59 protein-coding genes and 1 tRNA gene (2 of these 60 only partly in view) are annotated in these 55426 nt (G+C 71.8%); 21 read left to right on the top strand and 39 right to left on the bottom strand.

Going from position 1 to position 55426, the window contains the following annotated elements; all coding sequences use genetic code 11:
* From B5D66_RS25235 to B5D66_RS21495, 3 genes are all read right to left on the bottom strand, one after another.
* Nucleotides 1–100 carry the 5' portion of a hypothetical protein gene (locus tag B5D66_RS25235; protein WP_144390245.1) on the bottom strand. 80 nt of this gene lie to the left of the window's left edge, so only the first 100 of its 180 coding nucleotides appear in the window; the start codon lies at nt 98–100; its stop codon lies off the left edge, out of view.
* Nucleotides 101–182: 82 nt separating this feature from the next.
* On the bottom strand, nt 183–842 hold the full coding sequence (locus B5D66_RS21500; protein ID WP_078763655.1) for a response regulator: 660 nt from the start codon (nt 840–842) through the stop codon (nt 183–185).
* A 30-nt stretch (nt 843–872) separates the two neighbouring features.
* A complete protein-coding gene (locus tag B5D66_RS21495) occupies nt 873–2453 on the bottom strand; it encodes a sensor histidine kinase (RefSeq protein WP_144390244.1) in 1581 nt (526 codons plus the stop codon).
* A 168-nt stretch (nt 2454–2621) separates the two neighbouring features.
* Between B5D66_RS21495 and B5D66_RS21490 the strand changes: the two genes are divergently transcribed.
* Together B5D66_RS21490 and B5D66_RS21485 are read left to right on the top strand one after the other, a co-directional pair.
* Nucleotides 2622–3290 carry a phosphatase PAP2 family protein gene (locus tag B5D66_RS21490; protein WP_078763612.1) on the top strand — a complete coding sequence of 223 codons (669 nt, stop codon included), beginning with the start codon at nt 2622–2624 and terminating at the stop codon, nt 3288–3290.
* Nucleotides 3291–3343: 53 nt separating this feature from the next.
* On the top strand, nt 3344–4315 hold the full coding sequence (locus tag B5D66_RS21485) for a magnesium and cobalt transport protein CorA (protein WP_235001150.1): 972 nt from the start codon (nt 3344–3346) through the stop codon (nt 4313–4315).
* Between the two features lie 6 nt (nt 4316–4321).
* Here B5D66_RS21485 and B5D66_RS21480 read toward each other — a convergent pair whose 3' ends face one another.
* The 6 genes from B5D66_RS21480 to B5D66_RS21455 form a co-directional block, all read right to left on the bottom strand.
* A complete protein-coding gene (locus B5D66_RS21480) occupies nt 4322–4570 on the bottom strand; it encodes a hypothetical protein (RefSeq protein ID WP_078763610.1) in 249 nt (82 codons plus the stop codon).
* Nucleotides 4571–4703: 133 nt separating this feature from the next.
* Complete coding sequence (locus B5D66_RS21475; RefSeq protein ID WP_078763609.1) at nt 4704–5435, bottom strand: YqjF family protein; 732 nt, start codon at nt 5433–5435, stop codon at nt 4704–4706.
* Nucleotides 5432–6463, bottom strand: a complete 1032-nt coding sequence (locus B5D66_RS21470) for a YihY/virulence factor BrkB family protein (protein WP_455429582.1) — start codon at nt 6461–6463, stop codon at nt 5432–5434. The genes B5D66_RS21475 and B5D66_RS21470 overlap by 4 nt, the downstream gene beginning before the upstream one ends.
* Entirely contained in the window at nt 6460–6720 is a 261-nt protein-coding gene (locus B5D66_RS21465; protein ID WP_078763607.1) for a DUF4235 domain-containing protein, read from the bottom strand. Before B5D66_RS21465 ends, B5D66_RS21470 begins: the two co-directional genes overlap by 4 nt.
* Nucleotides 6717–6995 carry a DUF3618 domain-containing protein gene (locus B5D66_RS21460; protein ID WP_078763606.1) on the bottom strand — a complete coding sequence of 93 codons (279 nt, stop codon included), beginning with the start codon at nt 6993–6995 and terminating at the stop codon, nt 6717–6719. Before B5D66_RS21460 ends, B5D66_RS21465 begins: the two co-directional genes overlap by 4 nt.
* Nucleotides 6992–7411 carry a phage holin family protein gene (locus B5D66_RS21455; protein WP_078763605.1) on the bottom strand — a complete coding sequence of 140 codons (420 nt, stop codon included), beginning with the start codon at nt 7409–7411 and terminating at the stop codon, nt 6992–6994. The genes B5D66_RS21460 and B5D66_RS21455 overlap by 4 nt, the downstream gene beginning before the upstream one ends.
* A 147-nt stretch (nt 7412–7558) precedes the next feature.
* Between B5D66_RS21455 and B5D66_RS21450 the strand changes: the two genes are divergently transcribed.
* Nucleotides 7559–8005, top strand: a complete 447-nt coding sequence (locus B5D66_RS21450; RefSeq protein ID WP_078763604.1) for a DUF4442 domain-containing protein — start codon at nt 7559–7561, stop codon at nt 8003–8005.
* Between the two features lie 165 nt (nt 8006–8170).
* Nucleotides 8171–9325 carry a DNA polymerase III subunit beta gene (gene dnaN, locus B5D66_RS21445; protein ID WP_078763603.1) on the top strand — a complete coding sequence of 385 codons (1155 nt, stop codon included), beginning with the start codon at nt 8171–8173 and terminating at the stop codon, nt 9323–9325.
* A 36-nt stretch (nt 9326–9361) separates the two neighbouring features.
* Here dnaN and B5D66_RS21440 read toward each other — a convergent pair whose 3' ends face one another.
* From B5D66_RS21440 to B5D66_RS21430, 3 genes are all read right to left on the bottom strand, one after another.
* Nucleotides 9362–9787: a PPOX class F420-dependent oxidoreductase gene (locus tag B5D66_RS21440; protein ID WP_078763602.1), complete on the bottom strand. Its 426-nt coding sequence runs from the start codon at nt 9785–9787 to the stop codon at nt 9362–9364.
* A 361-nt stretch (nt 9788–10148) separates the two neighbouring features.
* Nucleotides 10149–10955: a DUF2786 domain-containing protein gene (locus tag B5D66_RS21435; protein ID WP_144390248.1), complete on the bottom strand. Its 807-nt coding sequence runs from the start codon at nt 10953–10955 to the stop codon at nt 10149–10151.
* A gap of 173 nt (nt 10956–11128) precedes the next feature.
* Nucleotides 11129–11566: a hypothetical protein gene (locus tag B5D66_RS21430; protein ID WP_078763600.1), complete on the bottom strand. Its 438-nt coding sequence runs from the start codon at nt 11564–11566 to the stop codon at nt 11129–11131.
* A 238-nt stretch (nt 11567–11804) separates the two neighbouring features.
* On the opposite strand from B5D66_RS21430, the gene B5D66_RS21425 reads away from it, so the two are divergent.
* Complete coding sequence (locus tag B5D66_RS21425) at nt 11805–12611, top strand: PhzF family phenazine biosynthesis protein (protein WP_078763599.1); 807 nt, start codon at nt 11805–11807, stop codon at nt 12609–12611.
* A 65-nt stretch (nt 12612–12676) separates the two neighbouring features.
* On the opposite strand, the gene B5D66_RS21420 is transcribed toward B5D66_RS21425, so the two are convergent.
* Nucleotides 12677–13627, bottom strand: a complete 951-nt coding sequence (locus B5D66_RS21420; protein ID WP_078763598.1) for an NUDIX hydrolase — start codon at nt 13625–13627, stop codon at nt 12677–12679.
* A 188-nt stretch (nt 13628–13815) separates the two neighbouring features.
* Between B5D66_RS21420 and B5D66_RS21415 the strand changes: the two genes are divergently transcribed.
* Nucleotides 13816–15102 carry a hypothetical protein gene (locus tag B5D66_RS21415; protein WP_078763597.1) on the top strand — a complete coding sequence of 429 codons (1287 nt, stop codon included), beginning with the start codon at nt 13816–13818 and terminating at the stop codon, nt 15100–15102.
* 3 nt (nt 15103–15105) lie between these two features.
* Here B5D66_RS21415 and B5D66_RS21410 read toward each other — a convergent pair whose 3' ends face one another.
* From B5D66_RS21410 to B5D66_RS21400, 3 genes are read right to left on the bottom strand one after another with little or no spacing between them, the layout of a single operon-like run.
* Entirely contained in the window at nt 15106–15777 is a 672-nt protein-coding gene (locus tag B5D66_RS21410; RefSeq protein ID WP_078763596.1) for a hypothetical protein, read from the bottom strand.
* Between the two features lie 50 nt (nt 15778–15827).
* Complete coding sequence (locus B5D66_RS21405) at nt 15828–16433, bottom strand: DUF4352 domain-containing protein (protein WP_144390243.1); 606 nt, start codon at nt 16431–16433, stop codon at nt 15828–15830.
* 9 nt (nt 16434–16442) lie between these two features.
* Entirely contained in the window at nt 16443–17060 is a 618-nt protein-coding gene (locus B5D66_RS21400) for a hypothetical protein (RefSeq protein ID WP_144390242.1), read from the bottom strand.
* A gap of 241 nt (nt 17061–17301) precedes the next feature.
* Between B5D66_RS21400 and B5D66_RS21395 the strand changes: the two genes are divergently transcribed.
* Together B5D66_RS21395 and B5D66_RS21390 are read left to right on the top strand one after the other, a co-directional pair.
* On the top strand, nt 17302–17490 hold the full coding sequence (locus B5D66_RS21395) for a hypothetical protein (protein WP_078763593.1): 189 nt from the start codon (nt 17302–17304) through the stop codon (nt 17488–17490).
* A gap of 373 nt (nt 17491–17863) precedes the next feature.
* The gene (locus B5D66_RS21390; RefSeq protein ID WP_235001143.1) at nt 17864–20911 is read left to right on the top strand and encodes an AfsR/SARP family transcriptional regulator; all 3048 of its coding nucleotides are present in this window, start codon (nt 17864–17866) and stop codon (nt 20909–20911) included.
* Nucleotides 20912–20972: 61 nt separating this feature from the next.
* Here the strand turns inward: B5D66_RS21390 and B5D66_RS21385 are convergent, their stop codons facing one another.
* From B5D66_RS21385 to B5D66_RS21360, 6 genes are all read right to left on the bottom strand, one after another.
* Nucleotides 20973–23336 (bottom strand): bifunctional SulP family inorganic anion transporter/carbonic anhydrase, encoded by a 2364-nt coding sequence (locus B5D66_RS21385; protein WP_078763591.1) that lies wholly within the window; start codon nt 23334–23336, stop codon nt 20973–20975.
* A gap of 167 nt (nt 23337–23503) precedes the next feature.
* Nucleotides 23504–23740: a hypothetical protein gene (locus B5D66_RS21380; RefSeq protein WP_078763590.1), complete on the bottom strand. Its 237-nt coding sequence runs from the start codon at nt 23738–23740 to the stop codon at nt 23504–23506.
* A 177-nt stretch (nt 23741–23917) separates the two neighbouring features.
* Nucleotides 23918–24337, bottom strand: coding sequence for an STAS domain-containing protein (locus B5D66_RS21375; protein WP_078763589.1), 420 nt, complete (start codon nt 24335–24337; stop codon nt 23918–23920).
* Between the two features lie 57 nt (nt 24338–24394).
* On the bottom strand, nt 24395–24790 hold the full coding sequence (locus B5D66_RS21370; RefSeq protein WP_078763588.1) for an STAS domain-containing protein: 396 nt from the start codon (nt 24788–24790) through the stop codon (nt 24395–24397).
* Nucleotides 24790–25269: a cobalamin B12-binding domain-containing protein gene (locus B5D66_RS21365; protein WP_078763587.1), complete on the bottom strand. Its 480-nt coding sequence runs from the start codon at nt 25267–25269 to the stop codon at nt 24790–24792. Before B5D66_RS21365 ends, B5D66_RS21370 begins: the two co-directional genes overlap by 1 nt.
* A complete protein-coding gene (locus B5D66_RS21360) occupies nt 25266–26927 on the bottom strand; it encodes a PP2C family protein-serine/threonine phosphatase (protein ID WP_200813741.1) in 1662 nt (553 codons plus the stop codon). Before B5D66_RS21360 ends, B5D66_RS21365 begins: the two co-directional genes overlap by 4 nt.
* A gap of 279 nt (nt 26928–27206) precedes the next feature.
* Between B5D66_RS21360 and B5D66_RS21355 the strand changes: the two genes are divergently transcribed.
* Entirely contained in the window at nt 27207–27935 is a 729-nt protein-coding gene (locus tag B5D66_RS21355) for a helix-turn-helix domain-containing protein (RefSeq protein WP_078763586.1), read from the top strand.
* Here the strand turns inward: B5D66_RS21355 and B5D66_RS21350 are convergent.
* On the bottom strand, nt 27911–28309 hold the full coding sequence (locus tag B5D66_RS21350; protein WP_078763585.1) for a VOC family protein: 399 nt from the start codon (nt 28307–28309) through the stop codon (nt 27911–27913). The two genes, B5D66_RS21355 and B5D66_RS21350, sit on opposite strands and share 25 nt — an antisense overlap.
* Before the next feature lie 139 nt (nt 28310–28448).
* On the opposite strand from B5D66_RS21350, the gene B5D66_RS21345 reads away from it, so the two are divergent.
* The 3 genes from B5D66_RS21345 (at nt 28449) to B5D66_RS21335 (ending at nt 31452) form a co-directional block, all read left to right on the top strand.
* Nucleotides 28449–29108 (top strand): peptidylprolyl isomerase, encoded by a 660-nt coding sequence (locus tag B5D66_RS21345; RefSeq protein WP_078763584.1) that lies wholly within the window; start codon nt 28449–28451, stop codon nt 29106–29108.
* A 623-nt stretch (nt 29109–29731) separates the two neighbouring features.
* A complete protein-coding gene (locus B5D66_RS21340; RefSeq protein ID WP_078763583.1) occupies nt 29732–30838 on the top strand; it encodes an LLM class flavin-dependent oxidoreductase in 1107 nt (368 codons plus the stop codon).
* Complete coding sequence (locus B5D66_RS21335; protein ID WP_078763582.1) at nt 30835–31452, top strand: FMN reductase; 618 nt, start codon at nt 30835–30837, stop codon at nt 31450–31452. The genes B5D66_RS21340 and B5D66_RS21335 overlap by 4 nt, the downstream gene beginning before the upstream one ends.
* Before the next feature lie 100 nt (nt 31453–31552).
* Here the strand turns inward: B5D66_RS21335 and B5D66_RS21330 are convergent, their stop codons facing one another.
* The 4 genes from B5D66_RS21330 to B5D66_RS21315 form a co-directional block, all read right to left on the bottom strand.
* A complete protein-coding gene (locus B5D66_RS21330) occupies nt 31553–31945 on the bottom strand; it encodes an MmcQ/YjbR family DNA-binding protein (RefSeq protein WP_078763581.1) in 393 nt (130 codons plus the stop codon).
* Between the two features lie 685 nt (nt 31946–32630).
* Entirely contained in the window at nt 32631–34346 is a 1716-nt protein-coding gene (locus B5D66_RS21325) for an ABC-F family ATP-binding cassette domain-containing protein (RefSeq protein ID WP_078763580.1), read from the bottom strand.
* Nucleotides 34347–34733: 387 nt separating this feature from the next.
* Nucleotides 34734–34807, bottom strand: a tRNA-Pro gene (locus tag B5D66_RS21320).
* A gap of 66 nt (nt 34808–34873) precedes the next feature.
* Nucleotides 34874–35797, bottom strand: a complete 924-nt coding sequence (locus B5D66_RS21315) for a metallophosphoesterase (protein ID WP_078763579.1) — start codon at nt 35795–35797, stop codon at nt 34874–34876.
* Nucleotides 35798–35986: 189 nt separating this feature from the next.
* On the opposite strand from B5D66_RS21315, the gene B5D66_RS21310 reads away from it, so the two are divergent.
* A complete protein-coding gene (locus B5D66_RS21310; protein WP_078763578.1) occupies nt 35987–36442 on the top strand; it encodes a GatB/YqeY domain-containing protein in 456 nt (151 codons plus the stop codon).
* A 61-nt stretch (nt 36443–36503) separates the two neighbouring features.
* Here B5D66_RS21310 and B5D66_RS21305 read toward each other — a convergent pair whose 3' ends face one another.
* The 3 genes from B5D66_RS21305 to B5D66_RS21295 all read right to left on the bottom strand — a co-directional run bounded on the left by B5D66_RS21305 (nt 36504) and on the right by B5D66_RS21295 (nt 41282).
* Nucleotides 36504–38879: a transglycosylase domain-containing protein gene (locus tag B5D66_RS21305; RefSeq protein ID WP_078763577.1), complete on the bottom strand. Its 2376-nt coding sequence runs from the start codon at nt 38877–38879 to the stop codon at nt 36504–36506.
* Between the two features lie 185 nt (nt 38880–39064).
* A complete protein-coding gene (locus tag B5D66_RS21300) occupies nt 39065–40222 on the bottom strand; it encodes an ATPase BagB (RefSeq protein ID WP_078763576.1) in 1158 nt (385 codons plus the stop codon).
* 28 nt (nt 40223–40250) lie between these two features.
* Nucleotides 40251–41282 carry an ATPase BagA gene (locus B5D66_RS21295; protein WP_078763575.1) on the bottom strand — a complete coding sequence of 344 codons (1032 nt, stop codon included), beginning with the start codon at nt 41280–41282 and terminating at the stop codon, nt 40251–40253.
* Between the two features lie 130 nt (nt 41283–41412).
* Between B5D66_RS21295 and B5D66_RS21290 the strand changes: the two genes are divergently transcribed.
* From B5D66_RS21290 to B5D66_RS21275, 4 genes are all read left to right on the top strand, one after another.
* Nucleotides 41413–41586, top strand: coding sequence for a Sp36 family protein (locus B5D66_RS21290; RefSeq protein WP_078763574.1), 174 nt, complete (start codon nt 41413–41415; stop codon nt 41584–41586).
* On the top strand, nt 41586–42047 hold the full coding sequence (locus tag B5D66_RS21285) for a RidA family protein (protein ID WP_078763573.1): 462 nt from the start codon (nt 41586–41588) through the stop codon (nt 42045–42047). The genes B5D66_RS21290 and B5D66_RS21285 overlap by 1 nt, the downstream gene beginning before the upstream one ends.
* A 154-nt stretch (nt 42048–42201) precedes the next feature.
* Nucleotides 42202–42942 carry an NUDIX hydrolase gene (locus B5D66_RS21280; protein WP_078763572.1) on the top strand — a complete coding sequence of 247 codons (741 nt, stop codon included), beginning with the start codon at nt 42202–42204 and terminating at the stop codon, nt 42940–42942.
* 167 nt (nt 42943–43109) lie between these two features.
* Complete coding sequence (locus tag B5D66_RS21275) at nt 43110–43919, top strand: MBL fold metallo-hydrolase (protein WP_078763571.1); 810 nt, start codon at nt 43110–43112, stop codon at nt 43917–43919.
* A gap of 69 nt (nt 43920–43988) precedes the next feature.
* Here the strand turns inward: B5D66_RS21275 and B5D66_RS21270 are convergent, their stop codons facing one another.
* On the bottom strand, nt 43989–44672 hold the full coding sequence (locus B5D66_RS21270; RefSeq protein ID WP_078763570.1) for a Crp/Fnr family transcriptional regulator: 684 nt from the start codon (nt 44670–44672) through the stop codon (nt 43989–43991).
* Nucleotides 44673–45018: 346 nt separating this feature from the next.
* Between B5D66_RS21270 and nth the strand changes: the two genes are divergently transcribed.
* The 3 genes from nth (at nt 45019) to B5D66_RS21255 (ending at nt 47559) form a co-directional block, all read left to right on the top strand.
* A complete protein-coding gene (gene nth, locus B5D66_RS21265; protein ID WP_235001149.1) occupies nt 45019–45696 on the top strand; it encodes an endonuclease III in 678 nt (225 codons plus the stop codon).
* 62 nt (nt 45697–45758) lie between these two features.
* The gene (locus B5D66_RS21260; protein ID WP_078763653.1) at nt 45759–46364 is read left to right on the top strand and encodes an NUDIX hydrolase; all 606 of its coding nucleotides are present in this window, start codon (nt 45759–45761) and stop codon (nt 46362–46364) included.
* A gap of 16 nt (nt 46365–46380) precedes the next feature.
* Nucleotides 46381–47559 (top strand): MarP family serine protease, encoded by a 1179-nt coding sequence (locus B5D66_RS21255; protein ID WP_078763652.1) that lies wholly within the window; start codon nt 46381–46383, stop codon nt 47557–47559.
* 344 nt (nt 47560–47903) lie between these two features.
* Here B5D66_RS21255 and B5D66_RS21250 read toward each other — a convergent pair whose 3' ends face one another.
* Together B5D66_RS21250 and B5D66_RS21245 are read right to left on the bottom strand one after the other, a co-directional pair.
* Nucleotides 47904–48473, bottom strand: coding sequence for an ATP-binding protein (locus B5D66_RS21250; protein ID WP_078763568.1), 570 nt, complete (start codon nt 48471–48473; stop codon nt 47904–47906).
* A 19-nt stretch (nt 48474–48492) separates the two neighbouring features.
* Nucleotides 48493–48840 (bottom strand): STAS domain-containing protein, encoded by a 348-nt coding sequence (locus B5D66_RS21245; protein ID WP_078763567.1) that lies wholly within the window; start codon nt 48838–48840, stop codon nt 48493–48495.
* Nucleotides 48841–49117: 277 nt separating this feature from the next.
* Between B5D66_RS21245 and B5D66_RS21240 the strand changes: the two genes are divergently transcribed.
* The gene (locus B5D66_RS21240; RefSeq protein ID WP_078763651.1) at nt 49118–51343 is read left to right on the top strand and encodes a DEAD/DEAH box helicase; all 2226 of its coding nucleotides are present in this window, start codon (nt 49118–49120) and stop codon (nt 51341–51343) included.
* Nucleotides 51344–52669: 1326 nt separating this feature from the next.
* On the opposite strand, the gene B5D66_RS26375 is transcribed toward B5D66_RS21240, so the two are convergent.
* The 6 genes from B5D66_RS26375 to B5D66_RS21215 all read right to left on the bottom strand — a co-directional run.
* Entirely contained in the window at nt 52670–52801 is a 132-nt protein-coding gene (locus B5D66_RS26375; protein ID WP_268805620.1) for a hypothetical protein, read from the bottom strand.
* 443 nt (nt 52802–53244) lie between these two features.
* Entirely contained in the window at nt 53245–53664 is a 420-nt protein-coding gene (locus tag B5D66_RS21235; protein ID WP_078763566.1) for an Rv3654c family TadE-like protein, read from the bottom strand.
* The gene (locus B5D66_RS21230) at nt 53661–54053 is read right to left on the bottom strand and encodes a TadE family type IV pilus minor pilin (RefSeq protein ID WP_235001142.1); all 393 of its coding nucleotides are present in this window, start codon (nt 54051–54053) and stop codon (nt 53661–53663) included. The genes B5D66_RS21235 and B5D66_RS21230 overlap by 4 nt, the downstream gene beginning before the upstream one ends.
* Nucleotide 54054: 1 nt before the next feature.
* Nucleotides 54055–54267: a DUF4244 domain-containing protein gene (locus B5D66_RS25230; protein ID WP_268805619.1), complete on the bottom strand. Its 213-nt coding sequence runs from the start codon at nt 54265–54267 to the stop codon at nt 54055–54057.
* Nucleotides 54268–54391: 124 nt separating this feature from the next.
* Nucleotides 54392–55147 carry a type II secretion system F family protein gene (locus B5D66_RS21220; protein WP_078763564.1) on the bottom strand — a complete coding sequence of 252 codons (756 nt, stop codon included), beginning with the start codon at nt 55145–55147 and terminating at the stop codon, nt 54392–54394.
* Between the two features lie 118 nt (nt 55148–55265).
* Nucleotides 55266–55426, bottom strand: partial view of a type II secretion system F family protein gene (locus B5D66_RS21215; RefSeq protein ID WP_159457295.1) — the 3' end only. It continues 583 nt past the right edge of the window; 161 of the gene's 744 nt are visible here — the last part of the coding sequence; its start codon lies off the right edge, out of view; it ends in the stop codon at nt 55266–55268.

Here is a 55426-nt window from a genome sequence, read left to right as displayed (position 1 = left end):
GTCCGGTTCTCGTGGTGCCCGGGGTGCCGCGCATGGCCGATCGGGGGACCGCGTCGTGCCGGCCGCCGATGCTCGACATGTCCTTGCGTCCTCTGGTCATCGATTCTCCCCTCTATGAGACGAGTCGTCTCGTCTTGTTCGGAGAGTGTGTCGGATCGCGCGGCGAAGGACAACGGGTTTATTCAGTCGGGGACGTCGCCCACGAGCCCGGCCTCGTGCGCGATGATCGCCGCCTGCACCCGGTTGCGCACCCCCAACCCGGCCAGCACCGCCTTCACGTGCGACTTCACCGTCTCCTCGGAGACGAACAGGCGCCGGGCGATCTCGGCGTTGGACATCCCGGTGCCCAGCAGGGCCAGCGTCTCTCGCTCGCGCGGACTGAGCCCCCCGACGCGATCCAGCGCGGCCCCGCGAGCCGGGCCCCGGCCGCGGAACTCGGTGATGACCCGCCGCGCCACCACGGGCGAGAGATAGGCGCCCCCCTCGGCGGTGGCGCGCACCGCGGCGATGAGCTCGCGAGGGTCCCCCGCCTTCAACAGGAACCCGCTCGCGCCCTCCTGGAGCGCCCGGGCGATGTACTCGTCCCTGCCGAACGTGGTCAGCATGACCACCGCGGTTCCGGGCGAGTGCGCGCGCACCTGCGGGACGGCGGCGAGACCGTCCAGCCGGGGCATCTGGATGTCCACCAAGGCCACGTCGGGCCGGTGGGAACGCGCGGCCTCGACCAGTTCGCGGCCGTTCACGGCCTCGGCGACCACCTCCACCTCGGGATCGGCCGACAGGATCGCCCGTATCCCCGCCCGGAACATCGCCTCGTCGTCGGCCAGTACCACCCGGACCACCGCGGGCACCCCTCATTCCTCTTCCGTCCCTCATCGAACCGCGCCGCCATAGGGGATGACGGCCTTGGCCACGAGGACCCCGTCGGCGAAGCACAGCCGGTGGGCCACCGCGCCCGCGTCACCGAGGAGCGTGCCGTGGGAGCGGTAGTACTCGCAACGAGCCCCCTCGGGGATGGCCGGACCCCGCTCCGAGGGCGGATCCAGCATCTGCATCCGCGGCAGCACCTCCTCGACGGAGGCGGCCGGCTGACCGATGCGCAACCGCGCGTAGTCCTCGGGGGGCAGGACCGAACTCGCGGTGGCGACCGCCGCGTATCCGGCGAACGTCCCCACCAGCGTGAGGGACAGGGCCGCCGGCAGCACCGTCATCGTCACGAGATCGCGGCGCAGGCGGCGGTGCACGCGGGCGCGCCGCAGCGCCGACTCCGTCTCCGGCTCCGCGGTCGCCGCGGCGACGGGCGGGACCCCGGGAACGTGGGGCAGGTGCGCGACGACCTCGAAGCCCCCGTCCCGGGGGCCGGAGCGCAGTGTTCCCCCGGCCAGCCGCACCCGCTCGGCCACGCCGGCCAGCCCTCGGTTGCCCGACGGCGGCGACGGGGGAGGACCGCCGGGCGGCGGCCCGTTGACGACGCTGATGACGGTCTCATCGGGAAGGTGGCGCAGCCGGACGCGGACCTTCGCCCCGGGGGCGTGCTTGGCCGCGTTCGTCAACGACTCCTGCACCACCCGGTACATCGCCCGGTCCACGGCCTCGGGGACCTCCCCTTCCGCCCCCTCGCGCTCCAGGTCGATCGCCATCCCCGAGGAGCGTGCCCGGTCGACCAGGTCGTCGACGTTGCGGTGCAGTGGTCCCGGGTCGGACCCGGTGCCCTCGTGCAGGATCCCGATGATCTCCTGGAGCCGTTCGGTGGCCCGGGTCGCCCCGGCGCGTAGTTCCGCCGCGGCGGCCCGGTAGTCCTCCTCGCCGAGCCCCGGAGCCACCTCCAAGACCCCGGCCCGCATCGCGATGAGTCCGAGTTCGTGGCCGAGGGAGTCGTGCATGTCCTCGGCGATGCGGGCCCGCTCGCGCAGCCGCTCCCGATCGGCGATGACACGCCGTTCCCGTTCGAGGGACTCGGCGCGCTCCCAACCGGAGTGGACGAGCTCCCGGTAGGCCCGCCAGAACCGGCCCACGGTCCACGGCAGGACGAGCAGGCCCACCAGGGCGAGGCAGCGCAGCAGCGTTTCGCCGGGCGAGTCCGTGATGAGCAGCGCGACCGCGACCCCCGCGGCCCCCGAGACCGCCAGTCCCGTCGATGCCGGACGCCCTCGTGGGGAGCGCAGGCCCGCGAGGAAGGCCAGGATCGCCAGCGGCCACAGCATCACGTCGATCCACGACGTCGCGGCGACGAGGGCGGGCGGCACCAACGGGTGGGAACGGGCCAGCAGCGCGGCGGCCCCGGTGACCGCGACGACCACACCGGCCTGCGCCGGCCACCCGGCCGCTCCGGCCACGGCGAGCAGGACGACGGGCGACGCCAGCACCGGCCACCACAGCAGCAGGTCGGCGCGGAGAGCGGGCGTCCACGACCGGCATCCCGGGCGCCATGACGTGACGAACGATCCTCTCACCCCCTCGACGTTACAAACCCCGCCAGACGCCCCACCACCGTCGAAAGAGGGAGTTTTCCCGAGAGGGATTCCCCCGCCCGTCGGTCCGGTCGATGACGATCCGGCGATGTTCGAAACGGTTGGTTTTCCTACGGTTCTGCATTGATCGTTCGTCAAAAGGAGAACGCAATGCCCGAATCGTTTGTCGCGGACCTCGTCGGTCTGAGTACCGACTGGTATCTCGCCGTCGCCGCGCTGGCGGAGCAGAGTCCACCATGGTTGCGCCTCACCGCCGAGATCGGTACCGAGGCCGGCCTGGCGCTGTTCGCGGCGCTTTTCCTCGCGGCCTGGTGGCGGGCTCGGGCCCGCGGCGCCCGTGACATGGCGCTCGCCCTGCTCGCCCCCTGCGCCACGGTCGCCGTCTACCTGGTGAGCGAGACCGTCAAGAGCGTGCTGCACCAGCAGCGCCCCTGTCACGTGCTCACCGATGTCATGACCATCGCGCAGTGTCCGCCGGCGGGCGACTGGTCCTTCCCCAGCAACCACGCCGCGATCACGGCGGCCGCCGCCGCGGCGGTGATCGTGGCCTGGCGCCGATTGGCGGCCGTGGCACTGCCGTTGGCCGTCCTCATGGGGTTCTCCCGGGTGTTCGTCGGCGTCCACTATCCCCACGACGTCATGGTGGGCTTTCTCCTCGGTGTGCTCCTCGCCCCGTTGCTGGTTCTCCTCCTGGCCCCCTTGCTCGCCCGCCTCGTCCAGCGGTTGAGGGAACGTCCCCTGCCGGTGCCGTTGCTCGCCGACGCGCTCGGGGGGCGGCGGGCCCTGGGAGGGCACCGGGTCTCCTCGGCGGGAAGGTAATTCGCGTTCCGGCACGAAAAGGTCCACCGGCGCAGTATTTTTCCGGCGTGATCATGGATTGCGCGATCTATCGCGCCGGTACCCGAACCGACGTCGACGGGGACATCAGCGACGCCCTCGACCTGGCCCTGTCCGACGACAACGAGGCGTTCTGCTGGATCGGACTGCACGAACCGACCCGCGCCGAGTTCGACCTCGTCTCGGCCGAACTCGGGCTGCACCCCCTGGCCGTGGACGACGCCGTCGAAGCCCACCAGACACCCAAGGTCGAACGTTACGGTGACGTGACGTTCGTGGTGTGCAAGACCCTCGCCCTCGATGAGGAGCGCGTCGACGTCGAAGTCGGCGAGATCATGGTCTTCGTCGGGCCCAACTTCGTCATCACCGTCCGCCACGGCCAGGCCAACCCGCTCTCGGGGGTGCGGCGCCGGCTGGAGGCCGACCCCCTGACACTGCTGCTGGGGCCGGCCGCCGTCGCCCAGGCGGTCCTGGGCGCGGTGGTCGACACCCACATCCGGGTGGCCACCCGGATGCGGGCCGTGGCCAACGAACTGGAGGACCGGGTGTTCTCGGCGACCCGCGACTCCTCGATCGCCGAGGACGTCTACCACCTCAAACGCGAGGTGGTGGAGGCGCACGCCGCGATCGGCCCCATGGTGCTGGTCATGCGCGCGCTCACCTCGGACGGCACCCAGATGGCGGCGGACGCGATCCCGTTCCTGCGTGACGTCGCCGACCGGGCCCGCCAGGCGGCGGTGTGGATCGACGGCCTCAACGAGCTGCTCCCCCAGGTGCTCTCGGCGCATCTGGCCCGGGTGAGCGTGCAGCAGAACGACGACATGCGCCGGATCACGGCGTGGGCCGCGATCATCGCGGTGCCGACCCTGATCGCCGGGATCTACGGGATGAACTTCGACGTCATGCCGGAGCTCCGCTTCAAGTGGGGCTATCCCCTCGTGATCATGGTGATGCTGGCGATCTGCGCCACGCTGTTCACCGTGTTCCGTAAGAGCCGGTGGCTCTAGCCGGGGCTAGTCGGCCGTGGAGGTGACGGTCTCCCGCCACACGCCCTCGGGGCCCGCGTAGAAGCGGGTCTCGACGAAGAAGAGGCCGTTGGGCCCCGAGACCGCCCGCACCTTGGTGGAGTAGGCGCCCTTCGGCCCGGCCCACAGTCCCCCTTGCTGGAAGAAGGCGTCGGCCAGGGCCACGGTGGGGATGGCGAGGGTGAGCAGCAGGGCGGCCAGCAGGGTCGCCGCGCGGCGAAGAATCCTCATGGTCATGGTTGTTTCCCTCTCTCGGGGAAGAGACTGCTCCCGGGGATCGTGGGCGCGCCACCACGATTCCCGTACGGGAGGTGGCGGGCAAGCACGGCGGCATATGCGTGTGTCATCCCGGTGCGCGGTCCGACCGGCCTCAACCGGCCGTTCGGACCCGCCCGCCATAGGCGACCGAGGCCACGGCCCCGGGGGCCCACAGCACGGAGGAGGGCGGCTCCCGCGGGTCCGGCAGACCCGCCGCGGTGAGCAGGGCGGAGCAACCGTGGGCGGCCACCAGCGTGGCGTGGTGCAGCTCCCAGGGGCGGTGGGCGATGCGGACCCAGTGCGTGGCGCCCAGATGGCGCGTGTGCAGTCCCCAACGGGCGGTCACGAACACGTCGGGATCCGTCTGCTCGCTCTTCCGCGCCCCCGGCCGGACCCACACCCCGCCCGACACGCGGTCCCGCGGCCGGCGCCGGCGGCAGGCGTATCCGACCGTGCCGTCGGCGGCGCGGCGGACGGAGGCGTCGGACCAGGCGTAGGGAAGTCCCGCGAGCAGTCTCGCCGCCGCGACGTTGTGCGCGGAGTCGGCGTCCATCGACAGGAACACCACGCCGCGCCGGCCGTCGTCGTCCACCGAGTACAGCCGTACGTTGACCTCGGTGAACGAGCCGACCGGCACGGTGCCCAGCAGCCGGGTCCCCGTCACGCCGAACGCCACGATCCCGGCGTAGGTCACGCCGTTCAGCACGTCGGGCCGGGTCCCCGTGGGAAGGAGGTGTTCCACCGCCTCCGGGGGCAGCGCCCAGTGCAGGAAGGCGACGTCATGCCAGCCCTGGGTGAGCAGGACCGGGCCGGGAAGCGGGGGAGCGACGGGGGGAGGGGTCACTTCTTCTTCGCGTGCAGCCAAGGGAAACGCCTACTCGCCTTCCCGGGTTTCTTCTCCTTCGGTTCGTCGCGTAGTTCGACGTAGGGTTCCTCGGGCGAGGGGTGACCGGCCGCGATCGCCCGGCCTCGCTCGATCTCGGCGTTGAACTCCTCGCCCAGCAGGATCGCGATGTTGGAGATCCACAGCCAGATCAGGAAGATCACGACGGCGGCGAGGCTGCCGTAGGTCTTGTTGTAGGAGCCGAAGTTGGCCACGTAGAAGGCGAACCCGGCCGAGGCGACCAGCCAGATGAGGATCGCGAGCACGCTTCCGGGGCTGACCCAGCGGAATCCGCGCTTGGCGTTGGGCGAGGCCCAGTACAACAACCCGATCATGAACGTCACGATCAGCAGCAGCACGGGCCACTTCGCGATGTCCCACACGGTCACCGCGACCGAGCCGATGCCGAGCAGCCGGCCCACCCGGTCGGCGAGCCCGCCGGTGATCACGACCATGACGACGCTCGCCGTCAGCAGCACCACGAGCGTCAGCGTGACCCCGACCCGGATGGGCAGCGTCTTCCAGATCGGCCGCCCTTCGGGGATGTCGTAGACGATGTTCGAGGCGCGCATGAACGCCGCCACGTACCCCGACGCCGACCACAACGCCAGCAAGAGGCTGACCAGGCCGAACAGGCTCGCCGTCGCCTGGCTGCGTTGCAGGTTCTCGATCGCCGAGGTGAGGATCTGGGCGGTCTCCTCCGGGGCGAAACGCGACACGTTCTCGGTGATCACCGCGGTCGAGTCCTGCCCGGCCATGCCCAGCAGCGAGATGAGGACGAGCAGCGCGGGGAAGACGGCCAGAACCGCGTAGTAGGTCAGTCCCGCCGCCAGGTCGAGCAGGTTGTCCCCGCGGAACTCGGTGATGGTGCGGCGCAGCGACGCCCACCACGACGGCGCGGGCAGGTCGGTGGGACCGTCCGGTCCGCCGGCCTGGGGACGGTGGTCGTCGGGGCGGGCGTTGCCGCGCTCCTCTCTCCGGTGGCTCACTTGCCGGGCCACTTTCCGGTCACCCGGCGCACGCCGGTCGCGCCGGCGCGGTCGACGGCGGCCTTCACCAGGGCGAAGATGGCTCCCTGGAGGGCCGCGGCCAGCAGGACCTCGGTCCAGGTGCTGTCCTCCTTGGTGGCCTCCGGCGCGTCGTCTTGGCCCTTGAGGAGCTTCCACACCTGCTTGAACACCACGCCGGCGAGCAGACCGCTGAAGGCGCCCGCGGCCAGGCCGAAGGGCTTGTACAAGAACCTCATCGCGCGTTCCTCCCCCTGGTGCACAGGGCGACGATGGCGGCGGCCAGGACCCCGGTCGCCAGCGCCACGGCGACGCGCCGGACCTCGTCCCCACCGGCCCCGCCGCCCGAACGCACCGTGTGGGCCACCCGGGAGGCGCTCTCCTTGGCCCGGCTCTTCACATCGGCCTTGGCGGCGAGCGCCTCGACGGTCTCGCCCAGTTCCTCCCGGGTGCGGCTGATCTCCTCGCGGACCAGCGTGGTCTCGTCGGGGGTGTCGTCTCGGGTATGGCTCATCGGTGGACCCTCCCCTTGATCGCGCTGACGTCGGCCTGGACGCTGTGCGTCGTCTCCTCGGGCTTCAACGGCGCGGCGTCGGACACCTGACGGCGGCCCAGGAGCGCGAGCACCCCGGCGACGGCGAACAGCACCACCGCCACGATCAGGGCGGCGGCCCACGCGGGGAGGACCAGCGCGAGGGCGAGGACGATCGCGGCGATCAGCGTGCCGGTGGCGAACAGCGCCACGATGCCTCCGGCACCGAACATGCCGGCGCCCAGGCCGATGTGCCGGCCCTTCTCCTTCATCTCCAGTTGCGCCAACCGGAGTTCGTCGCGGACGAGGCGCGACATCTGTTCTGTCGCCTGTTTGACCAGCTCGGCAGTCGACGGCTCGGCGGCGTCGGACGGCCGGCCGGCGGTGGATCCGGCCATGGCGGTTTCCCCCTTCGTCCGGTTAGGTTCCGCTTCTTCGGCGACTGCCCAGCCATACGGGATCCAACCGCTCGGAACCGGGAGAAGGAGGGAAAGGGGCAGGGGTCGCCATTTTGGTTACTCGCGAGTAACATCTGGCCCATGACGATGAACCCCGACATGGTGAAGGCCGGGCTGCTCGCCACGGTCCCGTTCGTGCGCACCCTCGGCCTGGAGTTCGTGGAACTGGACGAGGACCGGGCCGTCATGCGCCTGCCCGACGACCCCGCCCATCACAACCACCTCGGCGGGCCGCACGCCGGGGCGATGTTCACGCTCGCGGAGTCGGCGTCGGGGGCGATCGTGCTCGGCGCGTTCCACGGACTGCTCGACCGGGCCGTGCCGCTCGCCGTCCGGGCCGAGATCCACTACCACAGGCTCGCGATGGGGCCGGTGACCGCCGAGGCCCGGCTCGTACGCCCCCGGGACGAGGTGGTCGCCGAATTCGACGAGGGGAGGCGGCCGGAATTCCCCGTCGAGGTCGGACTACGGGCCGAGGACGGCACGGGGACCGGCGCCATGACGGTCGTCTGGACGCTGCGTCCCCAGCGGTGACGAGGCGCGCTCCGAGGTTTCGGGGCGCGAGCGCGGCAATGCCTCCCCGCGCGCCGGGGTTTCGATCGGTGCTTGAGGGAAAGCTGTGGACGGACCCGACGATTGTCACCGCCTGTGGGTACGGTGACCTTGCCCGGGAGGCCGGGAAGACCATCGGGAGGCCGCGTGAAGTTCCGAGTTGATCGCGATGCGTTCGCCGACGCCGTCGCGTGGACGGCCCGGGCCCTGCCCGCGCGTCCCGCCGTGCCGGTCCTCGCCGGCATGCGCCTGGACGTTTCGGACAAAGCGACGGGTCAGGTCCGGCTGTCCGGTTTCGACTACGAGGTGTCGGCCCGGGCCGCGGTGGACGTCGAGGTCGAGGAGCCCGGTGACGTCCTGGTCTCGGGCCGGCTGCTCGCCGAGATCGCCCGCAACCTTCCCGACCACCCGGTCGAACTCGTCTCCGAGGGGCCACGGGTCCTCCTCACCTGCGGCGGCGCCAGCTTCACGCTGCTCACACTGCCCATCGAGGACTATCCGGCCCTCCCCGCGATGCCCGACCCCGTGGGTTCGGTCGGTGGCGGCGTGTTCGCCTCCGCCGTACGCCAGGTGGCCCCCGCCGCCAGCCGCGACGACACCCTGCCCATGCTCACCGGCATCCACCTGGCCTTCTCCGGCGATTCGCTGACCCTGGCCGCCACCGACCGCTACCGTTTCGCGGTCCGCGAGATCGGTTGGCGCCCCCACCAGTCCGGGCTGACGACCTCGGCCCTCGTCCCCGCGCGCACCCTGACCGACACCGCGCGTTCCCTTGTGGCCGGGCAGGACGTCGGCATCGCCCTGTCCACGGTCGGCACCGCCGAGCGGCCGGCCGGACACGGCGAGAGCATGATCGGGTTCGACAACGCCGGACGGCGCACCACCACCCGGTTGATCGACAGCGAGTTCGTCACCTATGAGTCCCGATTTCCCAAGGACTTCGCGGCCCGGGCCCAGGTCAACGCCGAGGCGCTCACCGAAGCGGTCAAGCGCGTGGCGCTCGTCGCCGACCGCAGTACGCCCCTGATGCTCTCCTTCTCCCAGGGGCGGGTCGTACTCGAAGCCGGTTCCGGTGACGACGCCCAGGCGCGCGAGGTCATCGAGGCGAGCTACATGGGCGATGACATGCGCGTGGCGTTCGGACCCCACTACTTCCTCGACGGACTCGGAGCGATCGAGTCCGACGATGTCCACCTCGGCTTCACCACTCCCACCCGGCCGGCCGTCATCTCCGACACGCCGGACGAGGTGACGGGACGGCCGGGCTTCCGCTATCTCGTGATGCCGCTGCGCATCACCTGATCCGGCCCGCGGACGTCCTCCGTTCGGGCACGCCCCTCAGTCGGGGCACCCCTCGTTGCTGCGGATCTCCTCGCCGTCCATGAGCGTCACCGCGTAGTACAACGTCCGATGGCGGAGCAGCCGATAGGACAACGGCAGCGCCCAACGTTGCAGAACGGGGTGGCTGCGCCCCAGCAGGAAGGCCGCCCGTCGGGCCTCGGCGCCTTCCAAGGGGCAGACCCTGCCGCGCGCTGCCGGACCGGCCGGCTCGCCACGGAAGGTGCAGGGCCTGATGTCCACGATCGGGTGGTAGCGCAGCCGCTTGGCCTTGCCCGAGTCCTCCCAGGTGCGGAACAGGACACGGTCCCCGTCCACGACGATGCTGACCGGGGTGTCGACCGCGGTCATTCCATCGCGGCGGTAGGTGGTCAACAGCGCTGTCTTGTAGTGACGCAGCGACGCGAGCATCGTGGCCGTGGACATCCTCGCCTCCCGGGGCCGTCGAACGCTACCTCTCTCCTTCCCCGTTCGGTGATCCATGTCACGTCAGGTCGGGCGGGGAGGTGAGGCGGAGAAACGGTCAGCGAGTCCCCGGAGATGGATTCGGGGAGAATTTGGCCGAATCCGGCCACTGGAAAATGTTTATCCACAGGAAAATTGAGTTGCTGTGGGTTATCCACTGCCTTCCACAGGGTTATCCACAGCTGTTATCCGCAGTTGTGCACAACTCGTGGACAATGGATGGGTCCGTCAGGGAGAATTTTCGCGGCTCTTCGGATAACGGACAGGACGTTTCTCCCGCGTGGAAAGTCGAAAATCGTGCCGAAGACGCCTGCGCGCCGTCTCAGTCGCCCTCGCTCAGCGAGGCCACCCGGCCGCCACCGACCGCGGTCTCCATGCCCAACTGCGCGTTGCGTCCGCGCAGGTAACCCGCGCGGTGCCCGGCCCGGTGGTGGGTCCGTTCCGGCCGGGTCGGCCGCAGCCGCGGGAAACGGCGCTCGAACTCCTCGTGCACCCGGTCGACATCGGCGCGCAGTACCAGTTCGGCCCCCCGCGAGGCGGTCGTCCCGCCGGTGACGCCGTCGCCCTCCTCCGACACGGTGGGGTTCTCCTGCAGGCGCGCGCGGAACTCCCGGATGCGCTCGGCCACCGCCGCGCCATAGGCGCGCACGAACGACCGGTAGAAGCGGTTGCGTTCGGTGGCCAGGGCCGAACGGTCGTAGTTGCGCAGCGCCCGGAGCCCCGCGACGTGCTCCCGGGCCGAATGCCGAGCGGACACCTCCATCTGCATGCTGATCGACGGCAACAGCACGCGCAGCGAGTCCAGCGCGGTGACCGTGCCGACGATGATCAGCGTCCGTTCGGTGTTCGCCGAGGTGTTGCCCCGTACGGCGGATTGGCAGCCGTAGGCCGACGCGATGGCGGCCAGCGCCTTGACCCGGGCCTTGCCGTGCCCGCCCACACCCGACACCGGAAAGTCCAGCCGCGACACCGACTCGGCGGCCTCGCCGCGCTGGACGCGTGCCTCGGCCTCGGCGATCGCGTGCCGGGTCATCAACTCGGCGGCCTTGGCGGTGAACGCCTGGCTCTCGGCGTCGGTGACCGAGGGATCCTCGGCCATGCGGAGAAGGCCGCGGACCCGCTCGACCATCTTGCGGCGGGCCTCGGAGTTCGGCTCAGTGGGCATGCGGCCCCCAACGGGTGGGGACCCGGACGGCCGCGGCCCACGGTCCTGTGGTGTCCTGCTGGTCCTTCTCAGTCGACATAAAGCGGTGGTCGTCCCAACGTCTCGCCTGGAAACCGGCCGGGCGGCCGGTGCGGCGCTCAGGCCGCCCTGTTCCCCGCGACCATACCGATCAGGCCGAGGATCACCCAGATTACGGCGGCCGTGCCGACTCCGGCGACGATCGCGCCGAACAGGCCGCTGACCAGCGCGCCACCCAGCGCCGCGGCGATGAACGAGACGACCGCGGTCCCCGCGCCGCCCAGCGCGGCCGGCGCCATGGCGAACCGCCAGGGGTACTGACCGGCGTAGCGTCGCGCCCGACGGTCGCCCTTCTTGCCCAGGAGCGCGACGCCGCCTCCCACCAGCGAGAAGAAGAAGATCGCGGTGGTCAGCGAGCCGGCGACCGGGAAGGAGCTCAGGTTCAGTAGGAAATGGGCCACGCCCGTGACCGCCCCGGCGGCCGTCGCCGTGCCCCAGGGCCAGATCATCGTCGCTGATGCGACGGGGGTGAAGGCGTTACCGCGCTCCAGCGTCATGTCCGCTCCTCACGTCGTCAACGGTGGCGGCGCGGTAGGGAAGTGCCGCCCCGACACCAGCAGCATGCCCCGGCGAGGGACGGGGCACATCAGGGCACGCCCCTGATATACCCCCGATCCGGGGACGGGATACTCGGTCACCGGCCCTCGGCCGGGACCCGTTACGACAACGAACCGGCGCCCCCGGGAGTGCCCGCCGCGTCCGGTCCCTCCTCTGCGGCCTCGGTAGCCTGGCCACATGCCCCGATTCCGTGTCGTCGACGCCTTCACCGATCAGCCTTTCGGCGGCAACCCCGCCGCCGTCCTCGTCCTCGACGAGCCCTACGAGGACTCCTGGGCGCAGCGCGTCGCCGCCGAGTTCAACCTGTCCGAAACCGCCTTCCTGCGCCCCCTCGATGGTGACGGCGCCGACTACGAGCTGCGCTGGTTCACCCCCCGCACCGAGGTGGCGCTGTGCGGACACGCCACACTGGCGTCGGCGCACGCGCTCCTGGAGGACGGGGTCAGCGGCCCGATCCGCTTCGCCACCCGCCACAGCGGGACGCTGACCGTCACCCACCGCGACGGCAGGCTGTGGATGGACTTCCCCGTCAACCCCGCCGAGGCCGTCGCCGAACCCGAGGGACTGGCCGACGCGCTCGGCGTGCGCCCCCTACGGGTCTCGTCGGGACGCACCGACGACATCGTCGTCGAGGTCGCCGACGAGCAGACCGTCCGTGGGCTGACGCCGGATCTCACCGCGCTACGCGCGATGCCCTGCCGCGGCGTCACGGTCACCGCGCTCGCCGACCCGGACCGCCCCTACGCGTTCGTGTCGCGTTTCTTCGCCCCTCGGGTCGGCGTTCCGGAGGACCCGGTGACCGGGAGCGCCCACACCGTGCTCGCCCCCTACTGGGCCGAACGGATCGGGCGGACCTCCTTCGACGCCTTCCAATGCTCGGCGCGCGGCGGACTGCTCAGCATCGAGCTCCCGGCCGGCGCGCCGGACCGGGTCCACATCGGAGGCGGCGCGGTCACCGTCAGCGAGGGCGAGCTGCGCGTCTGACGCCACGCCCCAGCGGGTGTCCGCGGGGCGGGGTGCGAGACGGCGGTCTCGCACCCCGCCGCCGGTCAGCCGGCCCCACCGGCGCGAGGATCGGTTTCGGGCCCGCCCAGCAGGCCCAGCAGCCACGACGGCGGCGCCACGGCGGCGCCCGCGCACCGTTCGGCGAACCCGCGGTCGGAGGTGACGGGCACCGGCGTCCAACCGGAACGGGCGTGACGCTCCGCGAGCGTGGCGACGTCGGCCACCACCTCGACCCCGGGGGCCGGCGCGAGCCGCGGGCCGCCTTCCCCGGTGACCAGCGCGATCGTGGGGAACCAGCGGTGCAGGGGGACCAGGTCCAGCTCCGGCGGCAGGTCCGCGCCGCTCAGCCCCGCCGCCGCCAGGGTGGCGAGCCCGTCGCGCAACCGCTCCACCGGGGAGCGCGGGTCGCCCGCGCGTCCATCGGGCAGGAGCCGGACCAGCTCGGTCGCGGGCACGATGAGCAGCGGACGCCGGGTCAACGCCCGGCGCACCTGCGGCCAGATCACGCCGAAGGCGGGCAGCAACGGCAGTGAGGCGACCTCCTCGACCGGCACCCAGCGGATCGCGGCGCTCTCGGAGTTGCCCGGGGAGAACTCACCCGGCTCCGGCAGGCGCCCCAGCACCGTGTCGTAGTGCCACACGACGTGGTCCTGCCGGTGGACGCCGTCCAGGCAGACCCGGCCGAGATCACCCTCGACCTCCTCCCCGAACTCCCGCACCGCCCCTTGGACGGAGGACTCGCCGCTGTTCAACGCGCCACCGGGCATGCCCCATGTGTCGCCCTGGTGGCTCCACCAGGCGCGGTGCTGGAGGAGGACCTGGCCCCGGCCGGCCGCGTCGGCCGCGTACAACAGCAGCCCCGCGGCCCCGTACCGGCCCCAGCGCCGGGAACCGTCGGGAAGGGTCACCCAGCCGTCACCGTCGCCCTGGGGGACGTCTCCGGGGACATCATGGGGACGCCAGACAGGGGCGTCCTCCTCACCGCTCGCGCGCATCCGACGTCCTCTCTCCTCTCCTACGGGACCGGACAGACCCGTCTCCGCCAGCTTGCCCGCTGGACGGGAACGGGACCAGGGCCCTCGTCCTCTCGTGGATGAAGCGGTGACCACGGCCCCGCCTATTCCACCGGCACCCGCCGGCCGGCCGCCCACGGAAGACCGGCCGGGGTTAGGATCTCGGACCGATGAACGGTCAGGCGGTCTCCGCCGCGCGGCTCCCGCTCTACGCTCTCGCCCTGGCGAGGCGGTACTGGGCGCCGTTGCTGTGCGTCCACACCGTCGGGGTGTTCCTGCACTGGGCGGTCCTGCGGGGCATGGTCCTCCTCGAACGGGTCGATCCCGTGGCCGCCCTCGCGGGGTTGAGCGTCGCCGTCCTGACGACGTTGACGGCCACGATCGTCATGCTCCACCTGCTCGTCCCCGGCCTGCCCACGCTCCAGGCGGAACTCCTGGCCCGGCGCGCCCGCGGCGTGCGCTCCGCCACCCTCGCCGAACGCGAGCGCAGGGTCGTCGACGCGATCGCGACCGCGGTCCTCCCCTTCCTCCTCCTCTACAGCGCCTGGGGCATGTTCGCCGAGGAGTACCGTCGATACGCGGTGGAGCTGATCAACCACAGCGGCATCCAGGCCTACACCGACCAGCTCCAGATCGACGCGCTGGGACCGCCCCTCGTCGCCGCGCTCGTCTGCCTGGCCGGCCGCGTGGTGGTGGAACGGCTCTACCACCGCGGCGGTGCTCCCGGGCTGGGGGTGCTCACCGCGCTGTTCGAGGCGAACTGGATGTTCTTCGCGGTGTTCTCGGTGGTACGGCTGACCGACCAGGCGAGGCAGTGGGTGGCCTCCCGCGCCGTGGTGGCCGAACTCCATGACGCCGCCGCCGACCTGGTGGCCCTGGCCGGGGACCTCACCGGGCTTCCGCTCGGCGCGGCCTGCGCGGCGCTGTTCGCCCTGGTCTCCGGGGGGTGGGAGCAGCTCAAGGACGCCGTGCTGGAGCCCCTGATGTGGCTGGCGATCGTCGCCGTGATCTTCGGCGCGGAGATCGACCGGGCCGAGGCGGTGCTGCGTGGCGACGCCCGCGCGGCCAGGGTGCGCGCGGCGACGCGACGCCTGCCCCGGCCGCTGCGCGGTGTCGCCGGGATCACCGCCCGGGACCTGCGCGAGAAGTACGCGCCGTTCCTCAACGCGATCCGGTTCGTGCTGCGGGTCGGACCGGTCTTCTTCCTGACGCTGTGCCTGTGCCACGTCCTGCTGGAGGCCGCCGAGGGATGGCTGCGGCGCGGCGTCCATCTCGTCGTCGGCCCGCACGACTTCCTCGGCTGGTGGTGGCAGTGGCTCGAACCCCTCGCCTTCGCCACGGGAGCGTTGCACGAGGTGCTGCGCGTGTGCCTGCTCGCCGCGGCCTTCGAGCTGGCGTTGCGGGCCCTGGCCGGTCACAGCGTCGGCCGGCGTGTTCGGCCCGCTCCCGCGGGCTGAGGCTCAATCCCGGAACTCCACCGCCGCGGGCCGGGGACGCTCGGGATCCTCCGACGTGTCCGCGCGCACTTGGAGGCGCAGGGAGCCGACCGCGTCCTCGGGGACGAGGAACGTCGCGATCATCGGCTGTCCCGTCCCCGGTGGGACCGGTTCGGCGTCGGGACCGGAGCAGCCCGGCCATGTCTCCACGACCTCCTCGGGCAGTGTCCGGCCCGTCTGCGCGGCGGTCTGCGCCCAGGACCGGCCGCGATCGTCGACCAGCCGGAACTCGCACGAGGACTGGAGCAGCCGGCCGGCCCGCGCGTCACGCGGCGTCGCCACGACCACGGCGTCGACCAGCTCCGTACCCGCGGGGAGCGGGGTGAGGGACCCGTCGGTCGCCCCGGTGACGAAGCCGCGGAACTCCCAGTCGGTTCCGGCGAGTTCCGCGGTCGCCCCGGCCCCGGTGCCGTTCGCGGGGGCGGCCGAGGGAGGCATGGCACCCTCCGCCAGGAGCTCGGAGCGTTCCAGCCACCACGGCAGGCCGACGGCGAGGGGAAGCAGGACCAGCAGCGCCGCCACCGGGCGCACGTCGTGGCGGCGCCACCGGGCCGGACGGCGTGGAGCGGGGCCGCCCGGTTCCGCGGATCCGGGCGCGACGGTGGGGGTGGGGCGGGCGGGAGGGGATCCGTCCATGTTCGCTCCTGTCCGTTCTCCTCCCGTCGACCGGAACCGGGGCAGGGCGGTCAACGGGGATCGGGGTGGCCGTACTCGACCGGTGGGACGGTGGTCTCGGCGGCGTCGGCGGTCAGCCGCCGCAGTTCGGCGGGGGACAGGCCGAGGTCGACGACCGCCTCGGCCGCCAGCCGCGTGTCCAGCCCCTCGCTCACGGTCACCCTGAGGACGGCGCGGGTGAGACGCTCCGGCGGAAGCTCGAACACGAACGCCCCCCGGACCGCGATGCCCGGGTCCAACTGGGGGCTCTGGGAGTTCAGCGTGCTCGACAGGCGGGTGACGGCCGAGTGGGTGTAGCCCCCACCGGTCTCCAACAGGACGGGAGAGGCCACGCGCGAACTGGTGGAGGTGGAGGTGAGGACGGCCGGGACGACGACCCAGACCCCGTTCGCGGTCTCCCGCGAGCCCTCCCCGAACAGGTCCTCCTCCACCACCGTGCGGGCGATCCGCACCTCCCCCACCTCGATGGTGAATCCGCGCGCGTCGACGACCTCGCCCGCCTCGCCGGCGTGGGCGATCGGCGCGGTCACGTCCTCGGGGGCGGGCACCAGCTCGTGCGCCGCCGCGACGAGCGCCAGCAGCAGGAGGCTCACGGCCACGGTCGTCGGTCGACGCACGGATCCCCCTCAGTCCAGCCCGGTGGTGACGGCGACCTCGCCGGCGACCTCGTCCGTGGACCACCAGTAGGAGGACTCGTCGGCGAACCCGGGCCGGAACTCGGCCTCCTTCACGGTGACCCGGACCCGCCCGTCCCCGTCGGGGCGGGCCCCTTCCGCCAGCGGCAGCTCCACCAGCACGGTCTCGGGCATCTCCGGTTGCACGTGGGTGAGAAGGTCGGCCGGGGCACGTTCCAACGTGATGCTCCCGTAGCCCTCGGCGCGCGATCCGGACGGTTCCGTGCGCACCTCCAGCATGTCGATGAAGAAGGAGGTGGAGACCGGTTCGTCGGCGTGGGACGTGAGTTCGGCCCGCAGGGTGACCGAGGGGCCGCCGAGGCCGCCGGATCCGGCGGAGGCGATCTCCGCCCCGTGCACGGTGATCGTCAACAGGTCGTTGCGCACGGCGGTACCGGGAGGCAGCGGCACGTCCTCCCGCGCGCGCTCCAGGCCACCGGACAGCCACAGCGCGAACAGCAGCGCGGCGACGGTAAGGGCGAACACGCCGGCCGCGGCAGCGCGCAGCACGGGACTCCGGGGCAGCAGGTCCCCCGGTGACGGTCCGTCTTCGGGCGCGTGGTGGGCCACGGGGGAAGTGTAGGGCGGGAGGGAGGGCGGCGTTCGGCCGCCTTCGCCCGATCCGTGCTGCTTTCGAACGGTGGGAGCCGAGGGGATGTGGATCGAAAGCAGACTGAAAGCGCTCCGGAACCGGCCGTTCCTAGGGTGATAACCACTCTGCGAGACCGGTTTCCGCGGGAGGACGGCCCGCGGGCACCGGTCTGGCGGTCTTCTACGGCCAGGACCTCTTCACGAGCTAGGGAGAACAGCGATGCAGCGGATGCCGGCGGCGGTCCAGGAATGGGTGGACCGGGAGTTTTGGGGGATCGTCGCCGGGCTCGGGGACACGTTCACGGCCAAGATGAGGCCCTACAGTGACGATCCCCAGCCGCATGAGGAGGAGCTGGAGCCTTGGGAGTCCGAGGCCGATGGGGACGACGACGGGATCGAGTGGCCCTAGGCCTTCATGAACCTGAGAATGGATGCTAGACCTTCACCTATTTGAGGGAGTTGTCATGGGCCGAGTAATCGTCGTTGACGACCGGCGTGCTGACGCCGAGTTCCAGAGGATCGTTCGAGGGCTGGGAGTACGAGCGAAGCTCCGCCCATACAAGGACGACCCCGAGCCCGAGGTGGCACAGCCTCAGGCCGATCCGGTTCCGGGCACGGCCACCCCGTCGCCTGCTCCGGTGCCGCAGCCCGCGGAGAAACCTCAGGGCTGAGCCGAGGGTGGAATAAGACCACCGCATCCACGCTTTTCGGGGAGAGGAGCGTGGATGCGGTTTCTTATAAAGGGCTAAAAGAGCACAAATGGCCTTGCTACAGTGCCGTTTGTGGATTTCGGCGTGCTCGGCCCCATCGCGGCGTGGCAGGACGGGAAATCGGTTCCCGTCGGCGGACCGCGCCAGCGGTGTGTCCTCGGTGTGCTCCTGGTCGAGCTCGGTAAGGAGGTGACGGTCGAGCGGCTGATCGACCTGCTGTGGGACGGTGATCCGCCCCGCACCGCCCGCTCGATCATCCAGGTTCAAGTCTCTCATCTGCGGCGTAGTTTTCCGGGGCTCATCCAGACGACCGCGGGGGGCTACCTCGCGCAGACCGATCCGGACCAGGTCGACCTCCACCGCTTCCGGAACCTGGCCGCTCGGGCGCAGGAACGTGGAGCCACCGAGGAGGCCGCCGCCCTGTGGGAGGAGGCCCTGGCCTGCTGGCGGGGTCAGCCGTTCTCGGGGACGGGCTCGGAGCTGCTGTGGTACACGGTCTGTCAGCCGCTCCTGGAGGAGCGGTGGGCGGCGGTAGCGGCCTGGGCGGAGGTCGACTTCGCCCTGGGGAACCACGTCGAGCTCGCGGCACGGCTCACCCCCCTCGTCCGCAAGGACCCGCTGCGCGAACGCCTGCACTTCCTGCTGATCTCGGCGCTGTACCGCTCCGGCCAGCGGCTGACCGCGCTCTCCACGTTCCACGAGGTGCGCAAGGCGCTGGCCGAGGAGCTGGGGGTCGACCCCGGACGTGACGTCATGGAGCTCTACGAGCGGATGCTCCACGACCACGACACCGATCCCGCCGCGGAGGCCGCGAGGGAGGAGCCGGCGGAGACCGCCTCTCCTCCCGGTAAGGCCGAGACGGCCTCCCCGGGACTTTCGGACGGGCAGCCGGCACGCAACGACCTGCCACGCGACATCCCCGACTTCACCGGCCGCGAGGCCGACCTGGACCGCATCCTGGAGATCGGCGCCCGCGGTGAGGAACGCGCCGAGGTCTGCGTCATCACCGGACCCGGCGGCACGGGCAAGACGACCCTGGCCATCCACGCGGCCCATCGGCTGGCCGACCGTTATCCCGACGCGCAGCTTTTCGTCGACCTCTACGGGCACACCGTGGATCAGGAGCCGGTCACGGCGCGGACGGCGTTGGCGAGCCTGCTGCGCGCGATCGGCGTGGACCCGGAGGCCCTCCCCGACGACACCGACGAACGAGCCGCCCTGTGGCGCGCCTCGCTGGCGGGCAAGCGGGTCCTGGTGGTCCTCGACAACGCCGCCACCTCCCGTCAGGTCCTCCCGCTGCTGTCGGCCGCGGCGGGCTCGCTGACGATCGTCACCAGCCGGCACGACCTCGCCGGCCTCAGCGGTACCCGTTACGTCGCGCTGGGCATGCTCGACACCGAGACGTCGGTGGACTTCTTCACCACCGTCCTCGGGGCGGAGCGTGTCGGCCGGGAGCCGGACGCCGCCCGCAGGGTCGTCGCCCTGTGCGGTGGACTGCCGCTGGCCCTGCGCATCGTCGCGGGCCGGATGCTCAGCCGGCCCCGGTGGACGTTCCGGCACGTCGAGGAGCGGCTGGGGCAGCAGCACCGTCGGTTCCACGAGCTTCGTATCGAGGGGCAGAGCGTCGAGGCGGTCTTCGAACTGTCCTTCCAGAGCCTCAACGCCGAGCAGCGGGAGACCTTCCTGCGGCTCGGCCTGATGATCGGCGGAAGCGTGGACCTCTACGGTGCCGCCGCGCTGATCGACCGGGACCCCCCCGACGCCGATGACCTCATCCAGGAACTGGTCAGCGTCTGCCTCGTCGACGAGCAGGGGGTGGACCTCTACCGCTTCCACGATCTGATCGGCGCCTACGCCCGGCACCGTGCGTTCCAGGAACTGGACGAGGAGGAGATCGCGGAGAGCCGGCGCCGGCTCGGCGCCTACTACCTGCGTGCCGCTCAGCGCGCCACCGAATGGCTGGGGCCACGCGCCCACGACTACGAGGTGGGGGAGGCGGCCGACTCCAGGTACCGCGAGGAGTGGCGCAGCAGGTCCGAGGCCGTCGACTGGTTCGACAAGCACCGCGAGAACCTGGCATCGATGGTGAGCCACTACGCGGAGAGCCGGCAGGGGCGCAACGCCTGGCAGCTGGCCCACGCGCTCTGGCGCTTCTACGCGGTGCACGGGCAGACCGAGCTGTGGCTGAGTACCCACGAACAGGCGCTCGACGCGAGCAGGGCCGATAACGACGACATGGGAAGCGCCGTCACCCTGGTCGGTCTCGGCATCGCGCACTGCCTGTCCGGACGGCTCGAATCGGCGCTCTCCCTGCTGGAGGAGGCCAGGGAGATCTTCGTCCGCCTTGGAGATGAGGCGGGTGAGATCCGGGTCTTCGCGAACCTCGCCGTCGTGTACGAGCGCATGGGGCGTTACGAGGAATCCGCCGCGGCACTGGACCGGACCATCGCCTATGCCGTCGCCACCGGTGATCAGGCGCTCGAGGCGCTGCAACGGACCAATCTCGGAGGTCTCCACCAGGCCATGGGCAATCTCGAAGAGGCCGTCCGGCACTGTGAGGCCGTCCTGCGTATCCAGGTGGAGCCCGGATCGATGGCCACACACGCCTCCGCGCTGCGCACCCTGGGCGAGGTCAACACCAGGCGGGGTGACTACGCGACAGCGCGGGAGCAGCTGGAGAGGGCGCTGCGGCTCTTCCTCGACATGGGGGACACCACCGGGGAGATCTACACCCGTAACAACCTCGGCTGCGTGCTGCGGGAGACCGGGGACATCGAGGGCGCGCTCGCCGCGCACCGGCTCGCGTTGGAGCTCGGGGAGAAGACCGCGCAGCGCAGCGCCGAAGCCGAGGTCCTCAACGACCTCGCCGTCACCTACGCTCGCGCCGGGCGGTACATCGAGGCGCGTTCCTCGCACGAGGAGGCCCTCGACCTGGCCAGGGACCGCAACGAGCGTTACGCCGAGGCCAAGGCACTGGCCGGGCTGGCCGCGCTCCCCGCGAGCACGGTCCCCGCGGACGAGGCGCGTTCCCTGCTCTCCGAGGCCGCCGAGATCTTCGCCGAACTGGGCGTCCCCGAGGCCCAGGAGGCGGCCGGGGAGCTGAAGCGCAGGGAGGGCTGACGGGGGTGTCGACGGGGGCGGGGGCCCGGTGCCTCTCCCTCCCGGGCCCCCGCCCGCGTGGTCAGTGCTCGCCGACGCCGGCGGGCGGATGGCTCCCGGCGTCCGTCTCCGGGGAGGCGGCCGGGTCCGAGCCGGCCGGCGGGGCCGGACGGGCCGGCCCGCCCTCGGCTCCGACGCCCACCGGCCCCTCGCCGGCGGGCAGGAACAGCCCCGACTCCCGGTCCAGGACGTGGACCTGCGCGGTGAGGATGTCGTAGTAGAGGCCGACGAGTTCGAGCTCGCCGGCCGCCACCCGTCCGCGCACCAACGGGTAGGTCATGAGGTTGTCGAGCTGCCGGACGACGTTCCCGCGGCTGGCGCGGTTCCAGGCGGCCTCGTGGGTCTCGCCGGGAGCGACGGGCTGCGATCCGGCCTGGCAGCCGCCCAGGGCCAGCCACGTCCGCACGCCGGGAGACACCGCTTCGGGGTCCTTCAGAACGGCCTCGGCGGCGCCGCAGCGCGAGTGCCCGCACACCGCGATCGAGCGCACCCCGAGCACGCCGATCGCGTATTCGAGGGTGCCCAGGGTCCCCGCCTCGGCCTCCCCGGCGCGGTAGGCGGGGACGATGTTTCCGACGTTGCGGATCGTGAACAGGTCCCCTGGCCCGCTCGCGGTGAACAGGTTGGGCACGATGCGCGAATCGGCGCAGGCGATGAGCAGGGTGTGGGGGCGTTGCGCGGTCGACAGCTCGGCCATGACCGGGCGTAGCCGCGGTGCGACGGCCATGTGGTAGTCGCGCGCCCCGGAGAGCAGCAGTGACGTCGAGGAGTCGGCCGTCCCGGCCTCGGGGGCACGTCCGTGGCCGCGCGGCCGCAGCCAGTGCCGCATCGGCGGGACCGGTGTCTTGCGGTTCGGGAGCGAGCCGCTGACCCCGCCCTCGTACCAGTCCTCGTGGAGTTCGTCGATGTCGACGCGCCCGCCGCCGCGCTCGTGCGCGACCCGCCAGGAGTGGATGGCGTCGAACGCGGCGTTGTCCATGAAGTCGACGTGCAGGTCGAGGTCGACGTCGGTGCCCGGGGGGATCTTCGACAGGACGCCCGAGACCCGGGGCACCGCGAGGAAGGTCAGGGACCCCTCGATGACGACGTGGTGGCGCCGGCCCACGGAGCGGGTGCGCACGGTGGTGCGGGTCAGCCGGCGCAGCGCGGCCACGAAGGCCAGGACCAGACCGATGATCACGCCCTCGACCAGGCCGAGGAACACCACGCTGAGAAGCGTGACGATGTAGACGTGCCGTTCACGGTGGGCGCGCAGCCCCCGGATGTGGGCGATGTCGACCATTTTCATGCCGGTGAAGACCAGCAGGCCGGCCAGCGCCGCCATGGGGATGAACTCGATGATCGAGGACAGGGTGATGACGAACAGGAGGATCCACGCCCCGTGCAGGAAGGCCGAGACGGGGGTGCGGGCGCCCGCCTGCACGTTGGTGGTGCTGCGGACGATCACGCCCGCCACGGGGAGGCCGCCGAGCAGGCCCGAAACCGTGTTGGCGGCGCCCTGGCCGACCAGTTCGCGGTCGAGCCGGGCGCGGCGACCGTCGTGCAGGCGGTCGACGGCGACCGCGCAGAGCAGTGATTCGACGCTGGCGACGAGCGCGATCGTCGCGACGCCCGCGGCGACACCGGCGTAGTTCCCCTCGGGGAGCGTCGGGGCCAGTCCCAGGCCCTCCGACAGCGCGGGCAGCGACACCCGCTCGACGTCGAGGTCGAACGCCAGGCTCACCGCGGTGGCGGCCGTGATCGCGGCCAGGGGGCCGGGGACACGGCGTAGCGGGAGCCAGGGGAGGAGGGGCATCCGGCCCCAGGCCAGGAGCAGGGCTACGGTCACCAGGCCCACGGCGACCGAGGCCGTGTGGTTGTGCAGGAGCTGACCGGGGAGCTCGCGCAGGTTGACGATGGGGGAGCTCTCGGCGGCGCCGCCCAGGACGACGTGGATCTGGGCGAGGGTGATGGTGACGCCGACGCCCGCCAGCATCCCGTGGACGACCGCGGGGGAGACGGCGAGTGCCGCCCGCGCGATGCGCAGCGCCCCCAGCAGTATCTGGACGACGCCGGCGAGCGCGGTGATCAGGCAGGTGGTGGCCCAGCCGTGGGCGGCCACCAGTTCGGCGACGATGATGGTCAGTCCCGCGGCCGGTCCGCTGACCTGCACCATCGACCCGCCGAACAGGGCGGCCAGCATGCCGCCGACCGCGGCGGCGATGAGGCCGGCCACAAGGGGCGCGTCCGAGGCGACGGCGATGCCCAGCGACAACGGGACCGCGACCAGGAACACCACGAAGGAGGCCGGGAGGTCGTGGCGGAGGTGCCCGCCCAGACGCTCGCGGAGGCCCGGCGGCGCGTGGCCGCCCACGTGATAGGCGCGTGTCTCTTCGGCGATTCGCATGACACTCCACATAGATGAGGAAACGGAGGAAGTCGCGACTCTGTGTTATCGAGCGCTTCCGCTGTGTTTCAGTGTGGAGTGTTCCCGTGACACTGTGTGGCGATAACGCGCAGTTGCCGAAAGGTTACCCTTCGATTGGCGCGCTTGTCAAATGGGAGTGGTGGAGATCACAACCGATGGCGTCGCTGCGGCTCGGAGGCGACGCTGCGTAGCCGGGTCACCGGCCGTACCAACACCGCGCCGCTCTCCTCCCGAGGTTCGGGGACGCCCGCGGCGGCGATGTCGGCCAGGACACGGCCCAGGCCGCCGGGGATGAGTTCCTCGCGTTCCATCACGTCCAATACGCCGTCCAGTAGCTCGCCGTCGTCCAACTCGGCCCAGTCGATGTCGCTTCGCTCGCCCATCGGTCTGCTCCTCCGGGTCCGCGGGCTTGTCGTGTCCGGTCCCACCACTTCGGTGGGACCGGTCCGGGGAGTGGGCGGGGAGGGACACCCGGTCCGGACAGGAGCATCCGTTCCCGGTCGGCGGAGAGCAAACATCCCTGCCCCCTGAAAGCGTGGTGGAGAGGAGTGTGGAGAAGCCTACGCGGGGCCGCGCCGAGTCGTGTCCGCGACGTGGGAACCGCAGGTGGGAGCGGGAGACGAGGGGGCGCCGGGGGCGCTTGCCAGGGCCTCGTGCAACGTGGTGTGCAATCGGAAAATGAAGTCGGCCCCGGCCAGTTCGAAGACGCGCCGAACGGTCGGATGCGGCACGACGACGTCCAGCAGGACCCCGGCCTCCTCCGCGGGGCCGCGCACCCGCAACAGGATGGCCAGACCGCTGGAGTCGCAGAACGTGCACCCCGACATGTCCACCACCAGACGTTCGGGGCGCTCCTCCAGCAGAGCGAGCGCCTGCTCGGTGGCCGCGTCCCTGACGTAGTAGTCGACCTCCACCGGCATCTCGATGACGACGGCGGTACCGATCCGGTGGACCGGAAGCGCTTTGTCCTCGGGGTTCACGTCTTCTCCAGTACGGGGCGGGGGATGGGGACACACGGCACGGCCGGGGAGGACGCGCTAGGGCGACGGTGACGAGGGGCCCGCGGCCGTGGAGACGTCGGAGCCGGGAGAGGCGGCGGGGGCGCCGCCGGCCAGGGAACAGGACAGGATCCGATTCAGCCCAGTGATGGACATGATCCTGCCCAACCGATCCGAGACGCCCGTGATGTGCAGTTCGGCGCCGGCCGCCCGTGTGCTGTTGTGCGCGTGCAACAGCCCCGACAGCCCCGAGGAGTCGCACAGGTCGACGCCCGACAGGTCGATCGACAGGGAACGGACGCCCGCGGCCAGCAGGTCGCCGACACACTCCCTCAGCTCGTCCACCGTCTCGTGGTCGAGGTCCCCGACACACCACAGGCGCACGTTCCCGGCCGCTCGGACGACCTGGATCTCCAGAGGCGTTCCGGCCGACATCACGCCCCCTCCCCGGCCGGTGTGGCGGAATCGTCGGCGCCGGCCCCCACCGCGTCCGCCCCCGCCATGAGCAGGGCGGACGATCGGGGGAAGTCGGCGAGCCGGTCACGTAGGCCCTCCAGGCCGGCGACCAGGCGTGAGGACAGCGCGTGCCACTCGCCCTCCACGCAGGCGACCGTGATCCTGCCCCGGTGGGGGCGGGGTGGGGCCTGTTCCGTGACGGCGGCCACCGCGCGCTCGCTGATCGCGGTCGCCGCGTGCTCGCGGGCGACGTCCCACCGGCCGCTCGCCCACAGCTCCCCCACCCGGCGTTGGGCCGGCGCGACCACGTCCAGCAGCAGCCGCCCGGCCGCGATGACGGAGGTCGCCGCCCCCGTCAGCAGGCCGACGGCCGCCGGCTCGTCACCCTCCGCCAGGTGGCCGAGGAACGGTTCGAGATATCCGGGCGCGCCGAGCCCGGGATCGACCGTCAGGGTCATTCGTGCCGTTCCTCTCCATTCGGGGGGCGCGCGAGGCTCAGACGGGCGCGTTCGGGGGACTGCACCGCGAGCAGCGCGATGTCGTCGTGCTCGTTGCCGCGCAGCCAGTCGCCGATGACCTGTTCGAGACGTTCGACGAGCGCGTGGGCCGGCATGCCGACGCAGGTGGCGAGCGCGGCGCGGAGCCGCTCCTCGCCGTAGAACTCCCGCCCCATCGGGCCGCCCCGCGCCTCGGTCGCGCCGTCGCTGTAGAGCAGGCAGGTCTCACCCGCGGCGAGCACGATGTCGGTGACGTCGACGCGGATGTCGGCCACCGCGCCGATCATCATTCCGCGCAGCCCGACCTCCTCGACCCGGCCGTCGCGGCGCAGGATCAGGGGCGGGGGGTGTCCGCCCGAGGCGATGCGCATATGGACGCGCCCGTGCTCGGCCGGGGCGACGTCGGCCAGGACCATCGTGGTGAAACGTTCGCGCACGGGCGGCAGCATCGCCTGGTTGAGCAGGGCCAGCAGACGCTCGGGGGAGCGTTCCAGCAACCGCAGCGTGCGCAGGCTCTGGCGCACCTTGCCGGTGAGCACGGCGGCGTGGGCGCCCTTGCCGCACACATCGCCCAGGGCGACCATGGCGGTGCTACCGGGGCCCTCGGAGGGGAAGACGTCGTAGAAGTCACCACCGACCCGTAGCGCGTCGCGGGCGGGCCAGTAGGAGGCGCCGATGCGCACCCCGTCGATCCGCGGGTCCTGTGGGGGGAGCAGGTGGTTTTGGAGCGCGTCGGCGGTCTCCAGCTGTTCGCGGTACAACGCCGCCGCGGAGATCGCTGCGCCCGCGCGCGCGGCGAACACCCGCGTCAGCAGTTCCTCGTCCTCGTCGAAGGGGGACCGGTCGGCGCGGCGGGCCAGTACGAGCGCGCCGGCGGCCACGCCGTTGCCGGGGAGGGGGACGACCAGGAGCGCCCCCGGTTCGCCGAACCCCTCGGGGAGCAGCCAGGATGGCGCCTGCGCGGGGTCGAGCCAGCGGCTGGGCACCGGGGGGAAACCGGCCAGGGCCTCGCCGAGTCCGGGAACCTCGGCCACGCGTGCCGTCGTGGTGACGTCCTCGTGGACACCGGGCTCGCCGCCGACAGCGCGGATCCAGGGGATCCGGCGCCGTTCGGGGGGCAGCACCACGACCGCCATGTCGGCGATCGCCCCGGCGGCGAGTTCGGCCGTCGTGACGGCGCAGCGCCGCAGGTTGAGCGAGGCCGAGAGCCGACTGCCCGCGGTGGCGAGGAAATCGGCCGGGGAGGGGCCGGGAGGGGGACGCTGGGTGGTGATCTCGGAGAGGCACCAGGCGATCCGGCCGTCGTCGACCTCGTGCCGGCGTCCGCGCAGTTCCCGGCCGTGGTGGAGGCCGTGGAAGTAGCCGGAGCCCGCGGTCGCGGCGTCACCGAGGGGACCGGTGTGGGGCTGTTCGACGGTCTGGCCGGCCCGAAGGCCGGGAACCAGGTCGTGGGCGGCGTTGGTGACGAGTTCGACGACACCGTCGGCGGAGCAGAGGACGACCGCGTCCCCCAGCTCGTCCAGGAGGGCGCGCACCGCGCCGAATCCGAGGTGTCCGTCGGGAGCGGTCCAGGCGGTCGGACCCGGCGGTCCTGAGGAGGCCGTGTGCTTTCCGGTCACTGCGTCGTCCGGGGCTTACGGGGGGATCGGGGACGTTTCGCCTGTGGAAGCGATTGGCCCGCGCGGCTTTGCCCCATATGTCCTACTCCTCTGCGACCTTCTCCCCGGCGGGTCGCTCTCCAGAAGGAGCGTGCCCTCAAGGTCCAGCGGAAAACGATCCCGGACTTCACTGCCACGGTCGCCGCGCCGCCAAACATCAAGATCCCGTCCCGCGTCCTCCGAACGACGGGCGCGCGCCCGACGCCGCCCCGCGGGAGAGGCCGCTGCGAGACTGGGGACATGTACCGGGAGAGAGCATCACGCCTGTCCGAGGTGGTGGCGTGGCAGGGCCGGGCACCCGACGACGGCTCCACACCGACGGTCCTGCCCGACGGGTGCACCGACCTCATCTGGAACGACGGCGGCCTGCTGGTGGCCGGACCGGACACCGGCGCCCACCCCGCCCAGGGACGGCCGGGAAGCCGCTATGTGGGGCTGCGCTTTCCCCCGGGGATGGGACCGGTGGTCTTCGGGGTGGCGGCGCGCGAACTACGCGACCTGCGGGTCCCCCTGGCCGACCTGTGGCCACGGGCGGAGGTCGAACGCCTCACGGAGGCGACCGCCGGCGCCGCCGACCCCCTCGCGGCATTGGAGGGGATCGCGGCCGGACGGTTGCGCCGGAACGGACCCGTCGACCCCTCGCTCCGCGCGGTCGCGCGGCACCTCGCCCTCGGCCGGACGGTCACCGCCACGGCCGAGGCCGTCGGGCTCGGCCAGCGCAGCCTCCACCGCCGTTGCCTGGAGGCGTTCGGCTACGGTCCCAAGACCCTCGCCCGCATCCTGCGGATGAACCGGGCCCTGGACGCGGCCAGGGCCGGTGTGCCCCTCGGCGAGGTGGCGGCGACAGCGGGCTACGCCGACCAACCCCACATGTCCCGTGAGGTGAGGGCGTTGACGGGACGATCGATAGGCCGGCTCGTGGGCGGGCGGGCCGGGGGTTCCGCTCATCCCTCGGGCAGCGGGGCGTAGAGGTCGACGCCGTTGCCATCGGGGTCGTGGACCACCGCGTAGCGCTGTCCCCACACGGCGTCCCACGGTTCCCGGTGTCCGTGATAGCCGGCACCGACCAGATCGGCGTAGACGCAGTCCACCTCCTCCGGATCGGCGCAGGCGAACGCCAGCGCGGCACCGGGTCCTCCCGAGGGCGGCCTCCAATCGGGGTCGAAGGAGCGGATGGTCTCGGCGGTGTCCCACATCAACCGCAGGCCGCCGGGCAGCACCACCTCGGCGTGGGGGGCGGTGTCGGCCGAGGCCGGGATCTCCAGACCGAGCCGGCGGTAGAAGGCCAGCGTCTTGCCCATGTCGGCCGCGACGAGGCCGACCGCGTTGAGTACGGGTTTCATGGGACCGACGTTAGGACGAAAGGCCCGCGCCGTCTTGAACGGAACGGACACCGGGGGACGGGAGGGACCGCGCGCCCGGGGCGCGCCACCGGGCCCTAGCCTGAGGGGGTACGCGCACGAACCCCTGAGAGGTACCCCGATGAACCGTTTCGCCAGGACTGCGGCCGGCGGGCTGCTCGGTGGCGCACTCCTCGCGACGGCGGCCTGCGCTGGCTCCGCCCCGTCGTCTCCGTCGTCTCCCCAGGACGACGCGGCGTCGTCACCGGCCGCCGAGGTGGACGTCTCCGACGTCGAAGGCGCGACGCTGGCCACCAGCAAGGGGGACATCGAGGTCGTGCTCTTCCCCGACCAGGCACCCCAGACCGTCGCCAACTTCGTCCAGCTCGCCGAGGGCGACAAGGTCGCCAACCCCCGCACCGGCAAGGACGAGTTCTACGACGGGACGATCTTCCACCGCGTCATCCCCGACTTCATGATCCAGGGCGGTGACCCCGAGGGCACGGGAACCGGTGGACCCGGTTACGCCTTCGAGGACGAGATCGTCGCCGACCTCACCTTCGACGCCCCGGGGAAGCTGGCCATGGCCAACTCGGGTCCCGACACCAACGGATCGCAGTTCTTCATCACCTCGGCGGCGACGCCGTGGTTGGACGGAGCCCACACGATCTTCGGCGAGGTCGCCGATGACGAGAGCAACGAGGTGGTGGCCGCGATCTCCGCGGTCGAGACCGATCCGGCCGACCGGCCGGTCGAGGACGTCGTCTTGGAGTCGGTCACCATCCACCGCGCCGGCGACTGAGCCCGGGGCCCGGCCGGCCGTAACGCGCCTTCCGCCGTGCTCCGCCGCGTGGGCCGGGTTCGCGCCGTCGCGGCCGTCCCCGCCGAGCGTCCTCGGTGGTCGCCCGGGTCCGGGGGGCGCCGGCCGTCTTCGGGGCGCGGGACCCGCCCCCTATGGGCCTTCCGCGCCAGGGGTGCAGGGCGGTTTCCCGCGTGCTCGCGGGCCGGCGTGCCCCGGCGGCGAGGCCGGCAGGGGCCGGCCTCGCCGTGTTCTCCCGGGAGGGACGCGCCGGGCCGGCCCGCTCGTCGCCGTCGGCGCGGGGAAGGCGCACCAGGGGCGCGGTGTCTCCGGGGGAGGTGCCGAGGGGCGTCCTCCCCTCGCCGATCACGTCCGTCCGTCGTTCCCGCACCGCTCACGGGGACGGGGTCGGCCCGCTGACGACAGAAGCGGGGTGAGCGGAATCCCTCGGGGGCACCACGTGCGGCGGACGCCGAGGCCCGCGGGCGTTCACCGGCTCCGGGCTGGAGAAGGCCCTTTGAGCGGGCGGCGCATCCGAAGCGACCTGGCGGAATGGAACCGGGGCGAGATATGTTCTGGGGAAGTAGTTGAAAAAGCAACTAAAGCAGGCAGGTTCGGAGGGCGCTATGCAGTTCGGGATCTTCACGGTCGGCGACGTCACGACCGATCCCACGACGGGACGCACGCCGTCCGAGGCCGAGCGGATCAAGGCGATGGTCGCGATCGCGCTGAAGGCCGAGGAGGTCGGCCTGGACGTGTTCGCCACCGGCGAGCACCACAACCCTCCGTTCGTGCCCTCCTCGCCCACCACCATGCTCGGCTACATCGCCGCGCGCACCGAGCGGCTCATCCTGTCCACCGCGACCACCCTGATCACCACCAACGACCCGGTCAAGATCGCCGAGGACTACGCCATGCTCCAGCACCTGGCCGACGGCCGGGTGGACCTGGTGCTGGGCCGCGGCAACACCGGGCCGGTCTACCCCTGGTTCGGCCAGGACATCCGCCAGGGCATCCCGCTGGCCGTCGAGAACTACCACCTGCTGCACCGGTTGTGGCGCGAGGACGTCGTCGACTGGGAGGGGCGCTTCCGCACCCCGCTCCAGGGCTTCACCTCCACCCCGCGGCCCCTCGACGGCGTCCCGCCGTTCGTGTGGCACGGTTCCATCCGCAGCCCCGAGATCGCCGAACAGGCCGCCTACTACGGTGACGGCTTCTTCGCCAACAACATCTTCTGGCCCAAGGAGCACTACATCCGCCTGATCAACCTGTACCGCAGGCGCTTCGAGCACTACGGTCACGGGACCGCCGACGAGGCCATCGTCGGCCTGGGCGGACAGGTGTTCATGCGCAAGAACTCCCAGGACGCGGTGCGGGAGTTCCGGCCCTACTTCGACAACGCCCCCGTGTACGGCCACGGGCCGTCGCTGGAGGAGTTCACCGAGCAGACGCCGCTGACCGTGGGCAGCCCCCAGCAGGTCATCGACCGCACCCTGAAGTTCCGCGAGTACTTCGGCGACTACCAGCGCCAGCTCTTCCTCATGGACCACGCGGGCCTGCCGCTCAAGACCGTCCTGGAACAGCTCGACATCCTGGGCGAGGAGGTCGTGCCGGTCCTGCGCAAGGAGTTCGCCGCGCGGCGCCCCGCCGGCGTTCCCGACGCGCCCACCCACGCGAGCCTGCGGGAGGCCGCCGCCCGCACCGCCACCGACACCGCGAAGGAGCAACGATGACCCGGACCAGGATCGCCGTCGTCTCCGCCGGCCTGAGCGTGCCGTCCTCCACGCGGCTGCTCGCCGACCGGCTGGCCGAGGCCGCACAGCGCTCCCTGCGGGAGCGCGGCGCCGATCCGGTCGTGGACGTGATCGAACTGCGCGACCACGCCCGCGACCTCGCCAACAACCTGCTCACCGGCTTTCCCGCCGGAGAGCTCAAGACCGCGCTGGACACGGTCGTCACCGCTGACGGGCTCATCGCGGTCACCCCGGTGTTCAACGCCTCCTACAGCGGGCTGTTCAAGACGTTCTTCGACGTCGTCGAGGCGGACGCGCTGTCGGGCATGCCCGTCCTGCTCGGGGCCACCGGCGGATCGGCCCGGCACTCCCTCGTGCTGGAGCACGCGATGCGTCCCATGTTCGCCTACCTGCGCTCGATCGTCGTGCCGACCGCCGTCTACGCGGCGTCGGAGGACTGGGGCGGCGCGGGCGACGCGAGCGGCGGGCTCGCCGACCGGATCGACCGCGCCGCAGGGGAGCTCGCCGGCCTGGCCGTCGGCTCCGGCCGGTCGTCCCGGCCCGACCCCTACGACGAGCCGACGCCGTTCCTCGACCTCCTCGGCGGGAACTGACCCCCTCCGCCCCCGCCCGCGCGGGGGCGGCGCCCGGTCACGGGCGCGGAGAGGAGCCCGCCGGGCCACGAAGGGCGTGGACCGTCTCCCCGGTGCCCGATCAGGAGGGGAGCGGGGGCGTGTCCTCGCCCAGGAGCGCGGTCAGCCGTTCCCGGTCGGCCCTGCGCAGCTTCGCCACGACCTGCAGGTAGGAGTGCCTGAGCATCTCCAGCAGCTCGTCGTCGGGAACCGTGCCGTCGAGGACGACGGTGTTCCAGTGCCGCTTGTCCAGGTGGTAGCCGGGGAGCACGGCCGGGAACTCGGCGCGCAGCTCCAGGGCCAGCGAGGGCTCGCACTTGAGCGTCACCCGGGCGGGACGGTCCTCGTCGGAGTCGCTGAGCAGGGCGAACATCCGCTCCGCGGTCTTGTAGACGAGCGCTCCCGGACCGAACGGCTCGGTCTCGACGGCCTCGGGAAACCACAGCGCGGCGTCCATGAACTGCTGCGGGGTCATGGGAGTCGTCCTCCTCGGACTACCTGCGCCCAACGGCGCCATCGGTGATCCGGCCCATCCTGGCACCCGGCTGTGACGTTTCGGCCCCGTGAGGCGCGCGGAACGTCGCGTGCTGTCCAGCGGGAGACCGCCGGACGGCCGCACCACTGGGCACCGAGAGGGCTCACCGGTGACCGGGCGGGCCGGCGACGGCCACGCCCCCTCCACGTCCCGTGCCGGACGACGCCGTGCCGGTGCCGGAGGACCTCACCTCCCGGCGGGAGACGACCCGCCTTCCGCGCTCCCCCGCGAACGCCCGTCGCCCGGCCGAGGACGGTGACCGCGGGCAGGGGCCGCGTTCACCGGTTCGGGGCGGAGCGCCGTACGCCCGGGCCGTCCCTTCGAGGGACCGGTGTGCCGAGGCCGCGCGGAGGACCGATGGGGAACAGCGGCTCGTCACCGGGTCCGTGGCGGCGAACCCGCCGTGCTCCAGGCCCGCTGTTCCCGGGGAGGGGACGGCTCCGCCGCCCCGCCCCCGCTCCTCGGACGGTTCCCCGGCCGCCGCCCGGACTCCCCACGAGCCGGGACGGGGCACGACGGGGGACGGTCACCACGCCCGGGAGGGCGGTGGGACCGTCCCGCCGCACCGCCGCCGCGGGCCCGATCGGCGGAACCGGACGAGGGCGGCGGGGCGGGGACTACCGGGTCACCGGCCGGACTCCCCGGCTCCCGCGGAGACGGCCAGGGACGGCCAGGACGCGAGGTCGGCGAGCATCTGGCGGTCGTGCGTGGCGATGACGACGGCCGCCGGGGTGTCCCGCAGGGCGTCGGTGAGCTCGTCGACGAGCAGCGACGACAGGTGGTTCGAGGGCTCGTCGAGGATCACCAGGTCAGGCCGTTCGGCCAGGCACAATGCGAGGTGCAGGCGGCGCTTCTGCCCCTCCGACATCCGCCCGACGGGCGTGCGGAGCGCCTCGGCGTCCAACAGGCCCGTGGCGCGCGGCGAGACGAGGTCGGACTCGGCCACCTTCCCTTGTGACACGAGCCGTTCGACGTGCGTCCGGTAGACCTCGTGCGCCTGGACGTCGTCCGCCCAGGCCGGGACCTCCTGGGACAGGTGAGCGATCCGGGTGCCGTCGGATCTGCGCACCGAACCGCCCGTCGGGGCGATGGCACCGGTCAGGACCCCGAGCAGGGTGGACTTGCCGGCCCCGTTCGGGCCGGTGACCAGCAGTCGGTCGCCGCCGTCGATCTCCAGGGAGACCGGGGTGTGCAGGCGTCCCGCGACGGTCACGTCGTCGCACCTCAGGATGGGGGCGCCGGGCTTGGTGGGCAGGTGCGGCCACTGTAGTGAGAGCGGTGGCCGGGGGACCGTGATCCGATGCGCCTCCAGGGCCTCCTGCCTGCGTTTGAGGCTCTGCACCACGCCCGGGGCGTGCGACTGCCGCTGGTGCTTCCCGGTGCCCTTGTCCGGTCGCCACCCGGTGGACAGCCGGTTGCGGGCCTCCTGTACCGCCTGCGCCAGTCTGGCGTGCTCGGCCCGCTGCGTCTCGTACTCCTGGGTCCAGCGTTCGCGTTCGCGTCGCCGGCCCTCCTGCCAGCCCGTATAGCCGCCGGAGAACACGCGCGGGCGTCCGTCCATGCTCGGGTCCAGGTCGAGGAAGTCGTCGGCGACCTCGCGCAGGAGCGCGCGGTCGTGGGTGACGATCATCAGGCCGCCGGAATGCGAGCGTAGACGCGAGGCCAGGAACGCCTGCGCGCCGGCGTCGAGGTGGTTGGTCGGCTCGTCCAACAGCAGGATGTCGTGGTTGGCGCCGAGCAGGCACGCCAGGCGCACGCGGTAGCGCTCGCCGACGGACAGGGTGGCGAGTTCCCGGTCCCGGTCGGTGCACGCGCCGAGTCCCTCCAGGGCGACGTCGACCCTGCGGTCGGCGTCCCAGGCGTCGAGCCGCATGGCGGCGTCGAGCGCCGCCGTGTACAGGGCGTCCGCGCCCTCGTCGCCGGTCTCAAGGGCCTCCGTGGTGCGGTCCAGCGCGTGCAGGGCCAGGTGTGAGAGGCGCACCGACGCGGCGACCAGGGTGCCGACGGTCTCACCGTTGCGGGACGCGAGCGACTGGTGGACGACGCCCACCGTGCCCGCGCGCTCCACCTGGCCGTCGTCGGGCGCGAGGTCGCCGGCGAGGACCCGCAGCAGCGTCGTCTTGCCCCGGCCGTTCTCTCCCACGAGCGCCACGCGCGACCGTTGGGAGATCGTGGCGTCGACGTCGGCGAGGACCGGACGTCCGCCGAGGACGACCCGGACCCCGCGGGCGCGGACGTGCGCGTTCGCGCCGGCCGGGAGCCGCCCGGCCGCGTTCAGTGCGGAGAGGAGTTCGTGTGTCGAGCGGCTGGACAGCCGGTCGTGTGAGGGACGTGCTTCCAAGGTGTGCTCCACGTTTCGCGGCGGAGCCGGGCAGCACAAGAAGACCGCCCGGCGGGACGACCGGGACGGCGGACACACGAGAGATGGAAGAAGAGCTCGATGCCGCGCCGTCAGGCGCGGAGACGAGGCCTCATGAAAGCGGTACCCGTATACACGCCGACCACGGTACCCGACCAGGGACACCGGAGCGAGGGAATATCCGCATGGCCCCTCAGGGCGAGAAAGCGGCCGTCCGCCCACGCGCCCGGACGCCGGTGGCCCCGGTGAACGGGTGTGGACAGGGCCGGCTCCGCCGGGGCGATGTGCGATGAACGTGCAGGGGAAGCCGGATCCCGACCGCCGAGAACGAAAAACGGGTGCCCACCTGAGTGGACACCCGTTCCTCCGTCGGGGTGGCGGGATTTGAACCCACGACCTCTTCGTCCCGAACGAAGCGCGCTGCCAAGCTGCGCTACACCCCGAAGCAACAAGGAAGAGTCTAGCGGACTGCGCGGGGTGCTCGCACATCGAAGGAGACGCGGGGTGGATCAGGCGCGGGGAACCAGGTCGAGCAGGGACGCCTCGGGACGGCAACAGAAGCGGACCGGCGCGTAGGGCGAGGTTCCCAGACCGCCCGACACGTGCAGCCAGGACGCGCCGTTGCGGCTCAGTCCCCAGGCGCGGCGGCGGTCGATCCCGCAGTTGGTGACCAGCGTCCCATAGAACGGCAGGCACAGCTGGCCGCCGTGGGTGTGGCCGGCCAGCAGGAGCTGGTAGCCGTCGTCGGTGAAGCGGTCCAGGTTCGCCGGCTCCGGCGAGTGCATCACCCCCAGCCGCACGTCGGCCGCCGGATCGGCCGGTCCGGCGACGGCGTCGTAGCGGTCCAGCTTGATGTGGGAGTCGTGGATCCCGGCCAACGCCACGTCCAGGCCACCGGCCTTCAGATGCCCCTTGTGGTTGTTCAGGTCCAGCCAGCCCGACGCGCCCATCGCCGCCCCCAGCTCCCGCCACGGCAGGTCCGGGACCTTGCGCTTGCGGTAGTCGGCCTTGCTGCTGCGCCACAGGTAGCGGGCCGGGTTCTTCGGCTGCGGCGAGAACAGGTCGTTGGAGCCGTACACGAACGCCCCCGGCCGTTCCAGCAGCGGTCCCAGCGCGTCGATGAACGGGCCGACCGCGTCCGGGTGCGCCAGCGAGTCGCCGGTGTTGACGACGAGGTCCGGCTCGTGGGCGTCCAGCCCGCGGATCCAGTCGATCAGCATCCGGCGCCCCGGCGTGAGATGGGCGTCGGACAGGTGGAGCACGCGCAGGCGCGGGCTGCCGGGAGCCAGCAGCGGGATCTCATAGCGCCGCAGCCGGAACCAGTTCCGTTCGATCACCGAGGCGTAGGCCACCCCCGCCACCCCGATGGCGCCGGTGATCGCGGCCGTCCGGCCCGCCACCCGCAGCGCCCTGCCCACCCTGCTCGCCGTCATGTGCAACCTCCGCATCGATGCTGTCGGAAAGGACCGGAGCCCTGCTGCCGTCCGGTCCACCGGGGACCCGAGCCGCGTCGGGCCGGAAAAGCCCATGCCCCTTCCAGCGGGCAGTGGGAGAATCCCACCGTCGCCCGCTGTCGCGCCGCGGCGGCGGGAAAGAAACGGGAAAACGTCACGAGGAGCCTCATGTCCGGGTTGAAAGCCACGCTCAAGTCCGACCTCACCGCCGCGATGAAGGCACGTGACGAGGTGCGGACCCGGACCCTGCGCATGGTCTTGACCGCCGTCTCCAACGAGGAGGTCGCCGGCGAGTCCGCCCGCGAGCTCAGCGACGACGAGATCGTCAAGGTCATCACGCGCGAGGCGAAGAAGCGCCGCGAGGCCGCCGAGGCCTTCGACAAGGGAGGACGTCCCGAGAAGGCCGCCGACGAGCGTGCCGAGGGCGAGGTTCTCGCCGGGTACCTCCCGGCCCAGCTCACCGACGCCGAGCTGGCCGAGGTCGTCGCCGCGGCGATCGCCGAGACCGGGGTCGGTGACGTCAAGGGTATGGGCAAGGTCATGAAGGTGGTCAACCCGAAGATCGCCGGCCGGGCCGAGGGGGGCCGCGTGGCCGCCGAGGTCAAGAGGCAGCTCGGCGCCTAGAAACGCGGCCGGCCGGTGCGGGGCGCCCGCACCGGCCGGAGTCCGTGCCGGGGAACGAGGGCTAATCCTCGCTCCGGCCCGGGGCGAACATCGCCGGGACCACGCCGGGGGCGGCCCCGGCGCCGGGCGCGGCGGCGCCGCCCCCTTCACCGTTGCTGATGAAGACGTTCACCGTCGCCCCCGACGGCAGCGCCGTTCCGGCGTTGGGGTTGACGGCCGCCACGGTGCCCTCGGGCTGGCCGGAGCGGATCGGGTTGGGCGAGACGTTGACCGTGTACCCGGCCGCCTCCAGGGCGCTCACCGCCGCGTCGCGCCCCTGTCCCACCACATCGGGGACCCCCGCGGTGTTGGAGGTCGGTGTCGCCTGGGCGTTGTCCTCGGGGTCGTTACGGGGCTCCGAGGTGGAGCCGTACCGTCCCGGAGCGCTGGAGAAGCCCTCCTCGGGGAGCTTCTGTACCGCCTCGCGCATCGTGTCGCGCCAGATCGGCCCGGGGATCGTCGCGCCGTAGACCACGCCGTAGTAGGTTCCGCCCAGCGTGATGTTGCGCAGCGGGTACTGCTGCGGCCCGCGAGGGTCGCCGACGAACACGGCGCTGGCCAGGTTCGGGGTGTATCCGGCCAGCCACGCGCTCGCCGACCCGTCGGTGGTGCCGGTCTTGGCCGCGGCGGGACGACCGATCTCCAGACCGCTGGTCGTGCCCCCCTTGAACGTCTGCTGCAGCAGGTAGCTGACCCCGTCGGCGACCTCCTCGGAGATCCGCCGCTCGCACTCGTTGTCCATCTCGATCGTCTTGCCGGACTGACGGTCCTCGATCTTGGTGATGGCCTGCGGGGCGCAGTAGACGCCGCCGGAGGCGAAGGTGGCGTAGGCGTTGGCCACGGTCATCGGCGACACCTCCTCGCTTCCGAGGGTGAAGGAGTTGTTGCCCTGGGTCCGGGGGTTGTCGAACGACTCGCCGTCGGCGCGGTGCACGCCCAGCTTCTCGGCCATCTTGATGACGTCACACAGGCCGACACGCTTCTGCAGCTGCGCGAAGTAGGTGTTCACCGACCCCTTGGTGCCCGACACCATGTTGTGCGTTCCGGCGTTGCTCTCGCCGGAGTTGCGCACCGGCCATGGGGCGAGGGTCTGCCCGTCGCAGTTGGTCTGCCCGGTGACGGTCATCTCGGTGGGGGAGTTGAAGGAGGTGCCGAAGCCCATCCCCTCCTCCAACGCCGCGGCCAGGGTGATCGCCTTGAAGGTGGAACCGGCCTGGAAGCCCGTGCTGCCGCCCCGGTTGGCGTCGGTCGCGAAGTTGATCGAGGTCTCGCCGAGGTTGGCCTCGTCCGGACCGTAGTTGCGGCTCTGCACCATGGCGCGGATCTCGCCGCTGCCCGGCTCGATCAGCACCTGGGCGGCGACCTTGCGCGACTCGTTCTTGCGCGGCACGTACTTGTCGACCGCCTCCTGGGCGGCCTGCTGCATGTCCGGGTCGAGCGTGGTGTAGATCTTCAGCCCGGCGGTGCGCAGCCAGCGGGCGCGGTCGGTCTCGGTCTCGCCGAACTGTTCGTTCTTCTCGATCTCCTGGACGATGTAGTCGCAGAAGAACGGCTGGTCGCTGGGCATGCAGCCGTTACTGGGAGAGGTGATGTCGAGTTCGAGTTCCTTGGCCTTGGCCTCGGCGGCCTGCTCCTGGGTGATCACCCCGGTGTCGACCATCCGGTCGAGGACCACGTTGCGCCGGTCCAGCGCGTCGTCGGGGTTGAGCCGGGGGTTGTACAGGTAGGGGTAGCGGACCAGGCCGGCCAGTGTCGCGGCCTGCTCCAGGTTCAGGTCCTTGGCGCTGACGTTGAAGAAGTGCTGCGCGGCGGATTCGGCCCCGTAGGCGCCGTCGCCGAAGTAGGCGATGTTGAGGTAGCCCTCGAGGATCTCCTCCTTGGACATCCGCTGTTCCAGGGCGACCGCGTAGCGCAGCTCGCGGACCTTACGGGCGAGGGTGGTCTCGCGCGCCTCCTCCTGTTCGGCCTGTGAGGTCGCGCTCTCGATCAGCACGTTCTTGACGTACTGCTGGGTCAGCGACGATCCACCCTGGGTGTTGCCGCTGATCGTGCGCAGGGCCGCGCGGAAGGTGCCGGCGATGTCGATGCCGCCGTGCTCGTAGAAGCGGCTGTCCTCGATCGAGATGATCGCGTCCTGCATGACGGGGGCGATGTCGTCGAGCTCGACCAGTTCACGGTTCTGGTCGTAGATCTCGGCGATCACCCCGCCCTCGATGTCGTAGATGACCGACCGTTGTGGGGGAGGCGGTGTCTCCAGCTCTCCCGGCATGTTGAGGAAACCGGTCGCGACGTTGCGAGCGGTGATGCCGACACCGCCGAGTGCCGGCAAGGCGAGCGCGGCGACGAGCACACCGGCGACGACGCCGACGCCGACCAGCTGACTGATTTTCTGCAGCAATGTCCCCTGTCCCACCCATCCAGACTACGTGTGGCCCGCAACGAACTGAGCGGTGAAGAGAAGCGGGAGGCCCCCGTTTTCGGCCCCGCCATAAATAGGAAACCCACACATATCTTTCCATGATCACGAAGCGCTTCGGAGGCTTCCCGGGAAGCGGCGACGCGCCCATCGACCCGGCCGCGATGTCATGGCCGGTCCGCGCCGTCGGCCAGCGCACGCCCGATCACGCGCAACCCGTCGAGGTCGTTCACGTCCTCGGGCTGGGCCGGGACCTCGGCCAGCGCGACCTCCGGATGGACCGAGGTGAAACGGGCGCGCAACCGGGACTCGGCGTCGCGTACACGTGCGCTCTCGGCGTGCAACCGTAGCGCGGCGGCGGCGAGCGGATGCTCCCCGTGCTCGTCCAGGGCCTCGGCCGCGGCCAGACTACGGACGGACGACAACTGGGGCACCCCGGTGGAGTGCACACGGTTCAGGACCAGTCCGGCCAACGGCATCCGGTCGCCCCTGAGCCGCTCCACGAAGTAGGACGCCTCGCGGAGCGCGTCCCCTTCGGGGATCGCCACCACGACGAAGGCGGTGCCGGGGGCCTGCAACAGGCGGTAGGTGCGCTCGGCCCGCTCCTGGAAGCCGCCGAAGACCGCGTCGAAGGCGGACACGAACCGTTGCACGTCGGTCAGCAGCTGGGTGCCCACCACCTTGCCGACGATGCCCGTGACCATCCCGAAGCCCGCGCCGAGCAGGCGCAGCGCCCGGCCCCCGCCCTTCGCGGGGGCCGACAGGAAGCGGATGAGCCGACCGTCGAGGAAACGGCCCAACCGTTTCGGGGCGTCGAGGAAATCCAGCGCCGACCTGCTCGGGGGCGTGTCCACGACGATCAGATCCCACTCGCCCGATTCGCGGAGCTGGCCCAGTTTCTCCATGGCCATGTACTCCTGGGTGCCGGAGAAGCCGGAGGAGAGCGACTGGTAGAAGGGGTTGGCGAGGATCTGCTCTGCTCGGCCGGGGTCGGCATGGGCCTCGACGACCTCGTCGAACGTGCGCTTCATGTCCAGCATCATCGCGTGCAGCGACCCACCGTCCTCCCGGGATCCGGGGTCGCGCAGCGGCACCGGCCGCGGTGTGTTGTCCAGCTCGGACAGGCCCAGCGCCTGAGCCAGGCGGCGGGCCGGATCGACCGTGATGACCACGGCGTGCCGCCCGCGTTCGGCGGCCCGCAGGGCCAGCGCGGCGGCCGTCGTCGTCTTGCCCACGCCGCCCGAACCGCAGCACACGATGATCCGGGTGGCGGGATCGTCCAGAAGAACGTCGATGTCCAGGCGGGGCGGTCCGGTTGGGTTCATCTTGGTCTCCTTCTCCCGAGCCGGTCGTTCACGCGGCACCCTGGTCGCGCAGCGTCTCGGCCAGCCGGTACAGCCCGGCCAGGTCCACACCGTCGGTGAGCAGGGGGAGCTCGTAACGGGGACGGCCGGCGGAGGCCAGCCGGTCGCGCACGTCCGACTCCAGCCGGACCCGCAGCGCGTGGCCGACGAGCTCGTCGGCCAGCCCGCGCGCGATCTCCTCGGGGTGCTCCAGTCCGGCGGCCTTCACCCCCTGGACGAGCGCGGCGGTGTCGGTCTCGCCCAGGGCGGCTCTGGCCAGGGTGTCGGGGTCCAACAGGGGAGGCCGGACCATGTTGACGAGGACACCGCCGACGTTCAGCCCCGCCCCGGCCACCTCGGCGATACCGTCGAGGCACTCCTGGGCGGGCATCTCCTCGAGGAGGGTCGCGAAGTGCACGACCGTCTCGGCGGAGCGGATGACCTCCATGACCCGGTCGGCGTGGTTGCGGATGGGGCCGGACCTGGCCAGGCCCGCCACCTCGGCGTTGACGTTGAGGAACTGGGCGATGCGCCCCGTGGGAGGGGCGTCCATCACCACGGCGTCGTAGACGAACGGGGCGGGCGCGTCCGTACCCGGCGCGTCGCGTCGGGCCCGGTCGCGCCGGACCCGGCGGCGGACCGCCTCGGTGGCCTTGCCGGTGAGAAGGACGTCGCGTACGCCCGGGGCGATGGTCGTCGCGAAGTCGATGACCCCGAAACGGGTGAGCACCTCGCCGGCCCGCCGCAGGCCGTAGAACATCTCCAGGTACTCCAGCAGGGCCGCCTCGGGGTCGACGGCCAGCGCGTGGACCTCGCCGCCGCGCGGGGCGACCGCGACGCGCCGCTCCTCGTAGGGCAGGGGCGGGCAGTCGAACAGCTGCGCGACGCCCTGCCGGCCCTCGACCTCGACCAACAGCACCCTGCGCCCCCCGGACGCCAGGGCCAGGGCGAGCGAGGCGGCAAGGGTGGTCTTGCCCGTGCCACCCTTGCCGGTGACGACGTGCAGGCGGACACCGTCCCAATCACGTTCGCGTGCGCTCACCCCAGGAAGTCTATGGTCGCCCTCCGAACCGGGGCCGTTCGTCCACAGGACGATGTGAGACGGCGCCTATTCCGGCGGTGCGGGCGGGCTCACCGGTCATCGGAGGCGCGTCATGAGTAAGGTGTCGCTCATGACGAAGTGGGAGTACGCGACCGTGCCGCTGTTGTCGCACGCGACGAAGCAGATCCTGGACAACTGGGGAGAGGACGGCTGGGAGCTGGTCTCGGTCATCCCGGGACCCTCCGTCGACGGCGATCCGCGCAACCAGCAGCTGGTCGCCTACATGAAGAGGGAAAAGGCGTAGTGGCGACCCCCGAGGAGCGCATCGCCGAACTGGGGCTGGAGCTCCCGGAGGTGGCCCGTCCCGTCGCCGCCTACGTGCCGGCCGTGCGCAGCGGCGACCACGTCCACACCTCCGGACAGCTGCCCTTCGAGGGCGGTCGGCTCGCCGCCACCGGCAAGGTCGGTGCCGAGGTCGATCCCGACCAGGCCAAAGGGCTCGCCGCGTTGTGCGCGCTCAACGCCATCGCCGCGGTCAAGGCCGAGGTCGGGGAGCTGTCGCGGATCCGGCGCGTGGTCAAGGTCGTCGGCTTCGTCGCCAGCGACCCGGCCTTCACCGGTCAGCCCCAGGTGATCAACGGCGCCAGCGAGCTGCTCGGCGAGGTGTTCGGCGACCTCGGCGCGCACGCCCGTAGCGCGGTCGGCGTGGCGGTCCTGCCGCTGGACGCGCCGGTCGAGGTCGAGATGACCGTCGAGGTCGACTAAAGGCGGGGGCCGCCGTGCCCCGGGGAGGACGACCATGGCAGACCAGCACCGTCCGACGCGCCCAGCACGTCCGTCCGCGGCCCTGGGAGCCCAGGGCCGCGGCACGCCCGCCAGGGGCGCGCGCCCCGTCGAGCCCCGTCCCGCCGCCACGGTGATGCTGGTGCGCGAGGGCGGGGACCCTCCGGACCTGGAGGTCTACCTCCTGCGCCGGGTCTCCTCCATGCCCTTCGCGCCCGGCGCCTACGTGTTCCCCGGCGGTTCCGTGGATCCGCGCGACGCCGACGCCGAGATCGCCTGGTCCGGACCTCCCGCGGGCGAGTGGGCCCGCAGGCTGGGCGCCGACGAGCCCCTCGCCCGGGCCCTGGTGTGCGCGGCGGTACGCGAGACCTTCGAGGAGTCGGGTGTGCTCCTCGCCGGGTCCTCCTCCCACGAGGTCGTCGCGGACACCCGGGGCGACGACTGGGAGGAGGACCGCCGCGCGCTCATCGATCGAACGCTCTCCTTCGCCGACTTTCTGCGCCGGCGTCGCCTGGTGCTGCGCTCGGACCTGCTCCGGCCGTGGGCGCAGTGGATCACCCCCGAGGCCGAACCGCGGCGCTATGACACCCGCTTCTTCGCGGCCCTGCTCCCCGAGGGACAGCAGACCCGTGACGTGGGGGGCGAGGCCGACCGTGTCGCCTGGGTGCGCCCACGCGCGGCGGTCGAGGGGTGGCGTCGTGGTGAACTGGCCATGCTGCCGCCGACCGTGATCACGCTCGGGGAGCTCGCCGAGTGCGCCACGGTGTCGGAGGTGCTCGCGGCCGAACGTGTCATCTCCCCCATCATGCCCGAGCTCCGCGAGGTCGACGGCGAGGTGAGGGTGCTGCTACCCGACGGGGACGACCAGCCGGAGTGACCCGGACCCGTCGCGGACGGCCGGAGCGGGGCAGGGCCGTGGACGGGACACCGTTTCAGGGAAGGAACAACGAGCGCGTCGGAGCGCGAGACGACGTGGAGCACACCAGGCGTGCCCCCGTCCTGCGCGGGCGGCATACTCCCCTTGAGCGACGAGTGTGAGGTGCGATGAGGATCGACGGCTCCGGAACCCTGCGCGCAAGCTGCGTACTCTGCCCCAACCCCGGCCCCATGACGCTCGACGGCACCAACACGTGGGTGCTGCGCGAACCCGGCACCCGCGGCGTGGTCGTCGTCGACCCCGGGCCCCACGACGAACGCCACCTGGAGCGGGTCGCCCGCACCGTCCAGGAACAGGGCGCCCAAGTGGCGGTCACCCTGCTCACCCACCGCCACTCCGACCACAGCGCCGGAGCGCCCTACTTCTCCGAACTGACCGGTGCGCCCGTGCGTTCCGTCGATCCCGCCCACCGCATCGGCGCCGAGGGGCTCGCCGACGGCGAGGTGATCGACGTCGACGGGCTCGAACTCCGGGTGATCGCCACGCCGGGCCACACCGCCGACTCGGTGTCGTTCCACCTGCCGGCCGACGACGTCGTGCTGACCGGGGACACCGTCCTGGGCCGCGGCACGACCGTGCTCGCCGAGGACGGGGACCTGGGCGCCTACATGGACTCGCTGACGCGGCTGCGCTCCCTTGTGGCCGCCGAGGGGATCCGCGCGCTGCTGCCGGCGCACGGGCCCATCTGCACCGAACCCCTGGCCTGGATCGACTCCTACATCGGCCATCGCGAGGAACGCCTGGCGCAGATCACCGACGCCGTGGAGGCGGGAGCCGCCACCAGCGACGAGATCGTGGCACGTGTCTACGCCGGGATCGACCCCGACGTCCTGCCCGCGGCCCGGGCCTCGGTTCGGGCGCAACTGCGCTACCTCGCCAAAAGAGGCGACGTCCCCGTGGAGCTCGCCACCGAGTGACCCCGCAAACGCGACAAGCCCGGCACATGCCGGGCTTGTCGTCCGTTGTACGGCCAGGGCGGCGCGGGCCTAACGCGCGCGGCGGCGCATCCGCTCGATGTCGAGCAGCACGACGGCCTTGGCCTCGATGCGCAGCCAGCCACGCAGCGCGAACTCGGCCAGCGCCTTGTTGACGGTCTCGCGGGAGGCGCCGACGAGCTGGGCCAGCTCCTCCTGGGTGAGATCGTGGTGGACGTGCAGACCGTCGTCGCCCTCCTTGCCGAAGCGGTCGGCGAGGTCGAGCAGGGCCTTGGCGACCCGGCCGGGAACGTCGGTGAAGACCAGGTCCGACATGGTGTCGTTGGTCCGGCGCAGCCGCGCGGCCAGCGCCTTGAGCAGGTGCACGGCCACTTCGGGCTGCTGGGAGATGAAGGGGCGCAGGTCGTCATGGCCCAGCCCGGCGAGCACGGTGTCGGTGACCGCGACGGCGCTGGCCGTGCGCGGCCGCGGGTCGAACAGGGAGAGCTCACCGAACATCTCGCCCGGCCCGAGCACGCTCAGCAGGTTCTCGCGGCCGTCCACGGCGGTCCGGGTGAGTTTGACCTTTCCGCTGAGGATCACGTAGAGGCGATCGCCCTCGTCCCCCTCGGAGAACAGCGTCTGGCCCCGGCCGAGCCGCACTTCGCTGACCGAGGCGCGCAGCGCCGCGGCTCCATCCTCGTCGAGTGCCTCGAACAAGGGAGCCTTGCTCAGCACCTCGTTGGTCTCGTCCACCACTTCCTCCTTGCAGCCTGACCGTCAACAGTGTGACGTATATCGCACCTGCTGTGAAACCGGGTCGTTACCTCGGCTCGTTGCGCGGGTGACGACCGGCTCCGCCACAGCCGACGTCAGCACTAACGATCTTAGATGCAATAACGCCCTGATGGCGGCTAACCCGGCCGTTGCCCCGACAATGCCGACATAATCTCGCTCACCTCTGGCCGATATCGGACCAGGAGGCGTACACGTCCGTAGGCTGTGGGGCGTGTCTCGTGACAGTTCGACCAACTCCGCAACACCCCGGAGGGCCGGGGGTCCCGGCGACCGCGACACCCCGACGGGCGAGACCAGACTCGCCCTGGTGCGGCGCGCCCGCCGGATCAACCGGGAGCTGACCCTCCTGTACCCCGACGCCCACTGTGAGCTTGATTTCACCGACCCGCTGGAACTGCTGGTCGCCACCATCCTGTCCGCGCAGTGCACCGACAAGCGCGTCAACGCCGTCACCCCGGTCCTGTTCGCCCGCTATCGCACCGCCGCCGACTACGCGGCGGCCGACCGCGAGGAGCTGGAGGAGATCATCCGCTCCACCGGCTTCTTCCGGGCCAAGGCCAACAGCATCATCGGCCTGGGGCAGGAGCTGTGCGCGCGCTACGGGGGCGAGGTCCCCGGACGGCTGCGTGACCTCGTCACCCTCCCCGGGGTCGGGCGCAAGACCGCCAACGTGGTGCTCGGCAACGCGTTCGGGGTCCCCGGCATCACCGTCGACACCCACTTCGGCCGGCTCGTCCGCCGATTCGGCTGGACACGCGAGACCGATCCCGTCAAGGTCGAACACGAGATCGCCGAACTATTCCCACCGAAGGACTGGACCATGCTGTCCCATCGGGTGATCTGGCACGGCCGCCGGATCTGCCACGCGCGCCGGCCCGCCTGCGGAGCCTGTGCCCTCGCCCACTGGTGCCCGGCCTTCGGCGAGGGGCCCACGGACGAGGCCGCCGCCCGCAAGCTCGTACGGCCGGGGCCGTTCTCGTGACCGCCCGGCCCGAGATCACCGTCCCGGCCTGGCTGAGCTCGCTGGCCGAGGCCGCGCCCCGCATGCCCGTTCCCCGGGGCATGCGCCCGCCCCGCGAGGGCGGACGCCACTCCGCGGTGCTCATCCTCTTCGGCGACGGCCCGGACGGCCCCGACGTCCTGTTGATCCAGCGCAACACAGGGCTGCGTCGCCATTCCGGCCAGCCCGCCTTTCCCGGGGGCTCCCTCGACCCCGACGACGACGGCCCGGTCGCCTGCGCGCTGCGCGAGGCCCAGGAGGAGACCGGACTCGACCCCGCGGGGGTGGACGTCCTCGGCGTTCTGCCCGAGCTCTACATCGCCCACAGCGGGTTCCGGGTCACCCCGGTCCTCGCCTGGTGGCGCGAGCCCAGCGAGGTCCGGCCCGTCGACGTCGGCGAGGTCGCCTCGGTCGCCCGCGTCCCCGTCGCGGAGCTCGCCGACCCTACCAACCGGCTGCTGACCCGTCACCCCGACGGTTCCACGGGACCGGCGTTTCGGGTCAGGGGAATGCTGGTGTGGGGGTTCACAGCGGCGATACTGAACCGGCTGCTCGTCCTGGGCGGCTGGGAGCGGCCGTGGCCTGTCGGGGGAGCGGCCGAGACCGTCGACGCTGTTCCCCCTGTCCCTCCGGGCGGCGGGGTACCGTAACGGGATGGAGGGCGCCGTGCTGGACGCGATCCTCGTCGTGCTCGTCATCGTCTTCGCGCTGTCGGGATACCGCCAGGGGTTCATCGTCGGAGTGCTGAGCTTCGCCGGATTCATCGGTGGCGGGGTGCTCGCCGCGCTCGGCGCGCCGTCGCTGATCCAGCGCCTCGTCGAGGACCCCAGCCAGCAGGCGCTCCTGGCCATCGCCACGGTGTTCGTCGCCGCGGCCACCGGGCAGTTCCTCGCCTCCTACGTCGGGGCCCTCGTCCGCAACCGGGTGACCTGGAACTCCGCGCGGGTACTCGACGCGATGGGCGGCGCGGTCGTCAGCGCGCTGTCGGTCCTGTTCGTGGCCTGGCTCATCGGCAGCGCGGTCGCCAACTCCGCCCTTCCGTTCGTCACCACGCAGGTCCAGAACTCACGGGTCCTGCACACGGTCGACCGGTTCATGCCCGACACCGCCCACACCTGGTTCTCCACGTTCCGCAGGATCGTCGACCAGAGCGCCTTCCCCCAGGTGTTCAGCGGGTTGGGAACGGGCGAACCCGCCGAGGTGGACGCCCCCGACCCCGATGTCCTCAACACCGAAGGGCTGCGCCAGGCCAGCCGTAGCGTCGTCAAGGTCCTCGGCACCGCTCCCTCCTGTCAGCGCCGGGTCGAGGGGACCGGATTCGTCTACGCGCCCGAACGGATCATGACCAACGCGCATGTCGTCGCCGGCGTCGAACAGGAACTGCGCATCGTCACCCGGTCCGGCCAGCAGCTCGCGGCCACGGTCGTGCTCTACGACCCCCAACAGGACATCGCCGTCCTCGACGTTCCCGGGCTGCAGCTGCCGGCCCTGGAGTTCGAGGAGGAGGCGGACAAGGGCGACGACGCGGTCGTCGCCGGATTCCCCCGGGACAGCGGGTTCACCGTCGTCCCGGCGCGCATCAGGGCCGAACAGACCGCTCAGGGACCCGACTTCTACCACTCCCAGCAGGTCAGCCGCGACATCTACCAGATCCGTGCCGTCGTGCGGCCCGGCAACTCCGGCGGACCTCTGCTGTCGCCGCAGGGCACGGTCTACGGCGTGGTGTTCGCCGCGGCCACCAACGAGGAAGAGACCGGATACGTCCTCACCGCGCAGGAGGTCGCCGAGAACGCGGACAGGGGCCGCACCGCCGAGCAGCCCGTGTCGACCCAGCAGTGTGACTGACCGCCCCGTGACCGGCGGCGTGCCCACGGACCGTCCACGTTCCCCGTGCCCGACGGGAGAGGCCGATCGGGGAAGATCCTAGGAGGAGGCGGTCCGCCGGCGCCTGGCCGCGACCGGTGTCCCCGCACGGGAGGCCATGGCCCCAACCCTCGTGGGGTCCACAACACCGAGACGGGAACGTCCCATCGGCCGCTGAGGGCCGTGACATCCGGTGACGGCCCGCTCCGGGTACGTCGACAGATGAGCGCCGCGGAGGCGGTCGCTCCCGGCGCGTCCCGGACCCTTCCACACGACAACGGGCGCCTCCCCGAGGGAAGACGCCCGAAGACCGATACCGTTCCGTGTCAGCCGGTCGATTGCACGGAGTCCCGAGAGACGGGGCCGCCGTGCTCCAACGGCCAGCTCATACGGACCACCGTGCCGTCGTCATGAGGCTCGATGCTCACCTCGTCGGCCAGACCGATGATGACCGCCAGCCCCACGTCCGGGGAGAGGCCGGAGACCCCGCCGGCCGGGGTCGGAACGCCGAGAAAGGCGCTGACACCGTCGGGGACGTGGTAGTCGAGCGGAAAGTCGGCCGTCTCCTTGGCCGGTGCCCGGTCGGAGACGACGACCTCGAAACGGCCAGGGCCGTCACCGTTCCCGCTGCCCCACTCCGGCGCCACCCCACCGGGATGGGAGGACGTGGCGGGGAGGGGACCGGCGCTGTCGATCAGTTCGAGCTGGATCGGCTGGTCGGGGCAGTGCGCGCGGTGGGCCTCCACCGCGCGCGAGCACGCCTCGCCAACCGCCAGACGAACCTCGTCGAGGGCGGATTCCGCGATACCCGCCCGCCGGGCCACAGCGGTCGCCATGAGCCGCGCGGTACGGACGTGGGCGGGCAGCGCACTGATCGTGAGCTGGACGATTGCCATCGCTACGCTCGTTACGCGACTACTTCGACTTACGCTTGTCGATGGCTTCCTGCACCGAACCGTAGATGCCGAACACCTTGGTCAGGCCGGTGATGCGGAAGATCTTCAGGATGCGCTCCTGCGTGCAGACCAGGTCGAGCGTGCCGTCGTGGGCACGAACTCGCTTCAGGCCGCCCACGAGCACGCCGAGACCGGTGGAGTCGAGGAACTCGACCTTCTCCATGTTGACGACCAGGTGGAAGTTCCCTTTGTTCACCAGGTCGATCAGAAGCTCACGCAGCCGAGGCGCGGTATAGACGTCGATCTCACCTTCAACGACGACGATCTCGGTGTCGTCCTCGGTGTGGTGATCAAGCTTCAAGTCCACTAGTCCTCCAGCGCCGAACCGCGATCAAAACCGCGGGTGATCTCTGCCGGGCGTTACCCCACAAGGCGGCATTCAACCACGCCTGGTCGTTTCATCTCCGTGCTACGCACAAGAAAACCACGACCCCGCGCGTGTGTTCCCCCGGGTGCCACACTGAAACCGGTATCCATACATCTGCCGTCCTGTGAGGTGCGGCCTCTGCCGAGGAGGGTGTCGAGTGAACCGGTGGGAGTCGACGCTCCGACGGTTGTGGCGTGACGATACCCGGACCTCGCAGGTGACACATGTAGAACATCTGGCAGGTGGCCATGGAGTAAGGCAAGACTGGCCCGGCTGGACACCACCCTCCCTGCTGGAGCGGCTTACCGAGCTGGGGATCACCGCTCCCTGGTCGCACCAGGTGGACGCGGCCAACCTCGCCCACGCCGGTGACAATGTGATCATAGCCACCGGCACGGCCTCCGGGAAGTCGCTCGCCTTCCTTCTACCGTGCGCCTCCGCCGTCGCCGATGGGGACAGCGTGCTGTATCTCTCACCGACCAAGGCGTTGGCGGCGGACCAGCAGCGCGCGCTCGACGAGCTCGGCCTGCCCTGGCTACGGGCGGCCACCTACGACGGTGACACGCCGGCCGAGCAGCGCGCCTGGATCCGGGCCCACGCCAACTACGTGCTGACCAATCCCGACATGCTCCACCGTGCCATCCTCGGACGGCACAGCGCCTGGTCCCGTTTCCTGCGGCGCCTGCGCTACATCGTGGTCGACGAGTCCCACCGTTACCGGGGGGTCTTCGGTTCGCACGTCGCCCAGATCATGCGGCGGTTACGCCGGGTCTGCGCCCACTACCGCAGCGACCCCACCTTCATCCTGGCCTCGGCAACCACGGCCACCCCGCAGGACAGCGCCCGGCGCCTCACCGGGCTGCCCGTCCGCGCGGTCGAGACCGACACCTCCCCGCGCGCCGCGGTCGACTTCGTCCTCGTGGAACCCGAGCTCACCGACCAGGCCGGGGAGAACGGCGCCCCCGTCCGCAGGACCGCCACCGCGGAGACCGCCGACCTGCTCGCCGCCCTGGCGGCCGAGGGCGTGCGCACCCTGGCGTTCGTCCGCTCCCGCCGCGGCGCCGAGCTCGTGGCCATGTCGGCCCGCAGGGCACTGGGCGAGGCGGGCCGCCACGACCTCACCGGCCATGTCGCCGCCTACCGTGCCGGCTATCTCGCCGCCGATCGACGCGCCCTCGAGGAGGAGCTGCGCAGCGGCCGGCTTCTGGGGCTGGCCAGCACCAACGCCTTGGAGCTGGGAGTCGACATCACCGGCCTGGACGCGGTGCTCATGGCCGGGTGGCCGGGAACACTGGCCTCGCTGTGGCAGCAGGCCGGTCGCGCGGGCCGCCGGGGCGGCGAGGCGCTGGCGGTGTTCGTCGCCCGCGACGATCCTCTCGACACCTACCTCGTGCACCATCCCGAAGCGATCTTCGGACGCACGGTGGAGTCCACCGTGCTCGATCCGGACAACCCCTATGTGCTCGGCCCGCACCTGTGCGCCGCCGCCGAGGAGGTTCCCCTCACCACAGAGGACCTCGACATCTTCGGACCGGCCGCGCCCGAGGTCCTGGACGGGCTCGTCCGCGACGGAATGCTGCGCAGACGCCCCCGGGGCTGGTACTGGACGCGCCGCGACCGCGCCTGTGAACTCGCCGACATCCGCGGCGGGGGAGGCAGTCCCGTCCAGATCGTCGACTTCGAGAGCGGACAACTGCTGGGAACGGTGGACGAGGCCGCCGCGCACTCGACCGTCCACGAGGGGGCGGTGTACCTGCACCAGGGGCTCACCTACGTCGTGGAGACACTGGATCTGGAGGAGGGGATCGCACTCGTACGCGAGGCCGAGCCGGACTACGGCACCTGGGCCCGGGACGTCACCGAGATCGAGATCCTGTCGACCCTGCGTTCCCAACGCTGGGGGACGGCCGCGGTGCACTTCGGCGAGGTGTCGGTGACCCGGCAGGTCGTCTCCTACCTCAAACGCGACCTGCGCACCGGAACAGTGCTGGGGGAACAGCCCCTGGACCTTCCGCGACGGACGCTACGGTCACGGGCGATGTGGTGGACGGTCGAGCAGGACGGGACCGAGCGGCTCCGTGCCGAGGGTGTGGAGCTGCGTGGAGCCGCCCACGCCGCCGAACACGCCGCCATCGGGCTGTTGCCGTTGTTCGCCACCTGCGATCGCTGGGACATCGGCGGGGTCTCCACCGCCCTGCACGCCGACACCGGGCTCCTCACCGTGTTCGTCTACGACGGGCACGAGGGCGGTGCCGGATTCGCCGAGCGCGGTTACGCCGCGGCCCGCGACTGGCTCACCGCCACCCGCGAGGCGATCGCCACCTGTGAATGCCAGGACGGTTGCCCTTCCTGTATCCAGTCGCCCAAGTGCGGCAACGGCAACGAGCCGCTGAGCAAGTCCGGGGCTCTCCGGCTCCTCGACGAGGTCCTGTCCGAAGTGTGAGAGAGCCGGCACCGCTTCTGGGAGGGATCCCCCCCACCCCCCACCACCTGCGCGCCGTGGTCACGTTGATGACCGGCCTGCCTTCTCGCCGGAGGGCAGGCCGGCGCGGGCGTCGGGAGGCTCCCGACGCCCTGGACACGGCGATCACGGCGGAGGCGGACCGCGCGTTGTGGTCGGACTACGAAGGCGCCGGCGATGACACGTGTTCCGCGGCGCGTGCCCGGGAGCCGGATGTCGAGACGGCCACGGCCGTGGGGATGCGTGATCGTGCTGGGACATGGTGGTGGGTCCAGGGGGTTGAGGCGAGCCGGTCGTCGCCGTTGACGGGGATCGACGGTCGGGGCGTTTCACGAGTGGCCGGGAGAGATGGGATTCGGTTCCCGGTGACCGAACTGGAGACCTGCGGGCTGTCGGGGCGGCGAGGGAGGTCACCCCTCACCGGGACTGGCTGGTGGATTCGCGGGCCCTACGACTCGACGAGGCCGGTGAGGTGCGGGGGGAGGGCCGGCGGGAGACCGGGTGCGGGCCGGATCACCGATCCCACGGACCGTGAGGGCGCGCCATGGCGCGCCCGACCCGCAGGTGAGGGGCGGGCGCCCGTGGTCCTCGGTCGTGCGTCGGGGCGGTGCTGCCGGGACCGCTGTACGAGCCAGAGGGGCCGGGTGGCAGCCGCGGCCCGATGACACCACGGTGGACCCGCTGGAACGGGGGAACGGCGTCTTCTCCTGCTCCGGATACCCGCTCTGGGGAACCGATCCGGAGACGGTCCGCTGGTTCCACCGACCCGACGTGCTCCGGTGCGACGGCGGGGGCGTGGTTGGGGAGTCGCGCCCGTGCGGTGGAAGCACGGGAGTCGACCCGCTGGAACACCTTCCGGAAGGGGAAGCTCGGCTCGGAGCGGTCGTGGACCGGGTGGAACCCGAAGGGAGAGCCGGCCCGGACGGCGGAGGTGCCACCGTCCGGACCGGGGACACGGAGCGGGCGGCGGCGCGCGAACGCCGAGGGAGCCCGGCGCGACGGTCGCCGAAGATCGGGGGGAGCACGCTTGCGGGAGGGGAACGGGAGCCACGTGGCCGCTGGCCGTGCGCCGGTGTGCTGCCCGGGACCGGGGCCGGCGTGCCGGAGGCAGAAGGTCACGCATCGCCCACCGCCGGCGGCGGGCGGTGCTGTGCGGATCGGTCGCCGTGGCGTCTGACGGGCCGTCGGAGCGCACGGTTCGGTCCGTGGACGAGGGAGCAAAAGGGCGGGCACCCGGCGCACCGTCGATGGTGGTGTGGAGCACGAGGGGAAGGAGCGGGGACGTGCACGGTGGGCCTCTCAGAGCGGTCAACGGTCGATTCGGCGCCGGCCTCGGTACCTCGGGGGGAAGCGTGGCCATCCCACGCTGAGCCGCAGGGCGAGGGTGAGCACGGCGATGAGCATCAGCAGCAGGGTGGACACCGATCCCACCAGGTGCATGCCCCGGTCAAGGGGGGAGCGTGGTGGAAGGCGGCCGTACTCGACCGCGAGGCTGGAGCCGGTGGTCGTGGAACCGGTGGGAGAGGCGCGGACGGAGTGTTCCCGAGGGCGGGCCGAGGTTCCGGGCGAGGGGTTGGGGACAGGGCGCGGGTCCTGTCCGGCCCTCGCGGGTGGTGGCGTGGGGGTGCTGTCGCCGGACGTGCCTGGATGGACGCGGGGGTGATGGAGACGCGGGCTCGGGGCGGGCGCTTCCCGCGGTGACGAGGCGGCCGTGCCGGGGCCGACGGGGTACACGATGCCGGAGTCGGTGCGAGACGGCGGACGGACCGGTAAGGGATCGGCCTGTTCGGGAAAGGCGGAGAAGGCACAGCAGGCGATCGTGAGGCCGAAGACGAGAGCCGTGGTCCGCAGGAGAGACGGAGGGGCCACGGTGGAGTCCAGAGTCATGGATCTCCTTTTGGGGGTGACGGGACCTCGGGAGTCGTCGAAGAGATGACGGGGCCGGCCCGGGCGTGCGCCGTGGCGTGCGTTGAGAACAGGGGGAGGGGGAATTCGACGTGGACGTCGACGACCAACCCGTCCAGTGCGCAGGCGGCGACGCGCGCCCCGTTCGCGCCGGCGACGCTGTCGGCGGCGGCACAGGAGGGGCCGTGGCCCTGATGGGCGTGGCGTGCGGCTGCCAGAGCGGCGAGGTCGGCCGCTGAGGCGGCCCTGTGATGGCCCACGCGGACTCCGGTGACGACTATGGCGGCCAGGGTGGCGAACCAGATGACCAGACACAGGGCGATGACCCAGACGGTGCCCGAGCCGGTGTCGTCCTGGAGGGGAGCGGCCGGGGTTCGGCCCGGTGCCGGCGGGGTCATGATCGGGGCTCCAGGGGGGTGGCGGCGTCGCCCCGCACGATGAACGGAAGCCGCGGGCCGGAGCCCAGGCGGACCGGCGCGCTGACGCTGACGCGCGCGTAGCCGCCGTCGACACTGAGCCGGATGTCGGCGGTTTCGGGGGCCGCGCCGGAGGCGAGGGCGTGTGCGGAGGCGCTGGAGTCGCCACGGGCGAGGGCGCGGGCCCCGATTCGCGCGGCGTCCACGCACATGATGTGGGCGGCCACCGTTGCGACGGAGGCCAGGGCGATTCCGAGAAGGAGGGCCAGTCCGGGCAGGGCCGTGGCGATCTCGGCGGTCACCAGCCCCTCGTCGCTGTCGGGCCGGAAGGCGGGACGGGGAACGGGGAGAAGGACCGTGGGACGGGGCACCCTATCCCCCCACCTGGCGCAGCGCGGTGGTGACCATGTCGGTGAGGACGTCGCGCACGCGGGAGCCGGTCAGGATCATATAGAGCACGGCGGCGAAGGCGCAGGCGGCGACGGTGCCCAGCGCGTATTCGGCGGTGGACATGCCGAGCTCGCCGTGACGCCGGGACCGGGAGACGCCGGGGGGACGCCGGGGAGGAGAGGAGAAGCGGGGCAAGGGTTCCTCCGGTGGAGTGAGGGGCGCGCAATCCAGACGAGGACTGGCCTGTGATCAGGATGGGCGGGGAAGGACCGGGCGGGAAAGGCGCGAATCCTTCCTGTGGATAAAAGGGACCGGCCGCTCAGGGGATGACCATGGTCGGAATCAGGCCGGCCACGAGGGGGACGACGCCGATGAGCACGAACGCGGGCAGAAAGCACAACCCCAGGGGGAGCACGGATAGGACGCCGACACGCTGACACAGCGTGATCACACGGGATCTGGCGGCGTGACGGCATTCCAGGGAGAGGCGCTCCAGCATGTCGGCGACCGGGGCACCGGTGCGGGCCGCGCGCGCCAGAGTGCGCCCCAGCGCGGAGAACTCGGCGGGAGCGTCGATGCCGTGCCAGGCGGCCACGGGGTCGGCGCCGAGCCGTAGCCGTTCGGCGACCGCTCGCAGATCGTCCCGGAGGGAACCCGTGGCCGCGGTGGCGGCCGCGTCGAGCGCCTCGGGGGTGGTGACACCGGCTCTGAGGACCGCCGCCAGCAGGTCCACGATGACGGGAAACGCGGAAACGGCACACGTGTCCCGCCGGCGGATGCCGGCGGGATCGCCCCGCCCCAGCCGCCACCACACCACCACCGCCGCGACCGCGCCGATGGGGATCCCCCAGGCGAACCCCACCGTCAAGACGAGTGTTACGGCGGGAAGGGAGGCGAGAAGAGCGCGGACGACGAGACCCGGCCGCCACGGGGAGGCGCCCCCGCCGTGCCGTGAGGGGCGGGGCGGCGCCGGCGACAGCGCCGCGAGTCGTCGATCCGACTGGGACCGGCCGCCCCACAGCAGCACGGCGGCGGTGGTCGGACAGACCGCGAACAGGAGCTCCCAGACGGTCATGGCCGGACTCCGGCGAGGACGTCGAGGCCGGGGACGAGGGACGGGATCGTGTGGCGAGGGAGCAGCGGGAGGAGCGATCCCGCCGGCCGACGAGGGGGAGAGAACCGATGGCGGCGGTTCATCGGGACTCGATCCAGGCCGTGACCCCACGGGACATCCGGCGGACCCAGTACAGGCCCAAGACGTCGAGACCGAGCCCGCCGCCCAGGCAGACGAGCCCCGCGGGCGTGGTGCAGAGGAACCTCAGCGGGCCTGTTCCCAGCGCGGCGGCCAGGAGCA

The sequence above is a fragment of the Marinactinospora thermotolerans DSM 45154 genome (assembly GCF_900167435.1).
In the GTDB taxonomy this organism is placed as follows: Bacteria; Actinomycetota; Actinomycetes; order Streptosporangiales; family Streptosporangiaceae; genus Marinactinospora; species Marinactinospora thermotolerans.
Note: the sequence above shows the minus strand (reverse complement) of the source record. Positions and strands in the feature narration are given on the sequence as shown.

Coding starts and splice junctions, on each gene's coding strand:
- B5D66_RS21350 (WP_078763585.1), bottom strand. CDS start 28,309: ATGAAACCCGTACTCAACGCGGTCGGCCTCGTCGCGGCCGACATGGGC.
- B5D66_RS21480 (WP_078763610.1), bottom strand. CDS start 4,570: ATGACCATGAGGATTCTTCGCCGCGCGGCGACCCTGCTGGCCGCCCTG.
- B5D66_RS21435 (WP_144390248.1), bottom strand. CDS start 10,955: ATGGTCGAGCGGGTCCGCGGCCTTCTCCGCATGGCCGAGGATCCCTCG.
- B5D66_RS21465 (WP_078763607.1), bottom strand. CDS start 6,720: ATGAGGTTCTTGTACAAGCCCTTCGGCCTGGCCGCGGGCGCCTTCAGC.
- B5D66_RS21315 (WP_078763579.1), bottom strand. CDS start 35,797: ATGACGGCGAGCAGGGTGGGCAGGGCGCTGCGGGTGGCGGGCCGGACG.
- B5D66_RS21355 (WP_078763586.1), top strand. CDS start 27,207: ATGTACCGGGAGAGAGCATCACGCCTGTCCGAGGTGGTGGCGTGGCAG.
- B5D66_RS21430 (WP_078763600.1), bottom strand. CDS start 11,566: ATGACGCTGGAGCGCGGTAACGCCTTCACCCCCGTCGCATCAGCGACG.
- B5D66_RS21220 (WP_078763564.1), bottom strand. CDS start 55,147: ATGACCGTCTGGGAGCTCCTGTTCGCGGTCTGTCCGACCACCGCCGCC.
- B5D66_RS21235 (WP_078763566.1), bottom strand. CDS start 53,664: ATGACCCCGCCGGCACCGGGCCGAACCCCGGCCGCTCCCCTCCAGGAC.
- B5D66_RS21485 (WP_235001150.1), top strand. CDS start 3,344: ATGGATTGCGCGATCTATCGCGCCGGTACCCGAACCGACGTCGACGGG.
- B5D66_RS21345 (WP_078763584.1), top strand. CDS start 28,449: ATGAACCGTTTCGCCAGGACTGCGGCCGGCGGGCTGCTCGGTGGCGCA.
- B5D66_RS21450 (WP_078763604.1), top strand. CDS start 7,559: ATGAACCCCGACATGGTGAAGGCCGGGCTGCTCGCCACGGTCCCGTTC.
- B5D66_RS21370 (WP_078763588.1), bottom strand. CDS start 24,790: ATGTCGGCCGGAACGCCTCTGGAGATCCAGGTCGTCCGAGCGGCCGGG.
- B5D66_RS21395 (WP_078763593.1), top strand. CDS start 17,302: ATGCAGCGGATGCCGGCGGCGGTCCAGGAATGGGTGGACCGGGAGTTT.
- B5D66_RS21365 (WP_078763587.1), bottom strand. CDS start 25,269: ATGACCCTGACGGTCGATCCCGGGCTCGGCGCGCCCGGATATCTCGAA.
- B5D66_RS21260 (WP_078763653.1), top strand. CDS start 45,759: ATGCCCGTTCCCCGGGGCATGCGCCCGCCCCGCGAGGGCGGACGCCAC.
- B5D66_RS21250 (WP_078763568.1), bottom strand. CDS start 48,473: ATGGCAATCGTCCAGCTCACGATCAGTGCGCTGCCCGCCCACGTCCGT.
- B5D66_RS21420 (WP_078763598.1), bottom strand. CDS start 13,627: ATGCGCGCGAGCGGTGAGGAGGACGCCCCTGTCTGGCGTCCCCATGAT.
- B5D66_RS21310 (WP_078763578.1), top strand. CDS start 35,987: ATGTCCGGGTTGAAAGCCACGCTCAAGTCCGACCTCACCGCCGCGATG.
- B5D66_RS21415 (WP_078763597.1), top strand. CDS start 13,816: ATGAACGGTCAGGCGGTCTCCGCCGCGCGGCTCCCGCTCTACGCTCTC.
- B5D66_RS21490 (WP_078763612.1), top strand. CDS start 2,622: ATGCCCGAATCGTTTGTCGCGGACCTCGTCGGTCTGAGTACCGACTGG.
- B5D66_RS21410 (WP_078763596.1), bottom strand. CDS start 15,777: ATGGACGGATCCCCTCCCGCCCGCCCCACCCCCACCGTCGCGCCCGGA.
- B5D66_RS21335 (WP_078763582.1), top strand. CDS start 30,835: ATGACCCGGACCAGGATCGCCGTCGTCTCCGCCGGCCTGAGCGTGCCG.
- B5D66_RS21340 (WP_078763583.1), top strand. CDS start 29,732: ATGCAGTTCGGGATCTTCACGGTCGGCGACGTCACGACCGATCCCACG.
- B5D66_RS21275 (WP_078763571.1), top strand. CDS start 43,110: ATGAGGATCGACGGCTCCGGAACCCTGCGCGCAAGCTGCGTACTCTGC.
- B5D66_RS21385 (WP_078763591.1), bottom strand. CDS start 23,336: ATGCGAATCGCCGAAGAGACACGCGCCTATCACGTGGGCGGCCACGCG.
- B5D66_RS21300 (WP_078763576.1), bottom strand. CDS start 40,222: ATGAACCCAACCGGACCGCCCCGCCTGGACATCGACGTTCTTCTGGAC.
- B5D66_RS21460 (WP_078763606.1), bottom strand. CDS start 6,995: ATGAGCCATACCCGAGACGACACCCCCGACGAGACCACGCTGGTCCGC.
- B5D66_RS21330 (WP_078763581.1), bottom strand. CDS start 31,945: ATGACCCCGCAGCAGTTCATGGACGCCGCGCTGTGGTTTCCCGAGGCC.
- B5D66_RS21290 (WP_078763574.1), top strand. CDS start 41,413: ATGACGAAGTGGGAGTACGCGACCGTGCCGCTGTTGTCGCACGCGACG.
- B5D66_RS21380 (WP_078763590.1), bottom strand. CDS start 23,740: ATGGGCGAGCGAAGCGACATCGACTGGGCCGAGTTGGACGACGGCGAG.
- B5D66_RS21425 (WP_078763599.1), top strand. CDS start 11,805: ATGCCCCGATTCCGTGTCGTCGACGCCTTCACCGATCAGCCTTTCGGC.
- B5D66_RS21455 (WP_078763605.1), bottom strand. CDS start 7,411: ATGGCCGGATCCACCGCCGGCCGGCCGTCCGACGCCGCCGAGCCGTCG.
- B5D66_RS21440 (WP_078763602.1), bottom strand. CDS start 9,787: ATGTCCACGGCCACGATGCTCGCGTCGCTGCGTCACTACAAGACAGCG.
- B5D66_RS26375 (WP_268805620.1), bottom strand. CDS start 52,801: ATGCACCTGGTGGGATCGGTGTCCACCCTGCTGCTGATGCTCATCGCC.
- B5D66_RS21280 (WP_078763572.1), top strand. CDS start 42,202: ATGCTGGTGCGCGAGGGCGGGGACCCTCCGGACCTGGAGGTCTACCTC.